The organism is Pseudomonas sp. LBUM1671 (genome assembly GCF_059695685.1).
Map to the genome: position 1 here is coordinate 2,115,790 of NZ_CP166782.1, position 55,978 is coordinate 2,171,767.

Sequence of the window (55,978 nt, forward strand, 5' to 3'; positions counted from 1 at the left end):
GTTCGTACACCGTGTCGACGTAGCGATAGCCGCTGGCTTCAAGTCGGGTGCGCATCTGCTCGACGTCGAGCTTCTGGCCAACGTCCAGCACCAGGCTGCTGCCGAGCAGGAACTTGGTCGGCGCCAGGCGGTGCAGCGCGGTGGTGATCGGCACGACCAATACGCCATGACTCAGCTCCGGCAACCTGTACAAGGCTGCGATGCGCTGGGAAATGATGTCCTGGTGTGGCGAAAACAGATCGTAGGGCAGGGTCTCCCAGTCCGGGAAATGCAATACGGGCAAATCCGGGGCGAAGAAACTCAGCTCCTGTTCCAGCCGTTCGGCACTTTGGCTGTCGGCGGTCAGCAGCAGGGTAAAGCGCTTGGCAGCGCTGGCAGCCTCGGCAATGGCCAGGCTCAGGGCGGCACCGGGCAGGTTGCCCCAGTGCTGTTTACCTGCCGCGGCAGGGAGAAGCGGTAGACGCAGAACGGGCACGGAAGGTTGAGCTCCAAGCGTTGCGACAAAGTCGGTAATTGTAGCGGCCCCGGGTGCCGCCTGTCAGTTGCAGATGTGTCTATTACGCCGGTTTGGCGAAATGTAGTGGTAAAGACAAAATCCGCCGGTTTTTTGCTGAAAATTGATGATTATGTAGTGGCAAAACGACCGAGTGTTACGGAGGGTTACGGATAAGACAGCGGTGTCTCCAAAAAATTGACTGCGCTGAAAGCCACGGTTTTACTGGGCTTTAGCGGTGCGTAATTTTTTTGAACAGGAATTTGTTACGGATCGCGCGACAGGCGCGCATTGCTACGAGAGGCACTCGGCGGCATAATGTAGCCCCTTTTTTCTGCCCCTACATGTGGAAGGTTCCCGTGACTCAGAAGCCCGACCAGTGTCTTGGTGAATGGATCGACCGTGAAGCACTCGCAGAAGCGATGATTCCGCTTATCGGTCAGCTCTACCGCAATAACAATGTGGTGAGCTCGATCTATGGCCGCAGCCTGATCAATCGTTCAGTCATTGCGATTCTCAAAGCTCACCGCTTTGCTCGTCATCGTCAGTCCGATGACAGCGAATTGTCCGTCCACGAAACATTCCCGCTGCTCAAGGCGATGAGCGAGCTCAAGCTCGGCGCCGCTTCGGTTGACTTGGGCAAGCTTGCCGTCAAGTTCAAGGCCGAAGGCAATGGCCGCACTGCCGAGCAGTTCGTTCGCGAAGAACTGGCTGACGTCGTTGGTCAGCAAAACGTTGCCGCTCGTAAAGGCACCGACGTTGTCCTGTACGGCTTCGGTCGTATCGGTCGTCTGCTGGCGCGCATCCTGATCGAGAAAACCGGTGGTGGCGACGGCCTGCGTCTGCGCGCCATCGTTGTCCGCAAGGGCGCCGAGAACGATCTGGTCAAGCGTGCAAGCCTGCTGCGTCGTGACTCGGTTCATGGTCCGTTCGATGGCACCATCACCATTGATGAAGTCAACAACACCATCACCGCCAACGGCAACCTGATCCAGGTTATCTACGCGAAAAACCCGACTGAAGTGGATTACACCCAGTACGGCATCAAAGACGCGCTGCTGGTGGACAACACCGGTGTATGGCGTGACGCCGATGGCCTGGGCCAGCACCTGACTTGCCCGGGTATCGATCGCGTTGTTCTGACCGCGCCGGGTAAAGGCAAGCTGAAGAACATCGTTCACGGCATCAACCACGGTGAAATCACCGCTGATGACAAGATCGTGTCGGCCGCTTCCTGCACCACCAACGCCATCGTGCCGGTACTGAAGGCTGTCAACGACAAGTTCGGCATCATCAATGGCCACGTCGAAACCGTTCACTCGTACACCAACGACCAGAACCTGATCGACAACTTCCACAAAGGCGATCGCCGTGGCCGTAGTGCCGCGCTGAACATGGTGATCACCGAGACCGGTGCTGCCACCGCTGCTGCCAAGGCTCTGCCTGAACTGGCCGGCAAGCTGACCGGTAACGCGATCCGCGTTCCGACGCCAAACGTGTCGATGGCCATTCTCAACCTGAACCTTGAGAAAGCCGCTACCCGTGAAGAGATGAACGATTACCTGCGCTACATGGCGTTGCACTCCGATCTGCATAAGCAAATCGACTACGTCAACTCGCAGGAAGTGGTTTCCACCGACTTCGTTGGCTCGCGCCACGCAGGCGTTGTGGACGCTGAAGCGACCATCACCCAAGACAACCGCGTTGTTCTGTACGTTTGGTACGACAACGAATTCGGTTACAGCTGCCAGGTGGTTCGTGTGATGGAAGACATGGCCGGTGTAAACCCGCCAGCATTCCCGCGCTAAGCCTTAGCTGCACATGAAAACGCCCCGACTTTGGTCGGGGCGTTTTTGTTTGTGTGTCTGTCAGGTCTTTGTTGCCAGCACCCGCCTCATCGCTAGCAGGCTAGCTCCCACAGGGGACTTGTGAACGCTACACATCCAGTGTGGGAGCTAGCCTGCTAGCGATGGCGATCTATCAAGCGCCGCCAGCCACAGAAGCCTGCGCAGTCCGCAGTTCATGCCGATTGCCTTTGAACAACACCAGCGTCGCGATCAACCCCAACACCGCCGCGCCACTGAGCCAGATCCCCGGTGCCGCTTTGTTGTCCAGCACATGGATCAGGTACGTGCACGCCGCCGGTGTAAACCCGCCGAACGTTGCAGTCGCCAGGCTGTAGGCCAACGAGAAACCAGTCGTACGAACTTCCACCGGCATGATCTCGGTCAGCGCCACGACCATGGCGCCGTTGTACGAGCCGTACAGGAACGACAGCCACAACTCGACAATCAGCAAATGGCTGAAGCTCGGGTTTGCCACCAGCCACGACAGGGCAGGGTAGGCCGTGAGGATCGCCAGAATGGTCGCCGTCAGCAGTAGGGGTTTACGCCCGATTTTGTCGGACACAGCACCCATCACCGGCAACCAGAAGAAGTTCGACAGGCCGATGCACACTGTCACCAACAACGCATCCAGATCGGACAGGTGCAGTTCGGCTTTGCCAAAGGTCGGGGTGTAGGCAGTGATCAAGTAGAACGACACGGTGGTCATCACCACCAGCGCCATGCCGGCGATGACGATGCCGAAGTTCTGACTGATCGAGCGGACCACGTCGCGCAGGGTAGGCCGGTGTTTGCGCGCCTGGAACTCCGGGGTTTCTTCCAGCGAACGACGAATCACGAAAATCACCGGCACGATCATGCAGCCGATCAGGAATGGCACGCGCCAGCCCCAGTCACCCATCTCTTCCGGGCTGAGCCAATGGTTCAAACCGACGCCGAGCAGACCGGCGAACACCACTGCGGCTTGCTGGCTGGCGGACTGCCAACTGACAAAGAAGCCCTTGCGGCCCGGGGTGGAAATCTCCGCCAGGTACACCGAGACACCGCCCAGTTCCACGCCGGCCGAGAAGCCTTGCAGCAGTCGGCCGAACAACACGAGCAACGGCGCGGCGACGCCGAGGGTGGCGTAACCCGGCACGCAGGCAATCAGCACCGTACCGGCCGCCATCATCGCCAGGGTGATGATCAAGCCTTTGCGGCGGCCATGACGGTCGATGTAGGCGCCGAGGAAAATCGCACCCAGTGGGCGCATCAGGAAGCCGGCACCAAAAGTGGCCAGCGACAACATCAGGGAGGCGAACGCGCTGTCGGCAGGGAAGAAGGTTTTGGCAATGGCCGTGGCGTAAAAGCCGTAGACCATAAAGTCGAACATTTCGAGAAAGTTACCGCTGACAACGCGAAAAATCGCTTTGCCTTTGCTCGTATTGGAAGACATTTTCAGGTACTCACGCTGGTAAATCTTGCTTGAAACGCTGGGCCTGAGGGAGCGAGCAGGTTCGCTCCCTCAGATTTTGCGTCTTACTGACGGGCACTGGCAGACCTCGCTCCCATGCGCTCTGAGGCCCATAATGGCGGGCGCGGTTTTGAGGGGAGATGAAGATTTGTTAACTGGACGGTGGGGTGGACTTGTGGTGCTGGCCGGCGTTTTGTCCGGTTGTGGCAACGGCGACAGCCTGGAACGCTTCGACGGCCCGACCATGGGCAGTCGTTATTCCATTCAATACGCAAGACATTCCTCCACGCCCGGGCCGAAAGCGGTGCAGGCCGAAGTAGAAAAAATCCTCGCCGACGTCGATCAGCAAATGTCGACTTATCGCAGCGACTCCGACATCGAGCGCTTCAACGACTTGCCTGCCAATCGCTGTCAGAAAATGCCAGCCTCAATCCTCAAACTGGTACGCGTCGGCGAGCAACTCTCAGAACAAAGCGAAGGCTCCTACGACCTGACGGTGGAACCGTTGCTCAACCTTTGGGGTTTCGGCCCGCAGGCCCGCGAGGAAAAAGTCCCCGCAGCTCAAGCGCTCGCCGAAGTAAGGCAGCGGGTCGGCTACCAGCACCTGCGCATCGACCGCGATCAGCTGTGCAAGGATGCCGCCGTCGAAGTCGACTTCAACAGCATCGCCGCCGGTTACGCCGTCGACACCATTGCCGAAAAACTCGAAGCGATGGGAATCCACAACTACCTCGCCGAAGTCACCGGGGAGCTGAAGGCTGCGGGCAAAAAGCTCGATGGCTCAGCCTGGAAGATCGCGCTGGAAGAACCCCGCGACGACCAGCAAGTGGCCGAACGCATCATCGCCATCGACGGCTACGGTCTGTCCACCTCCGGCGACTACCGCAATTATTTTCAGCAGGACGGCAAGCGCTATTCCCACACCTTCGATGCCCGCACTGGTGCGCCGGTCTCGCACACCCTGGCATCAGTCACGGTGATTAATCCTTCCGCGTTAATGGCCGATGGCTTATCGACGCTGTTGCTGATTCTCGGCCCGGAGCGCGGTTGGGACTACGCAGAAAAACACGATATCGGCGCATTTTTTGTGATTCGTGCCGATACAGGTTTCGTCACACGAACCAATCAGGCTTTTGAGCGCCTCAGTGGTGGTAAAACCAAATGATTGCGGCGATCAGCGCATTGAAGACTGGCGTTGTAGTGCAGGCAAAACTAGCCTACGACGCGACCAAGGGTTAATGTGCCCGGCGTTGACGCTTCTATAGACTGTGTCCGGGTTCTGCATTGGCCCCAAATTGTTCCTTCACGCCACAGATCGGCGTGATTTAGCCGCAGGTGCCGAGGGCGCCGCGGCCTGTTCTGAGGAGTACGCATGGCTGTCTACAACTACGACGTGGTGGTACTGGGTTCCGGCCCGGCGGGAGAAGGCGCGGCAATGAACGCCGCCAAAGCAGGGCGCAAGGTGGCGATGGTCGATAGCCGTCGCCAGGTCGGCGGCAACTGCACCCACCTGGGTACCATCCCGTCCAAGGCACTGCGTCACTCGGTCCGGCAGATCATGCAGTTCAATACCAACCCGATGTTCCGGGCGATTGGTGAGCCGCGCTGGTTCTCGTTCCCGGACGTGCTGAAAAGCGCAGAAAAAGTCATTTCCAAACAAGTCGCCTCGCGCACTGGCTACTACGCCCGTAACCGCGTCGACGTGTTCTTCGGCACCGGCAGCTTCGCCGACGAGCAAACCATCGAAGTGGTCTGCGCCAACGGCGTGGTCGAAAAACTGGTGGCCAAGCACATCATCATCGCCACCGGTTCGCGTCCTTATCGCCCGGCGGACATCGATTTCCATCACCCGCGTATCTACGATAGCGACACCATCCTCAGCCTCGGCCACACCCCGCGCAAACTCATTGTTTACGGCGCTGGTGTGATCGGTTGCGAGTACGCGTCGATCTTCAGTGGCCTGGGTGTACTGGTCGAACTGGTGGACAACCGTGGTCAGTTGCTGAGTTTCCTGGACTCGGAAATTTCCCAGGCCCTGAGCTATCACTTCAGCAACAACAACATCACGGTTCGCCACAACGAAGACTACGACCGCGTCGAAGGCGTGGACAACGGCGTGATCCTGCACCTCAAGTCCGGCAAGAAGATCAAGGCCGACGCCTTGCTCTGGTGTAACGGCCGTACCGGCAACACCGATCAGCTGGGCCTGGAAAACATCGGCGTGAAGGTCAACAGCCGTGGCCAGATCGAAGTCGACGAAGCCTACCGCACCTGCGTACCGAACATTTACGGCGCCGGTGACGTGATCGGCTGGCCGAGCCTGGCCAGTGCCGCGCACGACCAGGGTCGTTCGGCCGCTGGCAGCATCGTCGATAACAATAGCTGGCGCTTCGTGAATGACGTGCCGACCGGCATCTACACCATTCCGGAGATCAGCTCGATCGGCAAGAACGAGCAGGAGCTGACCCAGGCCAAGGTGCCGTACGAAGTGGGCAAGGCGTTCTTCAAGAGTATGGCGCGTGCACAGATTGCCGGCGAGCCTCAGGGCATGCTGAAAATCCTGTTCCACCGCGAGACCCTGGAAGTGCTGGGCGTTCACTGCTTCGGTTATCAGGCGTCAGAGATCGTGCACATCGGCCAGGCGATCATGAGCCAGCCGGGCGAATTGAACACCTTGAAGTACTTCGTCAACACGACGTTCAACTACCCGACCATGGCCGAAGCCTATCGGGTAGCGGCGTACGATGGCCTCAACCGGCTTTTTTGAGCGGCTCCGGCCGGTGGCCTGAGCCGGCCGGGGAGACCGATTTCAGCAACTCTCGAGGGTGGCGCTGGCCAAACCGGGAAAGTCTGTAATCAGGCTGTCAACGCCGAAGTCGGCGAGTCTGCGCATCAGCGCGGGCTCGTTGACTGTCCACACCGACACATGCAACCCCTGACGCTGCGCCTTCTGCAGGCGTTCCGGCGTACACAGGGTCCAGTTCAGCGCCAGAATCTCACAGCCATAACTTTGCGCGACCTTCAACGGGTCCAGCCACGCATACTCGGCCACCAATCCACGGGACACGTCCGGCACCAGGTCGAGCGCGGCTTTCAGTACTTCACGTGAGCTCGACGTGATCGTGACCTTGTCGAGCAGGCCGAAACGCTGGGCCATTTCGCGAATCGCCAGCACGGTCGTCGCGGCGCGGGTGCGTGAAGCGCTTTTGACTTCCAGCTGCCAGTGCTCGAAATCGCATTTCTCGAACAGTTCTTCCAGCGTTGGGATCGGGCAGGGCTTGATCCAGCCCGGACCGCCCTTGCGTGCGTCGTAGGTCACCAGTTCTGCCGCCGTGTGCTCGACGACCTTGCCGCGTCGGTCGGTAGTGCGTTTGAGCGTCGGGTCGTGGATGACCATCAACTCGTTGTCCATGGACAGGTGCAGGTCCAGTTCGCAGCGGCGCACGCCGTGCTTGAGGCATTGCTGAAAACTGGTCAGCGTGTTTTCCGGTGCTTCGCCCTTGGCGCCGCGATGGCCGTAGATGAGAGTCACGGTTCTTCCTTAAATTAAATGCCTGATTCGTTTTCGCGGGCCAGACGTCGTTCCTGGGCCTGCTTCTGCAAAATGTAGCGGGCGAGCAATTGGCGCTGCGCGTCGGTCGGGTATTCGAACTCGGTGCCGACGTCGTAGGCACCCGCCTTGCGATCGCAATGCGTGACCTTGGCCCGCAGCAACAGGCCGAGGGCTTGCGGCATCAGTACCAGCTTGACCGACAGGTGCGCGCCCACGGCGATGGGTGTCGGGTATTGAAAGTCGATGCCGCCTTCGGAAATGATCACCGGCTGCGGCTCGCCGATCTGCCCGAGCACGGTGATGGCGATCACCTGGCTCAGCAGATCGATGCGTTTGTTCTGGGATTTCAGGAACGCTGCGAGGTTGCGGTCGCGCTCACTGATCTGGCGCAGCAGGTGCTGCGACTCGAATTCGCTCAGGTGCAGTTCGCTGAGCAAGTTGAACAGAGGGGAAGCATCCTGCAACACTTCCTGGCCTGCAGCTTCGGGAGCGGACAGGGGCCGAATTTCCAGTGCGATCGTGTCCTCGATACGGTAGTATTCGCGGCGATCTTCTTCATCTAATGTCGACATGGCGAACCCATGGTAGCGGCGGTGGTCTGAGTGTAAAGCTGGTTATCGACCCCCGCCACAAGGACGTTCCTTTTCCCTCCGAACAAGCCCCGACATGTTCAGACCTCTCTTCGTATTTATTGGCACGCGTTATACCCGTGCAAAGCGTCGCAATCATTTTGTGTCGTTCATTTCCCTGACCTCAATGATCGGACTCGCCCTCGGCGTGGTCGTGATGATCGTCGTGCTGTCGGTCATGAACGGCTTCGATCATGAGATGCGCACCCGCGTGCTGGGCATGGTGCCCCACGCGACCATCGAGTCCGGTGAACCGATCAGCGACTGGCAAAGCCTGGCCGCCAAGGTCAAGCAGAACCCGCAGGTGACGGCCGTGGCGCCGTTCACCCAGATGCAGGGCTTGCTAACCAACAACGGCAAGGTCTCCAAAGTCCTGCTCAATGCCATCGACCCTGCGCTGGAACGCCAGGTCTCGATCATTGATAACTTCATGCAGCAGGGCAAACTCGACGACCTCACGCCAGGCAGCTTCGGCATCGTCATCGGCGACAAGGCTGCCGCGAAGCTCGGCGCGGCCATCGGCGACAAGCTGACGTTCGTGGCGCCGGAAGTCACCGTCACCCCGGCCGGGATGTTCCCGCGCATGAAACGCTTTACTGTGGTCGGCATCTTTCATGTCGGCGCCGGTGAGATCGACGGCTATCTGGGCGTGACGAACCTGCAGGATCTGGCAAAGTTGCATCGCTGGATACCGGATCAGGTCCAGGGCATCCGCCTGAAGTTCGACGACCTGTTCCAGGCCCCGCGCACGGCGTGGAACATCGCCCAGCAACTTGGCGAAGACCATTTCTATGCCCGGGACTGGACACGCACCCATGGCAATCTGTATCAGGCGATCCGCATGGAAAAAGCCATGATCGGCCTGCTGTTGCTGCTGATCGTCGCCGTCGCCGCGTTCAACATCATTTCTACACTGGTGATGGTGGTGAACGACAAGAAGGGCGACATCGCGATTCTGCGCACCCTGGGCTCCACGCCGGGGCAGATCATGGCGATCTTCATGGTCCAGGGCACGGTCATTGGCGTGATCGGTACGCTGATCGGCGCCGTGGTCGGGATTTTCGCCGCGCTGAACGTCAGCGCCGCTATCTCAGCCCTCGAAGGGTTGATCGGCCATAAGTTCCTCAACGCCGACGTCTACTTCATCGATTACCTGCCGTCGCAAGTGCAGAGCCAGGACGTATTGATGGTCTGCGCCGCCGCGTTGGTCCTGAGTTTCCTCGCCACCCTGTATCCAGCCTGGCGTGCCGCGCGCACCCAGCCTGCGGAGGCGCTACGTTATGAGTGAGTTGGGTATGAGTGATAAAGCAATCTTGAGCTGCCGCGACCTGGGCAAATCCTACGAGGAAGGCCCGGAGTCGGTAGAAGTGCTGGCCGGCCTGCAACTGGAGTTGCATCCGGGTGAGCGCGTGGCAATTGTCGGCACCTCGGGTTCGGGCAAAAGTACTTTGCTCAACCTGTTGGGCGGTCTCGACACGCCGACCAAGGGCAGCGTCTGGCTCGACGGCGAAGAGTTGTCGGCCCTGAGCGAGAAGAATCGCGGCCTGCTGCGCAACCGGTCGCTGGGTTTCGTTTACCAGTTCCACCATTTGCTGCCTGAGTTCACCGCGCTGGAAAACGTCTGCATGCCGCTGCTGATCGGCAAGACCGCGATCCCGGAAGCGCGTCAGCGTGCGACCGCGTTGCTGGAGCGGGTAGGGCTGGGCCATCGCCTGGAGCACAAACCGGCCGAACTGTCCGGCGGCGAACGTCAGCGTGTGGCCATCGCCCGCGCGCTGGTGAACAAGCCAGGCCTGGTGATGCTCGACGAGCCGACCGGCAACCTCGACTCCCACACCGCCCAGGGCATTCAGGATTTGATGCTGGAACTCAGCACCTCGATGCGCACGGCGTTCCTGGTGGTGACTCACGACATGAACCTGGCCCGCCAGATGGATCGCGTCCTGCATTTGCAGGAAGGTTGCCTGACGCCCATCTGATTGACCGAAACCCGACGTGTGAAGAACGCGTCGGGTCTTTTATTTTTATACGGTGCCCCAGCGAATGTTCAGACCGTTATCGATCTTTATCGGCACGCGCTATACCCGCGCCAAGCGTCGCAATCGCTTTGTTTCCTTCATCTCGATGACCTCGATGATCGGCCTCGCCCTCGGTGTGCTGGCGATGATCGTGGTGCTGTCGGTGATGAACGGCTTCCAACGCGAGATGAGCTCGCGCATCCTCGGCATGGTGCCGCACGCGACCATCGTTGGCGTGAAGCCGATCGACGATTGGCAGCCCGTGGCCGCCGCCGCGATGAAAAATCCGGAAGTCACCGCTGCTGTGCCGTTCACCGAGATGGAAGGCATGCTCTCCTATAAAGGCACGATGCAGCCGATCCAGGTCAGCGGTGTTGATCCGGCGCTGGAAGGCAAGGTCTCTATTGTCGCCAAGCACATTGTTCAGGGCCGTCTCGATGCCTTGAAACCGGGCGAGTTTGGCGTGGTGATCGGCGAAATCACTGCGCGACGTTTCCGCTTGAACGTCGGCGACAAGATCACTCTGATCGTGCCGGAAATCAGCAGCGCACCGGGGGGCATCACCCCGCGCATGCAGCGGCTGAATGTGGTCGGCGTGTTCAAGGTCGGCGCCGAGCTGGATGGCTCGATGGCGCTGATCCACGTCGCCGATGCCGCGCAGATGCAGCACTGGGAACCGAATCAGGTGCAGAGCGTGCGTTTGGCGGTGAAGGATTTGTACGCGGCGCCGAAGGTCTCCAGTGATGTTGCCAGCGGGCTGGGCACTGCTTACAGGGCTGACGACTGGACCCACACCCAGGGCAGCCTGTTCAGTGCGATGAAGATGGAAAAAACCATGATTGGTCTGCTGTTGCTGATGATCGTCGCGGTGGCGGCGTTCAACATCATCGCAACGCTGATCATGGTGGTGAACGACAAGGGCGCGGACATCGCGATCCTGCGCACCATCGGCGCGACACCGCGGCAGATCATGGCGATCTTCATGGTGCAGGGCACGGTGATCGGGGTTGTCGGCACCTTGATCGGTGGGGTGCTCGGCGTGATTGCGGCGTTGAACGTCAGTGAGTTGGTGGGCTGGATGGAGCGGGTCAGTGGCCAGCACATCTTCAGTTCCGACGTGTATTTCGTCAGCAACCTGCCTTCGGAACTGCAGGGTGGGGATGTGCTGTTGATCTGCTCGGCGGGGTTCGTCTTGAGCTTCCTGGCGACGGTATACCCGGCTTGGCGTGCGGCGAAGATCGAGCCGGCTCACGCGTTGCGTTATTCGTAAGCCGTTACACCGTCATCGCGGGCAAGCCTCGCTCCTACAGGTTTTTGGGCCGTTCACAATATTGTGATTCAACTCGGTCACTGTGGGAGCGAGCCTGCTCGCGATGGGGCCAGAACTGCTGGCCTCAATCCCCCTTCGGCAACTCAATCACAAACCGCGTCCACCCATTCTCCGATTCACATCGAATCTGTCCACCATGGGCACGAATGATCGACTGCGTAATCGCCAAACCCAACCCCGCATGTTCACTGCTGCCTTCCTGGCGCGCCGGATCACCCCGATAAAACCGGTCAAACAATCGCGGCAGCAACGCCGCATCAATGCCTTCGCCACTGTTCTCAACCGTTAAGCTCAAGCCGTTGACCTGATCGACAATCCGCACCCGAACCTCGCCATCAGCGGGCGTAAACCGCATCGCGTTATCCAGAAGATTCGACAGCGCACGCCGCAACATGCTGCGGTCGCCCGCCATCCGCGCGCAGCCGTCACGGCTCATTGTCACCCGGGCGTCTTCCGCCAACGGCGCAAAGAACTCCAATAACACATCCGCTTCTTCTGCCAGTTCCAGGGATTCGTGCTTGGGCGTCAGCAAACCATGGTCAGCCTTGGCCAGGTACAGCATGTCGTTGACCAGTTGCGCCATCCATTGCAGTTCTTCGAGGTTGCTGTGCAGCGCTTCGCGATAATCCTCTATCGGCCGAGGGCGGGTGAGGGTGACCTGGGTGTGGGTCAGCAGGTTCGACAGTGGCGTGCGCAGTTCATGGGCGATGTCAGCGGAAAACGCCGAAAGACGTTGAAACGAGTCGTCGAGGCGTCCGAGCATGGCGTTGAAGCTGTGGGCCAATTCCGTGAGCTCCGACGGCATATTCGCTTCGGGCAGCCGGGCATTGAGCGATTGTGCCGATACGCCGCTGGCAATCGCACTCATACGCCGCAACGGGCGCAAGCCACTGCGCGCCGCCCACGCACCGAGCAGCGCGGTGGCCAGCGCTGACAAACCGACAGTCAGCCAGATCAGGTGCTGCATGCGTTGAAGAAAGTGCTGGTGATGGGTGATGTCCAGCAGCAAGGTCAGTTGTGGTGAATCGGGGCGGTCGACAAATAACGGCGCATTCAGCACGCGATAATCGGTGCCGTCATCGTTCAGCGTGGATAAACCCGGTTTTTGCGGGGTTTTTTGCGGTAGCCGCGCCGAGCTGTCATACCAGCGCTGGCCATCGCTGCCGGTGATTCGCAGCGACAGATCCGCCTGCTGGCTCAGCTCGTCAGCCAGTTTGACTTCGCTTTCACTCGACTGAATGTCGTGCAGCGCCCGACGCAAACCAATCAACTTGCCCTCCAGCAACTGCTGGTCGAGCTCAATGAAGTGCGCCTCACTGGCGCGACTGAACAATACTCCGGCAAACAATGAAACCACGGCGGTACAGGCCGCAAACAGCAGCGCCAGACGGCTGCTCAGCGAAAGTCGACGCATCAGGCAGGGCGCTCTTCAAGGACATAACCCATGCCGCGCACGGTATGAATCAGCTTGTTGGGGAACTCATCGTCGACCTTCAGGCGCAAACGGCGGATCGCGACCTCGATGACATTGGTGTCGCTGTCGAAATTCATGTCCCAGACCTGGGAGGCGATCAGCGATTTGGGCAACACTTCGCCCTGGCGCCGCAGGAGCATTTCCAGCAGCGCGAATTCCTTGGCTGTCAGGTCGATGCGCTGACCGCCTCGCTCTACCCGGCGGCGGATCAAATCCATGCGCAAGTCGGCCAGTTGCAGGCTGGTTTCCTGCGGCGAAGCACTGCCACGTCGCAACAAGCTGCGGACCCGCGCCAGCAATTCGGAGAAGGCGAACGGCTTGACCAGATAATCGTCGGCGCCGAGTTCGAGGCCGTGGACTCTGTCCTCCACCGCATCTCGCGCCGTCAGAAAAAGTACCGGCGTATCGAGACCGGAGCCGCGTACCGCTTGCAGAATTTGCCAGCCATCGCGGCCCGGTAGCATCACATCAAGGATCAACAGCGCGTAATCGCCACTCAACGCCAGTTGTTGCCCGGTATTGCCGTCGGCCGCCAGCTCGGTGGTGAAACCGGCCTCGGTCAGGCCCTGGCGCAGGTAGTGGCCGGTTTTCGGTTGGTCTTCGACGATCAGCAGTTTCATGGGCGACTCGAGGCAAATGGAACGAACGCTTTATACCGTGGGCAACGGTGGTACAGGCCAACCTGACACAGTTGTAATCTGGCTGTCAGGTTGCGGGCAGTGGCGACAGTTTAGAGTTTTCCACAGGCTGAACCTTATCTTGTTGGAGTACGACTATGTTTTTGCGCAAACCTTGGGTGCTGGCCGCGTGCTTGTTGGCACTGAGCGCGCCGGTGTGGGCATCACCGGCGCCTACCTACGATTTCGGTCAACCGGCCCCGGCGGCCAAGGCGACCCGCAGTGTCGAGGTGATGATGGGCGACATGTCGTTCACCGCCAAGGCGATTGATATCAAGGCCGGTGAGACGGTTCGTTTTGTGTTGGTGAATAAAGGCCAGTTGCTGCATGAATTCAACCTCGGCGACGCAGCGATGCATGCCCGGCATCAGCAGGAAATGTTGAAGATGCAGCAGAGCGGCATGCTCACGCCTACAGGCATGAAGGAAATGGACCACGGTTCGATGGCGGGCATGGATCACGGAATGATGAAGCATGATGACCCGAACAGCGTCTTCGTCGAACCGGGTAAAACCGCCGAGCTGACCTGGACCTTCACCAAGGCCACGAACCTGGAATTTGCCTGCAATATTCCCGGCCACTATCAGGCAGGCATGGTCGGCAAACTGACTGTCAGTCAGTAAGCACTCAAAGGCGGGCGCAAAGGCTGGTAGAATCCGCTGATTCTTCAGTCAGGTTTCCGCCATGCATCCCGCAGCCGAACACTCGCCGCTGGGCAAATCCAGCGAATACATCGCCACCTATACGCCGTCCCTGCTGTTCCCGATCCCGCGCACTGCGAAATGGGCCGAGTTGGGCCTGACGGCGCAGACCCTGCCCTACAAAGGTGTGGACTTCTGGAACTGCTTCGAGCTGTCGTGGCTGTTGCCGTCCGGCAAACCGGTGGTGGCGATTGGCGAATTCAGCATCCCGGCGGATTCGCCGAACATCATCGAGTCGAAGTCGTTCAAGCTGTACCTGAACTCGTTGAACCAGACGCCTTTTGCCGACACCGCGACCCTTGAAGCGACGCTGGTGGAAGACCTGTCGGCCGCTGCCGGCAAGCCGGTTGGTGTGCGAATTCGTAGCCTCAAGGATGTTGAAGCCGAAGGCGTTGTGGCGTTGCCGGGCGTGTGCATCGATGACCTGGAAATCAGCGTCAGCAACTACGAGCATCCGCGTCCGGAGCTGCTGCGTTGCGACGATTCGCGCATTGTCGAAGAGAGCGTGCACAGCCATTTGCTCAAATCCAACTGCCCGGTCACCAGCCAGCCGGACTGGGGCAGCGTAGCGGTGGAATACCGTGGCGCGGCGCTGGATCACGCGAGTCTGCTGGAGTACATCGTGAGCTTCCGTCAGCACTCGGACTTCCATGAACAGTGCGTGGAGCGGATTTTTCTCGACTTGCAGCGGTTGCTGAAACCGGAAAAGTTGACGGTCTATGCGCGGTATGTGCGGCGTGGTGGGCTGGACATCAACCCGTATCGCAGCACTGAAGACGTGCAATTGCCGAACCATCGGTTGGTCCGCCAATAAAGCCCGCTCCCACAAGGGAAAGCATTTCCTAGAAATGAAAAAGCCCCGCTAGCGATAGCGGGGCTTTTTTGCATCTGGAGGGTTCAGATCCCCATGTTGGCCAAGGCTTGCACGATGTTGCGCAAGGTGCCAGCAAGGGTAGGGTGTTCAATTTCGAAGCGCTCGACGGCCAGGTTCACATTGTCGGCGAGGCTGGAGTCCTGGGTTTTGGTTTCGATCTCGAGCTCCAATTCGATCTGTTGCATCAGCGCGTGCAGGTCTTCGCGCTCGGCTTCCGTCAGGGGCGGATTCTGTTCCAATTGCTCGCGCAGAGTATTGAGCTGTTCTTGCAGTTCGCGGGCAGGCATGGCGTTCTTCCTTTTATCGATAGGCACTGGCATAGACCGCAGCAGCGCGCCAAAGGTCTATGGCTTGCCTTTAGATTAATCCACTCCTGTGCAACGTGCATGATCTCGATCAGGGCTTTTCGCCCTTGAGCCGACGCAGGCTGATGTCGGCCAGGCAGGTATCGAGTTCGCCCAAGTGATCGATCACCGAATGTACGCCCAGACTGAACAGCTGCACGGTCGCTTTACCGCGCCGATGCTCGCGTTCCTTTTGGCTCAAGGCCTGCCATGCGCTGGGTGCCAACCCGCAAAGCGAGCCGCAGGACGCCAGGCCGATCGTCCACAGCCCGGCGTTCAGTCCCGATTGCAGCAATCGCGGTTCGCCGCTGACCAGCACGCAACCGTCCAGTCGTTGGACATTCAAGGCCATCAAGGCTTGCCAACAGGCGTTCGGGGCCGGCCAAGGATTGATTGTTGCGTGGTGTTGCGAGGGTTTGATCCATGCAGGCAGGGCGCCGGCCAGCGAATGGCTGAGGGCGGGGGACAACTCGTCCAGCCAGGCACAAGGAATCTGCTGACGCTGCAAGCTGTTCAGGCTGTCCAGCGCGCCAGGTGTGAGCTCGGCATGTTCGAGCGTGTGAGCATCGTTCTGGCGTATCCGGGCGCCGAAGTCCACCAGGCAACCGCTGAGCCCGAACAATACGGCGGTCAGGCTGGGTGCAGCGAGGGGCAAGGCTTCGGCGTGCGGCATATCAACGTCCCTGAAATAGCGACAAGCCTATGCGTTGCCGGTGACAGTTGAGTGACACTGATATGAAGCGCTCTCAATCAGGGTGAATCATCCACAGGCCAATGCGCGCGAGGCTGCCCTAAATCGGCTTTTCCGTCTTATACTAGCCAGCTTATCGCCTGGGCCAAGTGCCCATGTCAGTACAATCCAAGGAGTTTTCTATGCGCTGGAGCAATCGTCTAGCTCAGCTTAGTGTGTGTGCCAGCGTGTTGCTGGTTCCGTTTGCAGCCCAGGCCGCCACGGAAGAAGACCCTTGGGAAAGCGTCAATCGTCCTATCTTCCAGTTTAATGATTTCGTCGACACCTATGCACTGAAGCCAATCGCTCAGGGCTATCAGTTCGTGACGCCGCAGTTTCTGGAAGACGGGATTCACAACATGTTTCGCAACGTCGGTGATGTCACCAACCTTGCCAACAACGTCCTGCAGGTCAAACCGGCAGCCGCGGGCGTAGACACGGCGCGACTGATCTTCAACACCACCTTCGGCTTGCTGGGCTTCTTCGATGTCGGCACGAAGATGGGCCTGAATCGTAGCGATGAAGACTTCGGTCAGACGCTCGGCTACTGGGGTGTGGGCAGCGGCCCGTACGTCATGCTGCCACTGTTGGGTCCAAGCACGTTGCGTGACGCACCCTCCAAGTACGTCGACGGCTACACCGGCCCGTACCGCTATATCAACGACGTGCCCGTGCGTAACTCGATCTTCGGCCTGAACATCGTCGATACCCGCGCCAGCTTGCTGTCGAGCGAGAAGTTGATCACGGGCGACAAGTACACCTTCATCCGCAATGCGTACTTGCAGAACCGCGAGTTCAAAGTCAAAGACGGCCAGGTCGAAGACGATTTTTGATCTCGACCGGTAAATGAAGAAGGCGGCCAATCGGCCGCCTTCTTTCGTTTGGGTCAGGGCTTATTTCATCTTCAAGATTGTAAGCCCGAGTTTCTGACTGCCACCGTCCTGTTCCTTTACCCAGACCACTTCGGTGTCGGCTTCAAGGCCTTTGAGCGCGGCGTGGTCGGAATCGATGCGCACGTTGATCCGGTCACCGACCTTGAACAGGCGGGGTGCCTCGACCTGCATGCCGCTGCTGGAAAGGTCGATGCAGACGGCTGGCACCTCATCACCTTCGTGAATCAGCGACACATCGGCATCGACCCGCATGCGGATGAAATCGCGCTTTTCGCTGTAGTCCCGATCGGTTTGGCTCATGAGCTTCATCCTTCCATTGGGTTACGGATTTGCCTGTTCTTATAACTCCCGGTGATTTGACAAGTAAAGACGTCAAGCGACCATCGGCGTGAGCTTGAAACGCCCCGCGGATGGGAGTACCGTCTGCGCCTTAGAAGGGCACCTCTGGTGTACCTGTGTGTAGGGCAAATGCCCGATAACGGTGCGACAGAGAGGCTAGAAAGCGAATCCAGTAGTGTGAGCCGGGTTAAACCCCGTGCCTGCTACGCCAACCTAATTCTGGCGCCGTTTGCCCACATGCCAAAAACCAGTGCCACGCTGCTGATAATCGATGATGACGAAGTAGTGCGCGCGAGCCTCGCGGCCTACTTGGAAGACAGTGGTTTCAGTGTCCTGCAGGCCAGCAATGGTCAGCAGGGTCTTCAGGTATTCGAGCAAGACAAGCCCGACTTGGTCATCTGCGATCTGCGCATGCCGCAGATGGGCGGACTCGAACTCATTCGCCAGGTCACGGAGCTGTCGCCGCAAACCCCGGTGATTGTGGTTTCGGGTGCCGGCGTGATGAACGACGCGGTCGAGGCTTTGCGCCTGGGCGCGGCGGACTACCTGATCAAGCCTCTCGAGGATCTGGCTGTGCTCGAGCATTCTGTGCGCCGGGCCCTGGATCGCGCGCGTCTGCTGCTGGAAAACCAGCGCTACCGCGAGAAGCTGGAAAAGGCCAACCGCGAGCTCGCCGCCAGCCTGAACCTGCTCCAGGAAGACCAGAACGCCGGTCGCCAGGTGCAGATGAACATGCTGCCGGTCAGCCCCTGGACCATCGACGAGTTTCAGTTTGCCCACCAGATCATCCCGTCGCTGTACCTGTCGGGTGATTTCGTTGACTACTTTCGGGTCGACGAGCGTCGGGTAGCCTTCTACCTGGCGGACGTTTCCGGTCATGGCGCCTCTTCAGCCTTCGTCACCGTGCTGCTGAAATTCATGACCACGCGCCTGCTGTTCGAATCCAAGCGCAGCGGCACATTGCCGGAATTCAAGCCTTCAGAGGTCCTTGGTCATATCAACCGGGGCCTGATCAGTTGTAAGCTGGGTAAACACGTCACAATGGTCGGTGGAGTCATCGACGAGGAGACAGGTTTGTTGACCTATAGCATCGGTGGTCATTTGCCGTTGCCTGTGTTGTACACGCCAGACAGTGTTCGTTATCTGGAAGGACGTGGTCTGCCGGTGGGCCTCTTTAATGAAGCCACCTATGAAGACCACGTGCTGGAACTGCCGCCGACGTTCAGCCTGACGCTGATGTCCGATGGCATTCTGGACCTTTTGCCAGAACCTACACTCAAAGAAAAAGAAGCGGCTTTGCCCCAGCGGGTCAAGGCAGCGGGCGGCAGCCTGGATGGTCTGCGGCAGGTTTTTGGATTGGCCACGCTAGGGGAGATGCCGGATGATATCGCCCTGTTGGTGTTGAGCAGGAATCTTTGATGAGTACCGGTAGAATCCAGTTCGCCGAGCAGGATGGCACCTTCGTCCTGAAGTTCGTCGGTGAAGTTCGCCTGACCCTGTGTTCGGCGTTGGATGCGACTATTGAGCGGATCTTCACCGCGTTGAACTTCAACGCGATCGTGATCGACCTGACCGAAACCCGCAGCATCGACAGCACCACCCTTGGCCTGCTGGCCAAACTGTCGATCCTGTCGCGGCAAAAGGTCGGCTTGCTGCCGACCGTCGTCACCACCCACGAAGACATCACCCGTCTGCTGCAGTCCATGGGCTTCGAGCAAGTGTTCAACATCGTTGACCGCCCGATCCCGTGCCCTGAGTGCCTGACCGACTTGCCAGACCAGGATCAGTCCGAAGAAGTGGTGCGGATCAAAGTGCTTGAGGCACACAAAATACTCATGGGGCTGAATGACTCCAATCGTGAAGCGTTCCATGACCTGGTGAATGCCCTAGAGCGCCACTAATCTCTATGTGGCGAGGGAGCTTGCTCCCGCTGGGCTGCGAAGCGGCCCCAAAATCTACGCATAAAAAAGGGCGAACCCGTTAAGGTTCGCCCTTTTTGCGTTTGCTCTTGCTGAATCAGAGCTTGGCTTGCAGCAACGCTTCGAGTTTTTCCTGGTCGCGAGCGAACTGACGAATCCCCTCAGCCAGTTTCTCGGTCGCCATCGCATCTTCGTTGGACAACCAACGGAACTGCGCTTCATTCAGGCTCAAGCGCGCTTCACCCGCATGGCCCGGGGCCAATTTGCGTTCCAGCTTGCCAGTGTCCGCTGCCAGCTTCTCTAGAAGGTCCGGACTGATGGTCAGGCGATCACACCCGGCCAACTGCTCGATCTGATTCAGGTTGCGGAAGCTTGCACCCATGACCACGGTCTTGTAGTCATTGGCCTTGTAGTAGTTGTAGATGCGCGTGACGGACTGCACGCCTGGATCATCCGCGCCGGTGTAGTCGTTGCCGTTGGCTTTCTTGTACCAGTCGTAGATGCGGCCTACGAATGGCGAAATCAGGAACACGCCAGCGTCAGCACACGCTGCAGCCTGAGCAAACGAGAACAGCAGCGTCAGGTTGGTTTGAATGCCTTCTTTTTCCAGCTTCTCGGCGGCGCGAATGCCTTCCCAAGTGGAGGCGATCTTGATCAGCACGCGGTCGCGACCGATGCCGGCCTTGTCGTACAGCTCGATCAAACGGTGCGCACGCTTCAATACGGCGTCTGTGTCGAACGAAAGGCGTGCATCCACTTCGGTGGAAATACGGCCTGGTACAACTTTCAGAATTTCTTGCCCTACCGCCACGCCAAATCGGTCGCTGGCCAGGCCCACATCGCCCTTGCAGTCGTGAACGCAGGCGTTGAGCAGTTCGGCATAACCGGGAATGGCGGCCGCTTTCAGCAGCAGGGAAGGGTTGGTGGTAGCGTCGACGGGTTTTACGCGAGCGATAGCTTCGAAGTCGCCGGTGTCGGCAACGACGGTGGTCATTTGTTTGAGTTGTTCCAGCTTGGAAGTCATGGGCGTGCTCTGTCCTATGGGTCTAATGACATTACCCGAGCGCTGACAGCCACTCAAGGGCGCATGTACGTATCGGTGGCCCCGTGGGCAACAACCGGGAAACGGATGTTTGAAAGGCGGGGCGCGGGTATCGGTTAATACGATGCCAAAACGCGGCGCAGGTTCAAAGCAACTGACCGTTGACGGCTCTCGGGCAACGCCAGCGCCTGAGTTGCCATGCCTGCATTCGGGTGCAATGAGCGTTAAAAATGGTCAAGTTCAGACGTTATAAGAAGTCAAAAAGAGCAGTTCGGATGGCGTGTAATGTGGCGCGCATAGATGCAGGTGTTGGATGAGAAGATGATTTCACAGGAGGAACGGGTGTCCGCCATGGTGGAGGCCTTCGATGATCTTATTCTCGGTTATGCCTTGAAAAAGTTGACCAACGTATTTGAAGAGTTGTTAGCCGCTTCAAAGAAAAATCACCCGGACAATTTGAATGGTCTGGTGGAGATGGGCAGGGTGAAAGCGGCAAAGAAAATCCCCGGCTGGCTGAAACGAGTGAAACACAGCCCGCCCAGGCAAGTCACTGGCGTGTTGATGAAGCAAATGAGCGAATCCAGGAAGTTCAAACATGACCTGCGCCTTGAAGCGCAAGCCGTATTGTTCGAAGTGTTGGTGGAAGCGTCGCTGGCAATGGAGGCTGCGAGTTATGCCAAGTTGATGAAGAAGCCAGATTTAACGTAGAGCGGATTCATTCACTGGGCGATTTCAATAACATTTTGACGGCTGTTTCCGCAGGTTTTGATTGTCCATCAGACGACTTCAATCCGAAACTTCTCTCGCGATCATTACTGCCAGAGTCGCTGTTTTTCCACTCGTAAAGGGAGGTCAGCGGGATATTCAGTTTTTTGACATCCGAGATGAATCTTGTGATGCGTGATGCTTGCCCGGCGGTGCCTCCGATGGAACTGAGCGATGGCACCCCCCATTCGGTAATGACCCCTGGCACATGAAAGTTCTCAAGAATAAACGCTTGAGTAGTGCTGATCTGCGTGCCCGACATGCCATAGGGGTGGTAAGAAACAGCACTGAGGCATTGCGGATAATCCTTCAGGATTTTAGTCAGTGCGACGGTCGCCTTGGAGTCTTTGGTGGGTGCCTTTGCGAACCCGAACCCGATCAGTGGTGTTGAGTGATCGCGCTTTTGCAGTGTGCTGCACACTGAGCTCATGAAAGGCACAAACGTGACTTCAAAATCCTGGGTAGGCCAGTATTTTGGCAAGTCTGGTTCATTCCAGATTTCAATGGCCACAAGCTGCGTGCTGAAGGCGTTTTCAAGGCCGATGACCGAGTTCGCGAAGGCGTCTCCCGCTGCGGCGAGATCACTGCCACTGCTTTGCGTCTTGTGGGTTAACGCTTTGGTTGAGCGAACAGTCATCAATACCGGTAGATCGGCGGATTTGGCGGAAGCGAAGGCTTCATCAATCTGGTGTTGGTACGCCGGGTTGCCCAGGCTGTTCGTCCATACGCCAAAGCGTACGAATCCGAACCCGGAGGCTTTGATCTGGTGGGCGTCGGCGGCTGAGAAATTCTGAATCTTGACCTGGACGCCTATTGTCTTGTTGTCTTGCGCTAGTGTTGAAAAAGCCTCGCTGGCATCAGCGTGGCTGCATGCGCCAAGTAAAAATAGTGTTGAAGTGGCAATCAGTCGCAAACGCGGGGAGGGCATAGCTGGATTTCCTGATGATTCAATGTGAGCCGGGTGAAAATAGCATTAGTCAGTTAATACAGCGATATCATCATTCCTCTATTCCAGGCGCTTCATTGTTAATTTTTGTCGGATAAACAACTTCCAGATCTCAATTGTTATTTATGGTCCGCCTTTCCGGTTGGGCGTTTTTTAGGTGTCGTGGTATTTAATACGAAAGTATTTTCATGTTGGATCCCTCTCTGAATGCGGGACAATCTTTTCGGTTCAATAAGCTCCTCGCTATACGTGGGCCGATTCGACACTACACGGGAAGAGTAGCCTTGTTCAGAAAGATTCTTGTGGTGTGCGTCGGCAATATTTGCCGAAGTCCGACCGCTGAACTGTTGCTTCGTCATGCGCTGCAACCTTCAGGTATTTCAGTGACCTCCGCGGGATTGAACGCGCGGGTGGGTGAGTCTATGGAGCCCGACGCACTTCGGGTTTTGGAAGAGCAAGGGCATGCAGCCCAAGGGTTTAAAGCGCGGCAGATCACGCCAGCCATTGTTAATGAATCAGACCTGATTCTGGTCATGGAAAAAGAGCATGTGCAGGGCGTACTAAAGATTGCATCACACGCCAGGGGCAAAGTGTTTCTTCTGGGGAAGTGGCAAAGCGAGCGCGAAATAAAGGACCCGTATCGTCAAGGAACAGCTGCTTTTGTCCATGCCCACGCATTGATTGAAGATGCCGTTTGCTCATGGGCGCAGCGCCTCGGACGTTGATGGACGAATTTTCAGATTAGTAATAATGGTAAAAGAATAGACCTTATGCAGTTACCGTCAGTAATCAACACCCGGGATCAAGATAAAGACGAAATTGATCTGCTCGGTTTATTAGGCACATTGATTGACCATAAATGGTTGATCGGGGCCATCACCGGGGCGTTCATGGTGACCGGTGCCGCGTATTCGGTTTTATCGCCACCCGTGTATCTGGCGAACGCGCTGGTTCAGGTCGAGCCGAAAAAGAACGACATGCTGGGGTTCTCGGATATCAGCAGCATGCTCGGTGGGCAATCACCGGCGGCAACTGAGATCGGCATCATCAAGTCCCGCGCGGTCATCGGTAAAACGGTCGATGATCTGCGTCTTGATATTGTGATCACCCCCAACACCTTTCCCGTTATCGGCGGCTTTCTCGCACGGCGATATAAAAGTACGCCAACGGAAACGGTTTCGCCGCCGCGCTTTGGCATGAGCAGTTATGCATGGGGCGGCGAGCGCCTTGATATCGAACAGCTGCATCTGCCGAATGAGCTGCTGGGCAAGAAACTGACGCTGGTTGCCGAAGAGCGCAATCGGTTCAAGCTATACGACGACAATGGCGGTTTGTTGGCCGACGGAGTTACAGGCGAGTCCGTCGCGCAGGAGGGTGTCGAGGTGCTCATCGCGAGCATGATCGCGAATCCAGGCACTAAATTTGAAGTGGTGCGCAATCCACGTATCGTCACCATTCAGAATTACCAGGACGCCCTCGAAGTCTCCGAGCAAGGTAAAGAGTCGGGCATTATAAGCCTGGCCCTGGCCAGCACCGATTACGCCATGGCGGTGAAGATTCTCAACAAGATCTCAAGGCTTTACGTGCAGCAGAATGTGCAACGCACTTCTGCCGAGGCGGCCCAGAGTCTGGAGTTTCTGCAGGCGCAACTTCCGCAAGTCAAAGACGATCTGGTGAAAGCCAGCAACGCGCTGAACAGCTATCAAACCCGCGGCAATACGGTAAACATCTCGCTCGAAACCAAGTCTGTCCTGGAACAGATTGTGGTGCTGGATACGCGCATTTCGGACCTGAAACTCCAGCAAGCGGACATGGATCGAAAGTTCACCCGAGAGCACCCGGCCTACCGTGCCTTGATGGCTCAGATGGGCGATTTGAACAAGCAGCGACAAGGGTTGGAAAAGAAGGTCCAAGGGCTGCCAGCGACACAGCAGGAACTGTTAAACCTGACCCGTGACGTGGAAGTAGCAACACAGATCTATACCCAACTTCTGAATAAATCCCAAGAGCTGGACATCGTCAGGGCCGGGGCGGTCGGCAATGCGCGGCTGATTGATACGGCGGACGTCGACATCACCACCCCGGTCAAACCCCGCAAAGCCCTGATCGTCCTGATTGCAACTTTCCTGGGGGGCTTTGTCGGTGTTGCCCTGGTGTTAGTGCGTAAATCGCTGAGCAGAGGACTCGAAGGGCCGGAAGCCATCGAGCAACTTGGGCTGCCCGTTTATGCCTCCATTCCTTACAGCACCCTGCAACAGGAAGAGGACACTAAAAAAGTCCGGCTCGACGACGGCGACAACAGCCAGTCGTTTCTATTGGCCCTGCGTAACCCCACCGACCTGTCGATCGAATCGATACGCAGCCTGCGAACTTGCCTGCACTTTGCCGGGCTGGATGCGACCAACAACCGGATCATGATTTCCGGTCCGAGCCCTCAGGTTGGCAAGACGTTTGTCTCTTCTAACCTGGCCGCGGTCATTGCGCAAAGCGGGCAGAGGGTCGTCCTGATCGATGCTGATATGCGCAAAGGTCATCTGCACAAAACGTTAGCGACTCCAATCAGCAATGGCTTGTCCGATCTGTTGACCAAGCGCTGCAGCATTGAGCAAGCGATCAATAAGCTAGAAATCGAAAACCTGCATTTCATCAGCCGTGGACAGGTGCCGCCCAACCCGTCAGAGCTGTTGATGCATGCCAACTTCAGAGCGCTACTCGCAGAACTAAGCGAACTCTACGACGTGGTGATCATCGACACGCCACCTCTTCTGGCCGTGACCGATGCGGCAATCGTTGGTCGAGAAGCCGCCATTAATCTGATCGTGACGCGCTTCGGTGTAAATCCAGCCAAAGAGATCGAATTGACGATTCGTCGATTTGCTCAAAACGGTATCGAATTGAAAGGTGCGATTTTTAACGGTGTCGAGAAGCGGGCGTCCAGTTATTACGGTAATGGCAGCTACGGCTATTACAACTATGAATACGCCTCTGACAAGTCGTGATGCGAGTGCTATCTGCCAGGTAATCAGGTTGAGAGTGGATTAACGATCGTTAACCACTTTCCGGGTTTCTTTGCCCTGCGAATACGTTCATGGAATTGGGTGGATTGTGAAAAAAATATTACACGTAGCAGAAACGATCAAAGGTGGCGTTGCGACGGTCATTCGGACGATATCGACCCCCCCTGAGGACGACGTCCAGCAGTATGAACTGGTCTATTTGATCCCGTTCGACCAGAAGAAAGAACTGCATGGCATTGATGAAAAAGACATCAGGACGTTCTCTCGGAACAAGAGAGATGTTGTCTCCCTGCTGCGGTTTGCCTGGCAACTCATCCGAGTGATCTTCAAGGAAAAACCTGATGTCGTGCACTTGCACAGCACGTTTTCCGGCGTCATAGGTCGATGCGTCTGCCTGGTCATGCGCCCTTGGCGGTCACCGAAAATCATCTATTGCCCGCACGCGTTTTCGTTCTTGATGGAAAGCTCTCCGGCCAAACAGAAAGTGTATTCGCTGATTGAGCGGCTTTTGCAGAAAGTGACGGATGTCATTATCTGTGTCAGCCAATATGAACTGGATAAAGCGGCCTCGTTTGGTATCGACCGTCACCGCATGAAACTGATCTACAACGGCATTCATTATAAAAACGATGAGAGCCTGTCCGATCAGCGTACGGATATTCAGCTCTTGTTTGTGGGGCGACTGGACTACCAGAAGGGCTTTGATGTTTTGCTCAAGGCGTTCACGGACGTCGAGCGCACCGACTTGAAACTGACGGTTGTTGGCAGTGCCGTGAATGAGGAGTCGGTGGAGTGCCCCGTCATTGACGCCGTGGAATACCTGCCTTGGGTGACCCCGGCCGAAGTAAATGCCCTCTATAAAACGGCCGATGCCCTGATTGTCCCCAGTCGCTGGGAAGGTTTTGCCATGGTCCCTCTCGAAGGAATGGCCATGGGCGTACCCGTTATTGCCAGTGACTGTACATCCCTGCCTGAACTGGTGACGCACAACGTCACGGGCTACATATTTTCAACGGGCGATCACCAGGCGCTGACCAACATTTTAGTGAATATCAAGAAACAGAAGTTGCTGGAACTCGGCACCGAAAGCCGCAAGCGGGTGCGCGAACGGTTCAGCGCATCGCTGATGATCCAGCAAACCTACGACGTGTATTCCGCTCAAACTTATTAAGTAGATATCAAGCTATGAACGTAACTATTTTGCATGGCTACAGTGCATCCAATTCAGGTGACGGCCTTCTCGTGGATTTGGCTATCGCCCTGGTGCTGCGAAACTTTGGTGCTGACACGTTAATCAACGTCGTTGCGTCCGACCCCAAATCATTCAGTTATCTTCCGTATAAGCGGTATGACGCGCCGGTCATGGCGGCTAAAGGGCTGGGGCGCGTAAAGGAAGCGGTGTTCCTTAAACAGTCTTACGCGCCGCTCGCTGACCTCTTGAGCACTACCGATCTGATTGTCGGGGTGGGCGGCGGGTACATGCGGTCAAAAAGCGCCTTTGAACACATCAAGCTGAAACTGGGTCATGCCAAACAACTTGAAACGGCGATCTTGAGCAAGGTGCCGTCGGTTTACCTGCCGCAAAGTATTGGTCCGTTCCACGGTGAGAGCAGTGCCATCGTAAAACACTACGCCAGCGCCGATGCGGTGTTTGTCCGTGACAACAGGTCGTCGGCCATTTTCGAAGCCAATGAAAATGTCTATCGAGCGCCAGACCTGGCGGTCCAGGCGTTGGCGAAAAAGATGTTGATGCAACCCAAGTTCACTCGATGTGCGTCATCGCCTGCCGTGGTTTGCGTGGTTTTACGCAAACCGCCGGAATGGAGCAAAGAGAAGAAAGTTGCCTATGTTGCCAACCTGAAGCTTCTGTTGAAGCGACTAAGGGCGAAGAGCAAAGTGGTCTGCGCTGTCCAGAGCGCCGTCCGTGGCAACGATGACGGGGCGTTCTACCGGGAACTCGGTATTACCGAGGACCTCCTGCCCCTGAAGGCGACACTGGCCAAGTATCAGCCTGATCTGGTCATTTCCGTGAGGCTGCACGGAGCCATTGAATCGCTCCTCGCCGGCGTGCCTGCGTTCCATATCAGCTATGAACGAAAAGGCTTTGGCGCCTATCAGGATATGGGCGTGGAAGACTGGGTGATCAACGGTGGAGATATCAATGTCGACACCATTATCGACACTGTTTACGCGCCAAACGCCTTGTCCCGATTCGGTAAGAAGCTGACGGATACCTGCAAAGAAATCGAAGCCAAAACGGAGCTGATGGACACTATCATCAAAGGGATTGTTCGATGATATTTCGGTTGTTGCTACGGGGAGGGGCATTAGGCGCGAAGTTTTTGCTGGTGTTGGCCATCACTCATTACCTGGGTTATGACGCATTGGGTTTCTACGGTGTGGTGGTCGCTGCCTCTTTGATCGCCTCCAAGTTTTACAGCGTCGGCTTCAGCTCTGAAATCAATCGGCTGATCAGCGTGGGAGGCAGTACAAGGCTCGTCGTTGATAAGGTGCTGATTCTGTACCTGGCCGTTGGTTTGTTGTTATCGGTGGTCACGGTCGCACTCTATTCACTGTTCAGCGATGTTGAGGCGAGTGCCGCGTTGATCGCGTGCGTCACGCTGTTGCTGCTCACCGAGCATCTTTCCTTCGAAATAAACTCGTTTGTCTTTTCCGCACAAAAAGCCAACTGGGGTGCGTTGTTGTTTTTCATCAAGACCGGCCTCTGGGCGCTCGTTGCCGTGGGCGGACTCATGGCGGGCGTAGTGTCTACCATCGCCAGTGTGCTTTGGTTATGGGTGGCGACCAACCTTATGGTGATCGTGGCCGGTTACTTGATTGTGGTTAACGTTCACAAGGGGCGGGACATCAGTGCCGTCACCACGGTTTCGGTCTGGCGGGCAGGGCTGCCCTTTTATCTGGGCGGTGGGCTGATCGCATTAAGTCAGTACGCTGAGCGTTTTCTGATTCTGGACTTGGAACCGTATGCCAGCCTCGGCAAGTACGTGTATTCCTGGTCCGCCGCCAATACGTTGCAAGCGCTGTCCTACGCCGTTGTCGCAGTCGTGGGCATTCCCGTGCTCGCCAAGCGTTATAAAGACAACCAGCAGGCGCTGACGGTCCGGCAGTTATTCGTCAATCAATGGGTGCTGCGTTCACTCATTGTTTCCTGCGCGGTGGCTGTGCTGATTTATGCCTTCTTTAACATCTTGCTCGATTACGTGGCCGCGGCAGTTCCGCGTCCGGATAACCGGATTTTAGCGATTCTGATTTTCTCGTTTGCCCTGCGCGCCGTCGGCGACATCGTATGGGGCGGTCTTATTGCCTCCAGGAACAGTCGGGTTTCATTAGCGAGTGCGGCGATCTGCCTGGTGATTTCGTTGCCTGTCAGTTATGTGCTCATCAAGCACTATTCAATTTATGGCGCGGCGTGGGGCAATGTCTTTTCAATTACGGTGCAACTGGCCGTTATTGCGTTGCTGACCAGGTTTGCCCGGGCGAAGGGGAGCTTGTAATGGCTATCTCTCTACCGTCCATAGAGTTTCGCGGAAGAAAACTCGATTCGCCCATTTCATTCCTGATTCTGCTCTGTGGTCTTTTTCTGTCTATTGCGATGCCGCTATTGATGCACCGCGATCCGGGTCCTGATGCAATGACCTTGTGGACGTCATACGTACGTTCAGACAACTGCAATTTCTGGAATCCGTTTTCACCAGACCGATCCTCTTACGAATGTTCCGCCTACCTGTTGCGTCCCACCGGTATCAACCTGACCAATGCGTGGGCATACGGGATGCTGTGCAATCTGTTTCTGACCTCTATCCCGATCTTCATCTTCAAACGAATACCGATAACGATCTTCCTGACCTTGTGCCTGTGGGGCGTTGTCAGGTCATTTTTCCTGGACAACCTGACCAAGGAAATCATTGTCTCGGTGGCGGTGATCGCCATTTTGTTTTTTTCCTTTTCGAAACGATACCGAGCGGGCTTTTTCCTTTCTGCGCTGTTTTACGGCGTGTTGATTCGCCCTTACTGGATATTGTTTTCACTGGTCTGGGTCGGTGTGTGCTTCATGAAAAAGCATGTATCGCGTTTCAGCTTTTTCGTGATGTTGTTCATGTTCTATCTGGTGATCGCGACGGCGATTCAATTGCTGGTCGGCTATTCCGTCTCGTCCATTCGCGCCAGTAACAATGAACAGCGGACCCTCGGTGAAGAGGGGTCAAAGTCGTTGATCGTGTCGTGGCTCAGTGGCGGTGATTTCGTGTCGCAGGCCGTGGACTCGATGAGCATCTTTTTCAGGCTGTCGTTCCCGGTAGAGTTGATTCTGCTCTCCGGCCTGGGGCAGATCATATTCGTCGTCCTGATGATGATGACCTCGTTGCTGATGTTCAAAATGATGACGTCGAGTCATTACAAGGGCGCAACCATCGCGCCGAAAGTCAAAGAGCTGATTGCGATCCCACTGTCCTTTCTATTGGTGCAGGGTTTGTTCGAGCCTGACTTCGGCTCGTTCGCCCGACATTTCTCCATGGTGGTGCCGGTGCTGTTTCTGGGGCTGGGGTTGCAGTTGCGCTCAAGAACACCTGAGTCGGTTGAATCAAGCGTGTTGCGCTGAGGTTTGCGGTCTATGCAAAGCAAGAAAAAATCGTTGGAAATCGAAACGCTCAGGGGCCTGGCGTGCCTGTTGCTGGTGCTCTATCACGTGATAGGTCCGCTGGGTGGCGGACTGAAAATAGACCTGGGCTCGCCATTTCGGATTCTCGCGGATTCGATGGTGTACGTCAGGATGCCGCTGTTCACCTTTATCTCGGGCTATATCTATTCGATTTACAAAATCCGGGGCAATGACTTCTCCGCTTACTGCGTTGGCAAGGTGAGACGGTTGATCGTGCCTTTGTTTTTTGTCGGTATCCCTTTCTCGGTGCTGCAGGTGGTCGGGCCAGGTGTGAACAAGGACCTCTGTTTAACAGAAGCCTTGTTGTCGTTCTACGTGCCGGTTAACCATTTCTGGTTTTTGCAGGCGGTTTTTATCATCTTTATGTTTGTCGGGTTTCTGCAGTGGCGCGGTCTGTTGCAGACGGCGACGCGGCTGTACCTGCTGTTCTTGTTCTCGGCGGTGGTGTTCTTGCTGCCGTTGTTTCCGGTCGATGCGTTTGGCATCAATGGCGCTGTCTATTTGCTGCCGTTCTTCGTGACGGGGATGATTTGCCACGAAAAGGTCAGCGTTTTAAAGCAGTCACTCAAAGTGATCGGGCCGGTCGTGTTCGTCTTGATATCGGTTGCGCTGCTTTATATCGCCGCGGTGGATCGCGAACTCATTGTCGATCGCCGAAGTCTTGTCGGTTTGCTCGTTGGCTGTACGTCCTGTGTCGCGCTACTGTCGAGTGACATGCGTTCCAAAGCACTGATCTGGCTCGGCGGATATTCTTACGCCATCTTCCTCTTTCACGTGCTGTTTGCCGCCAGCTCACGGTTCGCCTTGGGGCGTTTGGGCGTTATGGACGAAAGCGTTCTGGTCGTCGGCGGTGTGTTGTGCGGGTTGTTGGGGCCGGTGGTGCTGTCGACTATTTTCAGCCGTTTTGCCATGACTTCAGTTCTGTTTTTGGGCGAACGTTCAAGCAGCAAAAAGATTCCAGTGTCAGGGCTCAAGGTGTCTCAATCCTGAGCGCCGATTCTGCCGACCTGCTGATAGATAGATAGATAGATAGATAGATAGATGGATGAGCCAATGGACTATGTCGAAGATGTACGACCCGTTTCGGCTCCGGTGATCGAAGTGAGCCGTCCACGCGAACGGCTTGCCGCAATGGCCAAGGGTAAAGCGGGGGAGGTACTGGCCATCTCGGTGATCGGCGACAGCTACAGCGCCGGGCAGGACTTTTACTTGAATGGCCTCACTCAGCACCTGGCGAAAGATTTCGGTTTCGCCGGGCCTGGTTATGTCGGGTTCAATCACGGCGCCGCACTCGGTGGCTCGAATTTCAAATACACCCGCAGCAGCAAGAAGCACTTCGGTGGGGATTGGGACGTTTCCAGTCTTGGCCAGGCAAGTCCGGACAGCCGCACCGTTTCCGGGCAACCGGGTGCTTATCTAGAAGTGGATTCCAACGAAACGGCGGTCATCAATACCTCCATCGCCCAAGCCAAATTGCTGTATCTGGGCGATGGCAAAACCAGTGAGATGCGCTACCGGTGGTCACCTTCGGACGACTGGCATCCTTTGACGATGACGGGGTCAGGGGTTCAGGAAGTGCAACTAAGCGTTCCCGCCAAGGCTGAATGGGCGCTAAGGCTCGAAGTGGTGAAAGGTGCGCCGACGTTGTTTGGTCTGTGGCTGGCTAATAATCGTGGCGGCGTCAGGGTCTCCAAACTCGCCGCTTCCGGTGCCGCCTCAGGTGACTTTTATAAAAGCGATCGCCAATGGCAGACCCAATGGAAGGCCGTCGTTTCGAAGATACCGGCGGACGTTTACCTGATCATGTTAGGCGGTAATGACCAGGGATTTGGCGTAAAGCCCAAGGACTACCTGGAGAACATGAAAGGGTTGGTACGGATGATTCGTGAAGTTCATCCGGCGGCGAGCATCAACGTGATCCTGCGTCAGGACACGACACGCTCCAGTGCCTATCCGATGACGGAGTACGCCCAGGTGCTTGAACCCTGGGCGCGTTCGCAAAACATCGCGTATTCGAGTTTGCAGTGCACGTTCGGTCCCGACTTTAAACGCTATGCCAATGACGGGCCGACCCCCATGATTGGCCCGGACAAAATACACCCGATCCCGGGGGCGGGCGGCCGGCTTATCTCCGATTACGTGTATCGCTTGATTGTCGGTGGAGTCAGTGAGTGCGATTCTGCGTTGAAGTAATCACTCACCGTTCAAAGTGTTCCAGATGGCTCAGCAGCTCTGCGGTCTTCACTGGCATCAAGTCAGGATCACGTCGGGTTTCAACATTGATAACGATTGCCGGGTCGCTGTAACGGACGCGAACCCGGAATCGCCAATCGTTGAGAATCACTTTGAGTCCGTCGCGATCATCCATATCCAGAGCCTGGTGCGCGTACAGACTTTTCAGGTGGTCCAAGAGCGCAAAGGGATTGCTGACCGGGCGATGGATATCGCCCGAAGAGGGGAACACCCCGATGCGCTCAACCAGTAAGGGTGTACCAAACCAGGCAGCCGAGGTGGAAGATAACGACGGGTTTTTTGACAGCCAGGCCATCACCCCGAAATTGCTCGCTTTGTGTTCGATGTCTGCCGAGCGTTTTGCAGTGGTCATAGTGGCCTGCCTGGGTGAATGGGTCGGGTTAAAGACCGTTGAGATACAGCTGCTCGTAGCAAAAGTTGGTGGCGTCGATATAGCCTTCTGCACCACCGCAATCAAAGCGCATTCCTTCGAACTTGTAGGCCAGTACGCAGCCATTTTGCGCCTGCTTCATCAGCGCGTCGGTGATCTGGATTTCACCGCCCTTGCCTGGTTGGGTGTCGGCGATCAGATCAAAAATATCCGGGGTCAGAATGTAACGGCCAATGATTGCCAGGTTGGACGGTGCGTCTTCGGGCGCCGGCTTCTCGACCATGCTGTTGACCCGGTAGATGCCTTCGGAAATCAGCTCGCCGGCGATCACGCCGTATTTGTGCGTCTGATCCCGTGGGACTTCTTGAATGGCCACGATCGAGCAGCGGAATTTTTTGTAGAGCTTGATCATCTGCGCCAGTACGCCGTCACCTTGCAGGTTGAGGCACAAGTCATCCGCCAGCACCACGGCAAAAGGTTCGTCGCCGATCAAGGGGCGACCGCTGAGAATCGCATGCCCCAGGCCCTTCATTTCGACCTGGCGGGTGTAGGCGAACGTGCAGGTTTCAATCAGCTCCCGCGTGCCGGCCAGAAACTTTTCCTTCTCGGTGCCGCGAATCTGGTGTTCCAGTTCATAGCTGATATCGAAATGGTCTTCCAGCGCACGTTTGCCCCGGCCGGTCACAATCGCCATGTGTTGCAGACCGGCGTCCCGTGCTTCTTCAACGGCGTACTGGATTAAAGGCTTGTTGACGATCGGCAGCATTTCCTTCGGCATTGCTTTAGTAGCAGGCAAGAAACGCGTGCCATAACCGGCGGCGGGGAACAAGCATTTACGAATCATAGATATATCCTGGAAAGTCATTGTCCACAGCCATGCAGAGAGCAGTGTCGGGAATGGCCGTGAGTTTTGATGTATTGCTGAAGTTGTACTTTAATACCTGAATGGGGGTTTATTGGCAATTATTAGCGGGTGCAGAGCAGGGTAAATGTTATTAGTTGTCGGGCTTGAGGTTGTTTAGTTAGTTTTAGTCGGTGTCTATCAATAGTGTCGGTTGTTTTGAAGTGCTAATAAGTGTTCAGCGTCACTTCGTTACGTGCGCATCAAACATTGCATGTAATCGAGCACTTCAATACCCCACTATGGACCGCTCTATGAAGATTCTGGTAACGGGTGGAACCGGTTATATCGGTTCTCACACCACACTTGCGCTGCTTGAGGCGGGCTTCGACGTGGTTGTGCTGGACAACCTTTGCAACAGCTCTGACGCGTCGCTGCACGCCATTGAAGCCATCTGCGGCAAAACCCCGTTGATGATTCGCGGGGATGTGTGCGACCGGGCATTGCTGGACCGGATTTTTCAGGAGCACTGCATCGATGCTGTCCTGCATTTTGCCGGGCTCAAAGCCGTAGGCGAGAGCGTGCGCAAGCCGCTTGAGTATTACGAAGCCAACGTCTGCGGCAGCATTACGCTGTGCCAGGCGATGTCCGCGGCCGGTGTATTCCGCTTGGTGTTCAGTTCATCGGCGACGGTGTACGGCGCGCCGGAGCAGATGCCAATTCGCGAAGATTTTCCTACAGGCACGCCGACCAATCCTTACGGGCAATCCAAGCTGTTCATCGAAAACGTACTGCAGGATCTGTGTGCGGCAGAGCCGCGCTGGAGCATTGCGCTGCTGCGCTATTTCAACCCGATCGGCGCACACGCCAGCGGCCATATGGGCGAAGACCCCAACGGGATTCCCAATAATCTGGTGCCTTACATCAGCCAGGTTGCCGTCGGCAGCCTGCAGGAACTGTCGATATTCGGTGACGATTACCCCACCGTCGATGGCACCGGCGTGCGCGACTACATCCACGTGGTGGATCTGGCGGACGGGCACCTCAAGGCATTGCAGTCGATCTCGTCGCGCACCGGCATCAATATCTGGAACCTGGGCACGGGCGACGGTTACAGCGTTCTCGAGGTCCTGCGGGCATTCGAACAGGCTTCCGGGCGGCCAGTGCCTTATCGCGTGATGCCGCGACGTTCCGGGGACGTTGCCACGTGCTGGGCCGACCCCTCCAAAGCGGCAAAGGAGCTTGGCTGGAAGGCCACGCGGAGTTTGCAGGAGATGATGGCGGACACCTGGCGTTGGCAATCGAACCATCCCAGGGGCTACATCGACTAATGCTTGAGGGGCCCTTCAACCCATGGTTTTTCTGCTGAACTGTTATATCAGGGCGCGATGTTAATTATGGTCGGGAAAATTGACTGGAAACACATCCGGCAAGTCCGTAGATATAAAGAACACGCAGGAAGGAGTTTGATATGAAAAAGATGATAGTCATTGCCGTGCTGTCCCTGATGAGCAGTGGGGCCTTCGCGGTCGAAGCACCCCTCACACTGGATACAAAAGTGCTGGGTGATGTAACGGCGGCACAAGCTGCACTGGCCAGCACTGCGCTGGTTTCAGGTGCCGTGGCGGCCTCCAGCAGTGGTGGAAGTTCCAATGGCGGAACCACCGGAAGTACCGGGACAACTGGCACTACCGGGACCACCGGCACAAACTGAAAAAATACCGCAGGTGTCACACAAGATTGCCCGGCTAACACTGGGCGATCTTGTTTTGGGTTTGCCCTTGAATAGCGTAGTGCCATTATGATTCGTAGTGTTCCTTTTTTAATGCTGGCAAGTATTGCTTTGCAAGGTTGTATGTTTTCGCCGGGGCAACATATGAGCACCAGCGATATCACTCGCGAAGGCGCCAGTGAAAACAGTCGGGTCGAGCTTATTCCGATTACCCCCAAGCTCATCGCCATGGACAGGGCCACTCAGACACATGAGTCATTGCCTCCGGAATTGCTGACCACGCCCGACGAATACCGCATTGGCAACAACGATGTCTTGTACATCACGGTATGGGATCACCCCGAGCTGACCGCACCTTCTGGCGCGCAACAGCAGATCGATGCGAACGGCCGTCTTGTGCGTTCCGATGGCACGCTTTATTACCCCTACATCAAAGAAGTCCAGGCAGCCGGAAAGACCATCCAGCAACTGCGATCCGACATCGCCGAGAAGTTATCGACCTTCATCTCGGACCCACAAGTGGACGTCGCCGTATTGCGCTTTGCCAGTCAGAAAGTGGTGGTGTCGGGCGCCGTATTGAGAGCTGGCCCGCAAGCGATTTCCACCAACCCGCTCAATGTGGTCGAAGCCTTGGGTTCGGCCGGTGTCGATCCGCTGAATGCGGATTTGTCCGGGTTGCTGTTGACGCGAAATGGACGGAGCTATCCGCTGAATCTCGATGGGCTCAATCAGCAGAATGCCGAGTTGCAAAACGTTTACCTCAGAGGCGGCGATCAGTTGTACTTGCCGTACAACGACAGCAAAAAGATTTACGTGATGGGCGAGGTCAATCAGCCGCGTGCGTTGACGTTCAAGACCCGCACCATGAATCTTTCTGACGTCATTGGCTCGGTAGGCGGATTGAACCAGACCACCTCCAACGGCAACGCCGTGTACGTCATTCGTGGGGTGGAAAACCTCGATGTCGAACCCGCCAAGATCTATCAGCTGCAAGCCGAGTCGCCGTCCGCCATGGCGCTCGCCACTCACTTCGATGTTCGTCCCCAGGACATTGTTTACGTAGGCCCTGCCAACGTCACCCGCTGGAACCGCTTCATCAGTCAATTGGTGCCATCGGCCTCGATTCTCGGCATGGGCGCGGCGGCACAAAACAATTTAAGTGAAGCCAACAGCAGATAAGGTCTGGTCCCACTGTGAGAACGTTGAAAGTTAGCGTCTGCTTGATGGCGGCCTTGCTGTTGTGTGGATGTAATCCGCTGATGAAGGCCACGTTGGCCAACTTCAAAGCCGTGGCCGCCGGGCCCGACGACCTGGAGTTGACCCCGGCGCAAGTGGCCGAAGTTCAGTATCCGCAACTCAAATTGTCCACCCCTTCTGGTGAAGGGGTGTTGGCGATGGTGCGTGAGCGAGGCGACTTGCAGTACTGGGTCGCGTCCGGCAAGCAGGTGCTGTTGCTGCGCGACGGCCTGGCGGTTCGTACTGTCGGACTGGGCTTCGAAGGTGACCTGGACGGGACCCGTATCGAAGCGGATTCGCCGTTCAAGCAAGGCCTTCACCGATTGCCCGATGGCTACACCAGCCAGCGCTGGATCGATCTTTATCGCGGTTACGAAGTGGGTGTGGTCGTGCGCAGTCGCTTCAACCGAAAACCCATGGAGACCATCAGGATCCTGGACAAGGAATACGCCGTGCTGCGTGTCGATGAGCAGATAGAGGCTCCGGCCATTGGCCTGCGCGCGACCAATCATTATTGGGTCGACCCGGCTAACGGTTTCATCCTCCAGAGTGAGCAGCAACTGACGGGGCAACTCAGGGTGAAGATCGTGCAGTTGACCTCTGAACGCAGGGCTGTCCGTTGAAGTTTCCCAAGGTGTTATGGACGTGCCTGTTGTTGATCGCCGGCGGCGCGAATGCGGCCGTCACCGTCAGCGGCGATGTGCGCAATCCGGGGCCGGTCGAACTGCAACCCGGGGGCCGCGTGCTGGACGTGATGCGTGTCGCGCAACCCAATCCTGAAAGCTACTGGCTGGCGGCCGCCTGGCTGCGACACTCATTGATCGAGGAGCAGACTCGGCTCAAAGCTGGGGTCCTGTTCGATTTGAAGGTGCTGCAACGCACCGCGTTGCTGTTCGATCGCCCGAGCCGGGCGGCATTGGCGTTGCGGTTGTACGAGCACGTCAGCCGATTGCCGGTCACCGGGCGTCAGGTGGCGGTGCTGGATCCGGTCGCGGTCGAGGTCGGGTTCGCGCGAAACTTCCGTCTCGATGATGGCGACAGCCTGATCTACCCGATGCGCTCCGATGTGGTTGAAGTGCTGGGCGCTGTCGCCGAACCGTGCCGGCTCGCTTATCGCCCGCTGCAGGATGCCCGCGATTACTTGCAAGGGTGTTCGCGATTGGCCGACGCCGATGCTGATTACCTCTGGATCGTTCAGCCCGATGGTGTCATCCGCCGGATCGGGATCGCGCCGTGGAATCGCGAAAGCGGGCAGGTGCCTGCGGTCGGCAGCAAAATCCTGGTCCCTGTCAAAACCGATGATCTTAATCCGCCTATACCTGAACTGAATCAGCAGTTGGCCGAATTTCTTGCCACGCAACTGGCTGAGGTGGTTCCTTGAATTTACGTTTTGCTGCAGTGCTGTTGTTGCCATGTGGTTTGGCTCACGCAGAGCCGCGATTGACTCAAAATGATTTCGGCGGCGTGGGCTTGATGCAGACGCCGACGGCCCGAATGGCCCCGGCCGGTGAACTGAGCGTGAATGCCAGTCGAACCGATCCCTATACCCGTTACAGCGTTTCATTGCAGCCGTTCGAATGGCTGGAAGGTTCGTTTCGCTACACCGCGATCACCAACCGCCGGTATGGCCCCGAGTCGTTGAGTGGCGACCAGAGTTATAAAGACAAAGCCGTGGACCTCAAGGTGCGCCTGTGGCAAGAAAGCCACTGGGCGCCTGAGTTGGCCCTGGGCTTTCGCGACATCGGCGGTACCGGCCTGTTCTCCAGCGAATTCCTGGTCGCCAACAAACGCTATGACGACTTTGATTTCAGCGCCGGTATCGCCTGGGGATACATCGGCAATCGAGGCGATTTCGACAACCCGCTGGGTTGGGCGGCGGATCGCTTCAACACCCGGCCAGACGGCGAGGGCACCGGTGACGTCAACACCAATGCCTATTTCCGTGGGCGACCTTCATTGTTTGGCGGCGTCACCTACCAGACACCGTGGGACCCGCTCAGCCTGAAGCTCGAGTACGAAGGCAACGACTACAAAAACGAGCCGAAAGACAATGCCATCAAGCAAGATTCGCCCATCAATATCGGCGCAGTGTTCAAGCTGACCGATTCGGTGGATCTCAGTGCGGGTTGGGAGCGCGGCAATACCGCGATGTTCGGCATCACACTGCATACCAACTTCGTCAGCCGCAAGACGCCGGCCAAGACTTACGATCCGCCGGCGGAGCGTTTGCCGACACAGGCACCCGCCACCCCTCCGGATCAGGTCAATTGGGCCAACGTGTCCCAACGCTTGCAGAAAAATGCCGGCTACAAAGTCGAGCGCATCACCCAGCGCGGCCCCGAGTTGTTTGTGTACGGCGAGCAGACGAATTATTTCCATTCAGCCAAAGCTGTCGGCCGCGCCAGCCGGATCCTGGACAACAGCGTCAATGACGATATCGACTGGTTCACCTTGGTGAACAAGCGCTACGACATGCCGCTGGAAGAAACCAGCGTGCCTCGCCAGACCTTTCGCGAAGTGGTCAATAACGAGGAGCCGCTGCAAACGTTGCACCGCACGACCGAGGTCAATGGGGCGATGCCGCACAACGAGACCACGCTCTTTACTGCGGCGCGCGATCCGTTCAACTACGGCATCGGGCTGGGCTACAAACAGAACGTCGGTGGCCCTGACGGTTTGCTCTATCAGTTGAGTGCCGATGCGGACGCCGAGTATCGCTTCACGCGCAATACCTGGTGGAGCGGCCTGCTCAGTGCCAACCTGGTGAACAACTACGACAACTTTACCTACGACGCACCGAGTGGCTTGCCTCGAGTACGGACGGACCTGCGCAAGTACCTCACGACCTCTGACGTCACCATGCCCACGTTTCAACTCACCCATGCCGAGCAGTTGGATAAAGACCTGTACGGCATGGTCTACGGCGGCTATCTGGAGTCGATGTTTGCCGGGGTTGGCGGTGAGGTACTGTTTCGTCCGGCAGGCCAGCGCTGGTCGGTGGGTGCAGACCTGAACTACGTGCGTCAGCGCGAGTTCAACCAGGGCTTTGGCCTGCGTGATTACTCAACCGTGACCGGCCACATCACCGGCTATACCGATTTGCCTTTCGATACCCAGGCGGCCGTCAGTGTCGGCCGTTACCTGGCGCGGGATTGGGGCGCCACCGTCGACCTGTCGCGGGAGTTCCGTAATGGTGTGCGATTCGGTGCCTGGGCCACGCTCACCACCGCGACAAAAGAGGAATACGGCGAAGGCAGCTTCGACAAGGGCATCTACATCTCCATTCCTTTCGACGAACTGATGAGCATGTCGACCATGCGTCGCGCCAATATCGTCTGGTCTCCGCTGACCCGGGACGGCGGTGCGCGGCTCAATCGCAGCTACTGGCTGCATTCCATGACCGATAGCCGTGACAGCGATTTGTTCTACCGCAACTTCGACAAAATCACTGAGTGAAGGCGGGCGAACTACAGGGCGACAGGCGTTGTAGTTCGCGACGCGGTCAACCGGAAGGGTGATGCCCGGAAGGTTTTACAGTGAGGACACTTCTGCGCAGGATTCCCTGCGTTATCCCACCTATTCACAACGGTAAGCAGGGGGCTGGCATAGATCCCCTGTTAATGGTCTTGAGTCCGTATCCAAGCCTGATAGACGCCCACGAAAAAGGGGACTTTCGTCCCCTTGTCGTTTTGCGGTTTCTGATTTCTAAGCCATCAATAAATGTCTTTTGACAGCAAGGTGAAAGGTGTCTTTACCAAGATCTTCAGGTCCAGCCACAACGACCAGTTATTGATGTACTTGAGATCGATCTCCACACGCTTCTGCATTTTGTCGATGGTGTCGGTCTCGCCGCGGCAGCCGTTGATTTGAGCCAGTCCGGTAATCCCCGGTTTGATTCGGTGACGCGCCATGTAGGCGAGAATTTTCCCGGAGTAGTAATCATTGTGCGCAACGGCGTGCGGACGTGGCCCGACCAAAGCCATATGGCCTTGCAGCACATTGATCAGTTGCGGCAGTTCATCGAGCGAAGTGCGACGGATAAAGCGTCCAACCGGAGTGATCCGCGAATCGTTACGGCTGGCTTGCTTGACCTCTAGATCATCGTGCACGCGCATCGAGCGAAACTTCCAGACCTGGATCACCTTGCCATTCCAGCCGTGACGGTCTTGCTTGAAAAACACCGGACCCGGGGAGTTGAGTTTAACGGCCAGGGCAATCAGCAACAGCAGCGGGCTCAGAAGCACAATGGCCAACAGCGCCACGCTCTTTTCCAGCAGGCTCTTACTCAGTGCCGCGGTCGGCTGGCTGGTCAACGGGCTTTCATTCAAGTAGATCGCCGGCAGGCCGTCCACGACTCTTACCGAGTGGTTGAGCAGCGTCAGGCTGTTCAAGTCCGGTACCCAGACCACGTCTACGTTGGCACCCAGCAAATCGATATACATCGCTTCGATTTTTGCCGCTTCACTCAGGGGCAGCGTGATGTACAAACGTCGGATGTCATGGGCCTTGATCAACTCCAGCAGCTGCTCCTGCGGGCCTACGATCGGCGGTGAGCCCATCGCCAGCGGGAGCGTGGTGTCGGTGCTGACCAACCCCACCAGTGGGAAGTGTTCAAGGCTACGCAGCTTCCTGGCGAGTCCCAATGCCAACTCACCGGTACCGACGATCAGGGTTTTATGCTCGCTTTGAAGTGAGCGTTGATAGTATTGCGAGAAGCCGTGCAGCGGAACGTAAAACAGTGTCTGCCCGATGTAACCGCAGGCGGCCCATACCAGAATCAGTTGACGGGAAAACAGTTCATCAGCCTTGCAGATGAACGCCACACAGGCCAATGCCGCCAGGGTCATTGTCCAGCCCATCAACAAACGTCCCAATCCCTCCAGGTAGTTATCTTTCTTCGCATAGACACCACACCAGGTATAGGCGGGAACCGAAGCAAGTACCGTCAGAATTGCGCACACTCGATAATAGAACTCTACCGTTCCGGTCTGGTAATAAACCAATAGAAACAACAGGGCTACAACAAAGCCCTGACCCAGTGCCCATTGTCCCCAGAAGGTCAATCCTTTGAGGTGGGTATTTCGATTGATACGAAGATTGTTAACCATGCGATATCCCCAAAATACGTCCATTCGCGCGTCGACAGACAACAGCCAAGTTGATGTAACAAACATTATTATTTTTATAAGAGGGCAAAACATTGACGGTCGAAACGCCACTGTGCGGCGCGCTCGTCAGTGAATAGATTAATTTATTGGGCTGAAAGCTGTCTGACGACTTTTAACGGGTGAGTTATTCGTTTGACGGTTATGTTGGGGGGGGCGAGGTGTTAGAAATAGTCGAGAATTTAAGTTGTTTGAGGGGAGGTTCAAGCGGGATTTATTTGAGAGGAGAGAGGTGCTGAAAAGATGAAGTGGTGGGGTGCTTTTGTTGTTTTTGTATGCACTACCATGGTGGTCATTTCATTGGCTCAGGTGAGGCTTTTCCCCCGAATGATTTTTTGAATCAGGCAATAGCCGCGATTTCTAACCGCTCGGAAAAGACGTTCACCATTACTGGCATTTTTAAACTTTTCCTGTAGCCGGCTCAGGCACATTTCCAAGCCTCGATAGTGTTCGGGTTCTCTGCCAATGCTCCGAATAAGGTCATCTTTACTGACTACCCGGTCATCATGGTGCAGCATCTTTTTGACCAGTGTGGCCTCCAGGCCAGTCAAGACAATTTCGACGTCGTCTTTAATCAAAGCGCCATTGACATTGCTGAGTCGCCAGGCTTCGGTATAAGGGTAGTGGGGGCTGGTCGACACATTGGACGGGGAGTCCCGGGTGTCATCTCGGTCTTCATCTGCCAGTGAAGATCTGTTATTAAACCGTGTTTCTGACTGCGCCGCTCGCCACTCGGATTCGAAGGTCGAGAGTATGCGCTGTGTATCATGTTTGATAACAGGAGGGACAAACCTGTCAAGGTGAGGGGAAATAAACTCCATTAGCTTAGGGGCGGAAGAAGGTAGGGCAACACCTTCGACAAACATCTTTGCCTGCGACGTACCGAATGAATTATATCGCTCGCTCGATAGTAATGCCTCAAGCTCAAGTTGTAATGCCGGGCTATGAGTAACGACGACAAAATATTTTCTGGGGAGGGGTGTACTGCTTTCCATGTCTCTCTCCTGAAGGGGTGCACTCGGATTTTAGTTTAATAGGATGTCGGCAGGGGAGTAATGGCTCCCTTGAAAGTAATCAAAAGGTAATGCGCGTGCCAGTATATGGCTAGCCGCATGCTCGACTCTGTCAGCTATAAACGCGACTTTGGTGGTGTGAGTCAGCATGGTCATGCGTTCGTGCAGACGATTGAATAAATCGGGGTTGCCCGTCAGTTTAAGGCTCAAGTCTAGGGCTGAAAGAGGAATCTTTATATAGTCGAAAAGATTCAGGGTTGTAAATATTTCGATACTTTCGTTTTCGATGTTATAGCCATCGAACGCGATTTCTACACCGTGATCTTTCAACAGATATACGTTGTTGAGGATTTTCTTTTTATCAATAAAGCTGACCGCCGAAAGGGGTAACTCATTGAACGCGATAACCAGTGTCTGGCCAAAGTTGCGAAGGGCGTCGCTGGACTGTATCAACTCTTCCGTGAGTGCGGAATCGGCCAGATCTGACTGCCCAGCGCAAACGAATCTACGGCTTAAGTATTTGTTTTTGCTAGAAATATTATGGTCCTTTAGCGAAAAGGCAATCAGCCGAGTCTGCATGAGAACTTCACTGTAAATGCCGTTTATCTCTTGCGGTACAGCATAGGATGCATGAGTCTGACTGGCGTCAAACTGAATTCTGATCTCACTGCCAAATGGGCAGTCGTCGCGAGTGAGGATCAATTGTCGAGACAGATAATGACTCGCACGATAGATGTGTGACGCGCTCATCGTAGCGTTCATATTGCAATAACTCCCTGCATATTAATCATCAGGCGGTCGAGATCAGACCCCTGACAAGACGATATCCATGCCCACGAATACTTTGAATGGCGTTGGTGCCATACATACCTTTTATCTTTCCGCGAAGGCGGCTGATAGATTTTTCCAAGGCTCTTGGGTCATAAAACGTTATATTCAGACCCATGATTCTGGCGATTTCATCATGGCTCAATATTTGATTTTTCGTTTCGGAAAAAGCTTCAAGGATTTTCATTTCCGGAAACGATACATCCAGCTTCTTGTAGTCTCCAATCAAGCACATGCGCGTCGGATCCAAGAGCAAATTGTGCTGCTTGTGCCATTCTGCGCTATTAAAGAACTCGGAAAGTGCGTCCGTGTTTTCTTCAGGAGTCATGCTGAATTTAATACAATGGTCGGCCCCTGCAAGATAGTATTTCATCTTGTTATAAGTGCCTTTGCCGGTGATGGCCACAAAGATAATAAGGGCCTGGTTGTCGGCACGCATATTTTCCACGAGGGCGAGGCTTTCATCGAATGCCTGAGGGCTATCAATGACTATGAATGCTGCACGGTATGAATAGAGTTCCTTGTTTTTTTTAAACGAGTTGTTGTAGCACATCGTATCAACGGGTATATCATGCGCTACGTAACTTGCAACTGATGTCTTGAAACCCTCAGCTAAACTATGGGTCCGCCCAATGGTGAGAATACCCGTCACCTCCTTTGCGTGGCTGTGGCTGGTATTCGTTAATTTCCCTGTAAGCATCATGCTTTGACTCGGCTGGGTGCTGACATTTGGATGTTAAAGCACCAATTCTCATTTGTGACTGACAATTGGTAACATTTCACGGATTTTTCAAGCAGGCGTCACAAATTTTTTAACATTGCTGTCAATCTGACGAGATCCTTTGTGCTGCGTGCGCTTGGTCCGCGCAGTGGCAAAGGAGTATCATTGTGCCATCTTTTCGCTCAATGTCCCGCTTTTCCAGTTCAATAAGCATGGCGCCGGTGGCTAGAGCATCCGTAGTTGAATTGGTTAAATGGGTATTATGATTTGACGTAACTAGTCTGATTTATGTGTCGTTTTGGGCCTGTCGTTAGTTTTGAACTAGGTGATATGGGTTGTTATATAACACCCCGGTTGATGTTGTGGTCATGGACGATTGTTAACGTTGAGTTTTAATAGAAGGCTAAATGCGCTTTACTGACGCGTTGGCGCTAAATTTGAAGTTCGTCAGCGGATTTGCTTTTGTCGATGAGGGGGATTAATGGATTTTTGGACTACCGTAACGGTATTGATTTTAGGCGTGGTGGAAGGGCTGACGGAGTTTTTGCCTATATCCAGTACTGGCCACCAGATCATTGTGGCGGACCTGCTCGACTTCGGCGGTGAGCGAGCGATGGCCTTCAACATCATCATTCAACTGGGCGCCATCCTTGCTGTGGTATGGGAGTTTCGCCGCAAGATCCTCGAGATCTTCACAGGCCTGCCAATCCAACGCAATGCACAACGTTTTACCTTGAACTTATTGATCGGTTTTATGCCGGCCGTCGTCTTGGGCGTATTGTTCGCCGATAAGATTCATGAGTATCTGTTCAACCCAATCACCGTGGCGACTGCATTGGTTGTGGGCGGCATCATCATGTTGTGGGCTGAGCAGCGGGAACATGTGGTGTATGTCGACCATGTCGACGACATGCGCTGGTCTGACGCGTTAAAGGTTGGTTTCGCTCAATGCCTGGCGATGATACCGGGCACCTCACGCTCTGGGTCGACCATTATCGGTGGGTTGCTGTTTGGACTGTCGCGCAAGGCGGCCACCGAGTTCTCGTTCTTCCTGGCCATGCCGACCATGGTCGGTGCGGCGGTCTACTCAGGCTACAAGTATCGCGATCTGTTCCAGGCCGGCGACCTGCCAGTCTTCGCCTTGGGCTTCGTCACCGCGTTCTTTTTCGCTATGATCGCCGTGCGCGGCTTGCTCAAGTTTATCGCCAGCCATAGCTACGCCGCATTCGCCTGGTACCGGATCGCATTCGGTTTGCTGATCCTGGCGACTTGGGTATTCGGTTGGGTTAACTGGACTGAAGCAGCAGCGCTCTGACACTTGAACCAGGCTGCGGACCCGCCAGCCTGGTATTTATAAAGATAAAACGGATTAACGCCCTTCTAGCAACTCCGCCGCCTGATCCAGCAACGCCAAAGGCTCTTTAGCCTTGTGAATATCCACCGACAACAACTGCCGAAACTTGCGCGCCCCCGGAAACCCGGTGCCGAGTCCCAGCACATGCCGGGTGATATGGTGCATTGAACCACCCGCATCAATATGCGCCGCTATATAAGGCCGCAACTGCGCCAGCGCCTCTGCTCGAGTGATCACCGGCGCCGTGCTGCCAAACAACTGCTGATCCACCTCAGCCATCACATAAGGATTGTGATACGCCTCACGGCCCAACATCACACCGTCAAACGTCAGCAAATGCGCATGACACGCCTCCAGCGTCTTGATCCCGCCGTTGAGAATAATCTCCAATTCCGGAAAATCCGCCTTCAACCGTGCCGCCACGTCATAACGCAGAGGCGGAATGTCACGGTTCTCCTTCGGCGACAACCCCTCCAGAATCGCAATCCGCGCATGCACCGTAAAACTCGTGCACCCGGCATCCCGGACCGTGCCGACGAAATCACACAACTCCTCGTAACTGTCCCGCCCGTTAATCCCGATCCGATGCTTCACCGTCACCGGAATCGACACCGCATCGCGCATCGCCTTCACACAATCCGCCACCAACTGGGGGTGCCCCATCAGGCACGCGCCAATCATATTGTTCTGTACCCGATCACTCGGGCAGCCGACATTCAGATTCACCTCGTCGTAACCGTGGTCCTGGGCCATGCGGGCGCAGGCGGCCAGGTCCAATGGAACACTGCCACCGAGTTGCAGGGCGAGCGGGTGTTCGGCTTCGTTGTGACGCAGGAAGCGGTCGTGATCGCCGTTGAGGAGCGCGCCGGTGGTGACCATTTCGGTGTAGAGGAGGGCGTGCTTGGAGAGTAGCCGTAGGAAAAAGCGGCAGTGGCGGTCAGTCCAATCCATCATCGGGGCGACGGAGAAGCGGCGGGAGAGCGGGGCGGGTGTGGCGGTGATTGAGGGCATGGGGGATCTGGAATCGGTGGGGCTGGGTGGTGGGGGAGTTTATCAGGAATGGGCTTTTGAGGTTGAGGCGAGTCTGACGTGGGGGCGTTGCAGTAGAAGAGAGCGCCCTTTTTTACATCCCAAAACCGCCGTAGCTGAACCAATGCTGTCGCACGGTCGGGTTTCATAATGTCTGACGAATTGGCGTCTTAGGATGAGGACTAAGGCATGATGCAACGGCGGAAGATGTTTCCGCCGGGGCGCGTTGTTATCTGATGCACCATGGGGGGCTGACTTTGCGACTGCTTCGCAGCCGAACGCAGGCTTCGCCAGCTGTTACAGGGGGCGTGGTGTGGCGGCTATTTGGAGGCGGGCGTTGCGATCCATTGGCTCAGGACTTTCTGATAGGTGCCGGTCACTTTGGCCAAGTGCAGCCATTGATCGACATATAACTTCCAGGTCATGTCATCGCGGGGCAACAAGTAGGCCTTTTCACCGTACTGCATAAACTGGCTCGGATTCACTGCACACAACCCGGGTTTAAGTTTCTGCTGATACAGCGCTTCCGACGCATCGGTAATCATCACATCGGCCTTCTTATCCAACAGTTCCTGAAAGATGGTCACGTTGTCGTGAAGTCTCAGTTGCGCCTTGGGCAGAAACGCGTGAACAAACGCTTCGTTGGTGCCGCCGGCCGGTTCAACCAAACGAACAGAAGGCTGGTTGATTTGTTCGACGGTCTGGTACTGCGCCTGATCTTCGCAGCGCACTAATGGGATTTTGCCGTCGACATCCAGTGTTGTGCTGAAGAAGGCTTTTTTCTGGCGGTCCAGGGTGACCGAGATGCCGCCGACGCCGATGTCGCATTTGCCGGCCAGCATGTCGGGCATCAGCGTTTTCCACGTGGTCTGCACCCACTCAACCTTGACGCCCAGGCTGTCGGCCAGTGAGCGGGCCATGGCGATGTCGATCCCCGAGTATTCGCCGTTTTCGGCTTTGGAGGTATAGGGTTTATAGTCGCCCGTCGTACACACGCGCAGTTGGCCTTGCTGGATGATGCTGTCCAGATGCGAAGGGCCGTCCTGTGCCTGAGCGCCGAAGGAGAGCGCGAGCAGGCCACCGAGCATCATTGTGCATTTTATGGTTTTCATTTTTGGCGGGCTTTTATAAGGGTGGGTTGGGGAAAATGGAGTGTAGTGAAACAGTTTCTCGGCGGCTATCCACGACGAAAAAGGGCGCTCATTGTGGGAGCGCCCTTTTTTGTGTTTGCAAAATGCGGTCTGGCCTCGATGTCATCCTGACCGTTCGGACTCAGTGACAGCAGCAACTTGAACCGCCGCACCCTGACTTTTTCTTGATGTTTTCCGGGCTTTCCCCCGTCAACACGCTTGCCGGATACCCAGCCTCATTCAGTGCCGATAACAGGGCATTGCTGTCGGTGTCCCCGGTCACTTTGACCCGGCCGGACGTCAGATCGACAGTCACTTCACCAACCCCGGCAAGCGGCAGCAACGCAGCGTTGACGTGTTTGACGCAGCTGCCGCAGCTCATGCCTTCAACTTGCAGTTCAGTACTGTTCATTACGTAAACCTCTTTACGGTGAGTGGCAGGTGGTGTGATGACGTGAATCGATGGTTGACCTTGCCACGATGGCAAGGTCAAGCGCTTCTTTCAGGCGATTACTGCGCCATCGGCATCTTCATCATGTTCGACTGCTGATCCATCATTTTCATCATCATGCCCATCATCTGTTCTGAATGGTCCTTACCGCCGGACATGCCTTTGCCCATGCCCATACCTTGGCAATGGTTGTGCATCATGCCCATGCTGGCCTTCATCGTGGCCATGCCTTCTTGCATGGCGGCCTGGCGCTCGGCCGGGGTTTTGGCGGCGATCATTTTTTCGTGGGCCGCCTGCATTTTTTCCATCTGTTCGCTCATGGCCTTGTCTTGCGTGGCGGCGGCCGGTGTGGCTGGCACTGTGTCGGGGTGATGTTCCTCGACGGCCATAGCAACCAATGGGCTGCTGATGAGCAGTGCGGCGACGAGTGCTTTGAAGTGCGTATGCATGGCAATCTCCAGTGAGTCAGGGACGTACAGGAACTATTGAGCCGCGCTAAAGAGGCGAAGCCAAAGGGGGGCGGCCGGAACTCCGGACGCTCGAAGAGTGGTTTTAATCGTTGAAGCGAACGAATCGCAGACGCGCTGGCGGCCGGGGTGGCGCCGGACGGTGTAGAGTGAGAAACGCGAACCGAGTCTGGGAGCGGGCACTCAGAATCAGTGCAGGCAGCAGAAACAGGACGGCCCAAAGGGTGTGTTCGAGGGTGGGCAGGGTCAGAGTGGGGCTCAGCGCTGTGGAGCTGTGTTCGCAGTACTGCAGGCAGCCGCTGGCATGCAGCTCATGACTGTCGACAGGGTCGGCGCTGTGGGTAATTTCATGGGTGGCGGTCAGGTCATGAGGCGGCAGACTCAGGCATCCCTGGCTCGCCGCTACTGCAAAGGCCAGCAGCCACAGTGCGAGCACTTGGCGGATCAGCAGCGGTAGGTGAGTGCGGAGCCAGAGCATTGTGTGTACCTGATCTGAAGGCTTTTCTTGAGCTTAGCCCCGAGCAAGAGGCCATCATTGATCCATATCAACTGGTGCCCCTTTACGTGACTCCGCGCTGACTTCCATCTCTGGACTCAACGTCCCCAACCAGGCAACCAAACCCACAATCAACACCGCCGCCATCAACTCCACTACCACACTGCGCTGCAATGCATTCGCCGCCACCCGAAATTGCCCCTTGCGCAACGCCAGTTGCAGAGCCGGTCCAAGGTGAAACCGGTTCAACGCGGCGAGCACCAGCATCCCCGTAAACAAGGCGACTTTGATAAACAGCAAAATCCCGTAAGTGCTTAGAAATACTTCATCAAGCTTAAGCCCAACGATGAAGAGATAGTTCACAACACCTGTGACGGTGATGACGACCACAATCAACGCGCCCACCGATTCAAACCGTTTCACTGCGCGGGCCAGCAGCCGGATGCGCTCTTCGGTCTGCAGAACATTTTTCGCCATCAACGCTAGCGCCACCAGCGCTCCCAGCCACACGCCAGCAGCCAGCAAGTGCAGGATGTCGGTAGTGAAATGCCAGACACGGCGGATGCCTTCATCCATCGCCCCATGTCCGTTCCAGGCGAGAGAGGCGAGAGCGATACCGCCAGCAATCGCCGCAACCAGCAAGCTAAAGCCGGGGGCACGATGGTTTAGCGTCACCGCCAATCCTCCAACAACCAGTGCGACAAGACGCACGACCCAGGCCAGGCCCATGTCCGTTTCCAACACCATCATCTCGATGTGTGGACGCAACTCGGCAAAGTCCGTTTCACCGCTCATGCCGCTCGCCATCACCACCATGCTCGCGATAGACAACAGCAACCCAAGCGCCGCCGTCCCCGCCAGCATCAACCGAAATGGCAACACAGCGCCCGACACGCGTTCCCGCCCTCTAAGGCTGTAAAACCCAAACAGCGGCAATCCCACCAGCAGCATCAAATCCACATACAAGCCAAACCGCAGCGCAATGCCGATCGAGTCGCTCATTAATCACTTCACTTTGAACGTAACGTTGCCGGTGATCGGGTGTGTGTCCGAAGAGACCGCGCGCCATTCGACTTTGTAGGTGCCGATGGGCAGTGGCGAAAGCGGGGTGATGACCATGGTTTTCGGGTCGCTGCCGCCGGAGACTTTGGCCTTCATCGGCATGGGGGCGTGGGCCATGCCGGGCATTTCGGTCATAACCAGTTTCGCGCCAGAAAACTGGGTCATGAGATTTTCGGAAAAGTGCAGTTCGATTTTGGCGGGTGCTGCGCCGTCTGCACCTTCAGCGGGGGAGGAGGACAGTAGTTTCGGATGGGCTTGAGCGAGTGCGCTCATCAGCAGCCCCAGGGCAACAAGGGTGGTTTTGATCATGCGCATGCGAGGCCTCTTACCGTTTTAAACGGTTGGTTTTTGGTTTTTGTTGAAGCGTTCAGAACCACAGCCGAACGCCGAGGACCAGGCGCGCTTCGCTGCGATCCTCGCCTTCATCGTTGGCGTAGTCGGCGGTTTTGCCGTAAGTGCGGTTCCAGGTTACGCCGATGTAGGGCGCGAATTCCCGGCGGATTTCGTAGCGCAGCCGCAGGCCAGCCTCGGTGTTGGATAACCCGGAACCGATACCCCGTTGCGGGTCGTTTTTGCCGTAGAAGTTGAGTTCGGCTGTCGGCTGCAAAATCAGCCGATTGGTCAGCAGGATGTCGTAGTCGCCTTCCAGTCGTGCGGTGGTTTGGCCACCTTCGCCGATGAAGGCTGTGGCTTCGGTCTCAAGGTTGTACAGCGCCATGCCTTGCACACCGAAGGCGGCCCAGGTTTGTGGTGCGCCGGGTTTGAAATCCTGGCGCACGCCGCTCACCACGTCCCACCACGGGGAGATCGCGTGGCCCCACAGGGCCTGGATTTCGGCGTCTTCGGTTTTGCCGTTGATGCGTTCGCCTTCGGAGCGCAGCCACAGACGGTCGATGTCGCCGCCGACCCAGCCTGATAAATCCCAGGCCAGGGCGCTGCCGTTGTCCGCGTCCTGCCATTCGAGTTTGTCGGCGAGGAAGTAATAGTTGAGTGCGGTGTCATGCACGCCGTGCCCGGTCGGGCTGGCGTACACGGCGGCGCGGTCGGCGTCGGTCAGCGTCGGGATCGGCGTGCGGCTTTCGGTCGGCGCGGCGGGCTGCATCTGGCCGTCATCCATGCTTTGCATTTGGCTGTGGTCCATGCCAGTCATCTGGCTATGGTCCATGCCCTGCATGTCGTCGGTGGCGGCCATTGCCGAAGAAAGTGTCAGGCCCGCGGTCACGAGTGCTAAAGAGAGGGGAGTCAATCTGGTCATGGGATGCGCCTCATTCTTCCACGCGAACTTCACGGAACATGCCCATTTCCATGTGGTACAGGAGATGGCAGTGATAGGCCCAGCGGCCCAGCGCATCGGCGGTGACCCGATAGCTGCGCCGGGAGCCGGGCGGCATGTCGATGGTGTGTTTGCGCACCATGAACTCGCCGTTCTCGTCTTCGAGGTCACTCCACATGCCGTGCAGGTGAATGGGGTGGGTCATCATCGTGTCGTTGACCAACACCACGCGGACCCGCTCGCCGTACTTGAGGCGCAGCGGCTCGGCGTCGGAGAATTTCACACCGTTGAACGACCAGGCGAATTTCTCCATGTGGCCGGTGAGGTGCAGCTCAATGGTGCGGCCGGGTTCGCGGCCGTCCGGGTCTTCGAAGGTGCTGCGCAGGTCGGAGTAGGTCAGGACTCGGCGCCCGTTGTTACGCAGGCCCAGTCCGGGATCGTCGAGCTTGGGCGAGGTGGTCATGGCTTGCATGTCCACCAACGGGTTGTCTTTTTCGGTGTCCGGATGAGATTGCATGCCGGCCATGTTGCTGTGATCCATGCCCGCCATATCGCCCATGCTGCCGTGATCCATCCCGCCCATGCCCATGTCATCCATGGTCACCAACGGACGAGGGTCCAGCGCGGGGATCGGCGCCGACAAACCAGGCTTCGTTGCCAGCGTGCCCCGTGCAAACCCCGTGCGATCCATCGATTGCGCGAACAGGGTGTAAGCCGCTTCGGTCGGCTCGACAATCACGTCAAACGTCTCTGCAACCGCGATGCGAAACTCGTCGACGCTCACCGGTTTGATGTGCAGGCCGTCGGCTGCGACCACCGTCATTTTCAGCCCGGGAATGCGCACGTCGAAGTAGCTCATGGCGGAGCCATTGATAAACCGCAGCCGCAACTTCTCGCCGGGGCGGAATACACCGGTCCAGTTCATGTCGGGTGCCTGGCCGTTCATCAAGTAGGTGTAAGTGGCGCCGCTGACGTCGGCGATGTCCGTGGGGTTCATCTTCATCTCGGCCCACATCGTTCGGTCCGCGACCGTGGCCCCCCAACCTTTTTCGCTGACGTCGTGGATGAAATCACCCACGGTGCGCTTGTTGTAGTTGTAGTAATCCGCCTGCTTTTTCAGCGTCTTCATCAGGCCGACGGCGTCTTCGTCGGTCCAGTCGGTCAACATCACCACGTAATCGCGGTCGTACTGGAACGGCTCTGGCTCCTTGGCATCGATGACCAACGGGCCGTAAACGCCGGACTGTTCCTGAAAGCCCGAATGGCTGTGATACCAGTAAGTGCCGTTCTGACGGACTGTGAATTGGTAGACGTACAGGCCGCCCGGTTCGATGCCGTGAAAACTCAGGCCTGGTACGCCGTCCATGTTGGCCGGCAGCAAGATGCCGTGCCAGTGAATGGACGTGTCGACCTTTAGCTTGTTCCGCACCCGCAACGTCACAGTGTCGCCTTCGCGCCAGCGCAGCAGCGGGCCGGGAATGCCGCCGTTGATGACCATGGCGCTGCGCGGGGTGCCGGTGATGTTGACTGGGGTTTCGCCAATCGACAGATCGAAGTCGGTGCCCGTCAACACCTGGGGTTCGCCAGGGCTGGTAATTGCCCAGACCGGCGTGCGCCATAAGCCGAGAACGCCAAGCAGCCCGCCCGCAGCGAGCCCTTTCACGAAGGTGCGTCTTGTAGTGTTGGAATGCATGCCGTTGTGTTCCCCGTCCGTCAGCCTGGAGCTAGCTTGACGTCGAGGCTAACGAGCGGCACCTTTCAGAAGGCTGAGGCCAGGATTACAATTTTGACAGTTTCGCCGGTGTAGGCGCGTTGAAGCAGGAGGGAGGCGCCACTGAACGGGCGCCTTTTCTTAAAGGTGTTTTTTGGGCCCGGATGTATCAGCCACGGTGCCGCTGCCACAATTGATATACGAGGATGAATTCAGCCAACGCTGATCCGGATAGTAAGAAAACAACAGCTGCCCACCCTTCATCGAATCAATCAGGCGGCGAGCAACCGCCGGTCTGACCGCCGGGCAACCGAGGCTCCTGCCAATCCGTCCATTTGCACGGGCCAGGACCGGACTCACATAAGGCGCGCCATGAATCACGATGGCGCGGTCAAACGCGTTGTCATTGAAACCCGGCTCCAGGCCTTCCATGCGCAGCGAGTAGCCATTCTGCCCGACATAACTTGACTGCGTACGGTACAAGCCGAGACTGGTAGCGAAGCTTTCGTTTTGATTGGAAAAGTTGACTGCCATGTTCTCGCCGCTGTTTCGTCCATGGGCGACCAGTTCATGAAACAGCAACTTGCGCTTCTTTAAATCGAACACCCAGAGCCGCTGTTCGGTCGAAGGCAGGGAATAGTCGATGACCGCAAGCCTTTGGGCAGGCGCTTTGCCTTGAGCGATGCTGCATTGAGAGGCGCGAACGGCGAGGTTGATGACGTTGGCGTTAGCTTTCGGCGCCGCTTTGATGAGGGCGGCCGCGAGAGAATCGGCGTAGGCTGACGGTACGGACATTGCAGTCAGTAGCAGGGCCGAAAGTAGATAGCCAATACGTAGTGGCGCCATATAGATGTCTCATCATGTTAAGTTCGAGTCTAGCAGTGCGTTGGCAGCCAGGCGTTGAATGCGGGAGATTAAGGATTATTCATGGTGCTTTTAACAAGGTTATTCGTCATAAGCCGCGTATTTTTTATGGGCTTTCTGATCAGCGGCACGGCGCTCGCGGAAACTTCGTCGATTGAGCCTGTAAATGCGCCTAGCTCCATGATCGAGGCTGCAGCGGACGATAACGTCGGTCAAGCGATCCAGGCCTCGCTTGAGCCGTTGAAAACCGCATTTCCGCCGTTGCTCACCGCACCACGCAATCGGCGGGTAGACGTGAGCCATCTGGTCATGGATTTTTATACCCATCGTGCCTATCGCGCGGCGTGGACGAATGACAGCGATGTCGCGCAATTGATCGCCAGCCTGAACGCGACCGAGGCTGACGGCTTGACCCCGGCGGACTTTCATATCGATGAATTGATCCGGTCCCAGACCACGATGCAGACCACGCCGGTAACGCCCGAGCAGCGGGCGGCTTTCGATTTGGCGACAACTCATACTTTCATCACCGCGCTGCTGCAGTTGCGTCGCGGCAAGGTCGACCCTTCGCGGCTCGATATTCACTGGAATTTTGATTCGAATGGCGTCGATCCACGTGACGACGTCAATGCTTTCTTTGCCGCGCTCGACAGTCACGACGTGGCCAAGGCGTTTGCCCAGGCACCGCCGCAAGAGGCGGTGTACGTCGGTTTGCGTCAGGCCCTGGCGCAATTGCGCGGTATCCGCGATCGGGGCGGCTGGCCGAAAGTGGTGGTCGACCATTCGCTCAAACCGGGCATGGACGAACCCGCTGTCGCGCATTTGCGCGCGAGGCTGGTCGCGGCCGGTTTCCTCGATCCGCGACTGATCCACGGCACCCAGTACGACGGTGTCGTCACCGCAGCGGTGAAAAAGTATCAAAACGAGCAATACCTGGGCGCGGACGGCATGGCAGGGGCGACAACACTGGCGGCGCTGAACGTGCCCGTTGAGGCGCGCATCGACCAGGTCCGGGTGAACATGGAGCGGGCGCGCTGGCTGCTCTACAAACTCCAGGGCACGTTCGTCATCGTCGATATCGCCGGCTACAAGGTGGCGATGTACCGCGATGGCCTGCCGATCTGGCGATCCCGGGTGCAGGTCGGTAAAGCGGCGCGCAATACCCCAATCTTCCAGGCGCAGATTACCTACATCACGTTTAACCCGACCTGGACCGTACCGCCAACGATCCTCAAGGAAGATATGCTGCCGAAGGTTCAGAGCAATCCCGGCTACCTCGCGGCCAACCGGATTCGAGTGCTGGATCGGGAAGGCAATGTGCTCGATCCGTCGACCGTCGACTGGACTAATCCTCGCGGCCTCACGTTACGTCAGGACGCTGGGCCCGACAGCTCGCTCGGCCAAGTGGTCATCCGGTTTCCCAACGACTATGCGATCTACCTCCACGACACGCCGCATCGCGAGTTGTTTGCCAAAACCGTCCGCGCGACCAGCTCGGGCTGCATTCGGGTAGAGAATCCGCTGCAATTGGTGGAGCTGTTGTTCAACGACCCGGTCCGATGGAACAGCGAAGGCATTCAAAAGCAGTTGGCCAGCGGCAAGACCGAAAACATTCGGCTGCCGGTGAAAGTGCCCGTGTTGCTGGCGTACTGGACCGTGGATTTGGGCAGCGACGGGCGAGTGGCGTTCAAGCCTGATGTGTATGGCTACGATGCGCCGGTGTTGCGGGCGTTGAATCGGCCTTCGCCTGCGCCTGTGATGGAGTTGCACACGGCGGTGGGGTCGGTGGTAGCGGCAGGGCCGGCGCGGCAGTAGGGGCGTGGGCTTGTTTTAATAAGTCCGTCCCCTTTCCGTTGTATTAGGACTTCTACATGCCCGGAATTTAATAATTAGAGTTCCAGTCCCTCTTGTACAACTGAAAGCAGATTGTGCTCAGTCAGCGCAACCGCATCCAGTTGCTGTCCGGCCTGCTCTATCGCCTGCAGCCACCAATGCGTCTCGCCATGCTCGTCCACCGTGCGCAGCAGCGCGAGTTCTTTGCCTTTCGAGTGGATCTCGACACGCCCCGCGCCATCTTCGGTAAAGCGCGCAACAGGGTCGAAGGTGATGCCGTGCTCATTGCCTTCGATCAGCAATTGGTCAATTGCATAATCGAAAGTCGCACCCTCTGAATCGCACTCGAAGACATGCGTGGGATTGCGCCGAAGGACCAGGCCGACCTCGGTCACTGGCAGCAGCCACGCCTCGATCTGCTCATACAGCT

The 55,978-nt window shown here is 56.6% G+C and carries 56 protein-coding genes (2 of these 56 running past the window's edge); 28 read left to right on the plus strand and 28 right to left on the minus strand.

What is annotated here, in order from left to right; all coding sequences use genetic code 11:
• Nucleotides 1–475: the 5' portion of a transcription-repair coupling factor gene (gene mfd / locus ACA060_RS09625; protein WP_497316842.1), read on the minus strand. 2,975 nt of this gene lie to the left of the window's left edge; the window shows 475 of its 3,450 coding nt (coding positions 1–475); it begins with the start codon at nt 473–475; its stop codon lies off the left edge, out of view.
• A gap of 362 nt (nt 476–837) precedes the next feature.
• Here mfd and ACA060_RS09630 point away from each other — a divergent pair, with 362 nt between their 5' ends.
• A complete protein-coding gene (locus tag ACA060_RS09630; RefSeq protein ID WP_497316844.1) occupies nt 838–2,301 on the plus strand; it encodes a glyceraldehyde-3-phosphate dehydrogenase in 1,464 nt (487 codons plus the stop codon).
• A 172-nt stretch (nt 2,302–2,473) separates the two neighbouring features.
• On the opposite strand, the gene ACA060_RS09635 is transcribed toward ACA060_RS09630, so the two are convergent.
• A complete protein-coding gene (locus ACA060_RS09635; protein ID WP_497316845.1) occupies nt 2,474–3,772 on the minus strand; it encodes an MFS transporter in 1,299 nt (432 codons plus the stop codon).
• A gap of 133 nt (nt 3,773–3,905) precedes the next feature.
• Between ACA060_RS09635 and ACA060_RS09640 the strand changes: the two genes are divergently transcribed.
• A complete protein-coding gene (locus tag ACA060_RS09640) occupies nt 3,906–4,955 on the plus strand; it encodes an FAD:protein FMN transferase (RefSeq protein ID WP_497316846.1) in 1,050 nt (349 codons plus the stop codon).
• 207 nt (nt 4,956–5,162) lie between these two features.
• Nucleotides 5,163–6,557 (plus strand): Si-specific NAD(P)(+) transhydrogenase, encoded by a 1,395-nt coding sequence (gene sthA, locus ACA060_RS09645; protein ID WP_007907752.1) that lies wholly within the window; start codon nt 5,163–5,165, stop codon nt 6,555–6,557.
• A 42-nt stretch (nt 6,558–6,599) separates the two neighbouring features.
• On the opposite strand, the gene ACA060_RS09650 is transcribed toward sthA, so the two are convergent.
• Entirely contained in the window at nt 6,600–7,322 is a 723-nt protein-coding gene (locus ACA060_RS09650) for a glycerophosphodiester phosphodiesterase (RefSeq protein ID WP_497316847.1), read from the minus strand.
• A 14-nt stretch (nt 7,323–7,336) separates the two neighbouring features.
• Nucleotides 7,337–7,915 (minus strand): PilZ domain-containing protein, encoded by a 579-nt coding sequence (locus ACA060_RS09655; RefSeq protein ID WP_109629003.1) that lies wholly within the window; start codon nt 7,913–7,915, stop codon nt 7,337–7,339.
• 94 nt (nt 7,916–8,009) lie between these two features.
• Between ACA060_RS09655 and ACA060_RS09660 the strand changes: the two genes are divergently transcribed.
• The 3 genes from ACA060_RS09660 (at nt 8,010) to ACA060_RS09670 (ending at nt 11,260) form a co-directional block, all read left to right on the plus strand.
• The gene (locus ACA060_RS09660) at nt 8,010–9,260 is read left to right on the plus strand and encodes a lipoprotein-releasing ABC transporter permease subunit (RefSeq protein ID WP_497316849.1); all 1,251 of its coding nucleotides are present in this window, start codon (nt 8,010–8,012) and stop codon (nt 9,258–9,260) included.
• A gap of 7 nt (nt 9,261–9,267) precedes the next feature.
• The gene (lolD, locus tag ACA060_RS09665; RefSeq protein ID WP_178082290.1) at nt 9,268–9,951 is read left to right on the plus strand and encodes a lipoprotein-releasing ABC transporter ATP-binding protein LolD; all 684 of its coding nucleotides are present in this window, start codon (nt 9,268–9,270) and stop codon (nt 9,949–9,951) included.
• A gap of 64 nt (nt 9,952–10,015) precedes the next feature.
• On the plus strand, nt 10,016–11,260 hold the full coding sequence (locus ACA060_RS09670) for a lipoprotein-releasing ABC transporter permease subunit (protein WP_497316851.1): 1,245 nt from the start codon (nt 10,016–10,018) through the stop codon (nt 11,258–11,260).
• Nucleotides 11,261–11,384: 124 nt separating this feature from the next.
• On the opposite strand, the gene ACA060_RS09675 is transcribed toward ACA060_RS09670, so the two are convergent.
• Nucleotides 11,385–12,734, minus strand: a complete 1,350-nt coding sequence (locus ACA060_RS09675) for a heavy metal sensor histidine kinase (protein WP_497316853.1) — start codon at nt 12,732–12,734, stop codon at nt 11,385–11,387.
• Nucleotides 12,734–13,414, minus strand: coding sequence for a heavy metal response regulator transcription factor (locus tag ACA060_RS09680; RefSeq protein ID WP_497316855.1), 681 nt, complete (start codon nt 13,412–13,414; stop codon nt 12,734–12,736). The genes ACA060_RS09675 and ACA060_RS09680 overlap by 1 nt, the downstream gene beginning before the upstream one ends.
• Nucleotides 13,415–13,569: 155 nt before the next feature.
• Here ACA060_RS09680 and copI point away from each other — a divergent pair, with 155 nt between their 5' ends.
• Nucleotides 13,570–14,094: a copper-resistant cuproprotein CopI gene (gene copI, locus ACA060_RS09685; RefSeq protein ID WP_497316857.1), complete on the plus strand. Its 525-nt coding sequence runs from the start codon at nt 13,570–13,572 to the stop codon at nt 14,092–14,094.
• Between the two features lie 61 nt (nt 14,095–14,155).
• A complete protein-coding gene (queF, locus tag ACA060_RS09690; protein WP_497316859.1) occupies nt 14,156–14,986 on the plus strand; it encodes an NADPH-dependent 7-cyano-7-deazaguanine reductase QueF in 831 nt (276 codons plus the stop codon).
• An 83-nt stretch (nt 14,987–15,069) separates the two neighbouring features.
• On the opposite strand, the gene ACA060_RS09695 is transcribed toward queF, so the two are convergent.
• Both ACA060_RS09695 and pcrP read right to left on the minus strand, forming a co-directional pair.
• Complete coding sequence (locus ACA060_RS09695) at nt 15,070–15,333, minus strand: DUF4404 family protein (RefSeq protein ID WP_109629019.1); 264 nt, start codon at nt 15,331–15,333, stop codon at nt 15,070–15,072.
• 109 nt (nt 15,334–15,442) lie between these two features.
• On the minus strand, nt 15,443–16,063 hold the full coding sequence (gene pcrP / locus ACA060_RS09700) for an HAD superfamily inactivated hydrolase PcrP (RefSeq protein WP_497316861.1): 621 nt from the start codon (nt 16,061–16,063) through the stop codon (nt 15,443–15,445).
• Nucleotides 16,064–16,263: 200 nt separating this feature from the next.
• On the opposite strand from pcrP, the gene ACA060_RS09705 reads away from it, so the two are divergent.
• Complete coding sequence (locus ACA060_RS09705) at nt 16,264–16,953, plus strand: MlaA family lipoprotein (protein ID WP_109629023.1); 690 nt, start codon at nt 16,264–16,266, stop codon at nt 16,951–16,953.
• A gap of 60 nt (nt 16,954–17,013) precedes the next feature.
• On the opposite strand, the gene ACA060_RS09710 is transcribed toward ACA060_RS09705, so the two are convergent.
• On the minus strand, nt 17,014–17,313 hold the full coding sequence (locus tag ACA060_RS09710; protein ID WP_109629025.1) for a PilZ domain-containing protein: 300 nt from the start codon (nt 17,311–17,313) through the stop codon (nt 17,014–17,016).
• A 276-nt stretch (nt 17,314–17,589) separates the two neighbouring features.
• On the opposite strand from ACA060_RS09710, the gene rssB reads away from it, so the two are divergent.
• Entirely contained in the window at nt 17,590–18,771 is a 1,182-nt protein-coding gene (rssB, locus tag ACA060_RS09715) for a two-component system response regulator RssB (protein ID WP_010456296.1), read from the plus strand.
• Entirely contained in the window at nt 18,771–19,253 is a 483-nt protein-coding gene (rssC, locus tag ACA060_RS09720; RefSeq protein ID WP_007935262.1) for an anti-sigma factor antagonist RssC, read from the plus strand. Before rssB ends, rssC begins: the two co-directional genes overlap by 1 nt.
• A gap of 115 nt (nt 19,254–19,368) precedes the next feature.
• Here the strand turns inward: rssC and tal are convergent, their stop codons facing one another.
• Nucleotides 19,369–20,295, minus strand: a complete 927-nt coding sequence (gene tal, locus ACA060_RS09725; protein ID WP_109629027.1) for a transaldolase — start codon at nt 20,293–20,295, stop codon at nt 19,369–19,371.
• Between the two features lie 318 nt (nt 20,296–20,613).
• Between tal and ACA060_RS09730 the strand changes: the two genes are divergently transcribed.
• A complete protein-coding gene (locus tag ACA060_RS09730) occupies nt 20,614–21,021 on the plus strand; it encodes a hypothetical protein (protein ID WP_497316864.1) in 408 nt (135 codons plus the stop codon).
• Nucleotides 21,022–21,028: 7 nt separating this feature from the next.
• Here the strand turns inward: ACA060_RS09730 and ACA060_RS09735 are convergent, their stop codons facing one another.
• Nucleotides 21,029–22,006 (minus strand): glycosyl hydrolase family 5, encoded by a 978-nt coding sequence (locus ACA060_RS09735; RefSeq protein WP_497316866.1) that lies wholly within the window; start codon nt 22,004–22,006, stop codon nt 21,029–21,031.
• Nucleotides 22,007–22,308: 302 nt separating this feature from the next.
• Between ACA060_RS09735 and ACA060_RS09740 the strand changes: the two genes are divergently transcribed.
• The 8 genes from ACA060_RS09740 (at nt 22,309) to ACA060_RS09775 (ending at nt 31,912) form a co-directional block, all read left to right on the plus strand.
• Complete coding sequence (locus tag ACA060_RS09740; protein WP_109629030.1) at nt 22,309–22,749, plus strand: low molecular weight protein-tyrosine-phosphatase; 441 nt, start codon at nt 22,309–22,311, stop codon at nt 22,747–22,749.
• 45 nt (nt 22,750–22,794) lie between these two features.
• Nucleotides 22,795–25,023 carry a polysaccharide biosynthesis tyrosine autokinase gene (locus tag ACA060_RS09745; protein WP_497316868.1) on the plus strand — a complete coding sequence of 743 codons (2,229 nt, stop codon included), beginning with the start codon at nt 22,795–22,797 and terminating at the stop codon, nt 25,021–25,023.
• 106 nt (nt 25,024–25,129) lie between these two features.
• Complete coding sequence (locus ACA060_RS09750) at nt 25,130–26,212, plus strand: glycosyltransferase (RefSeq protein WP_109629034.1); 1,083 nt, start codon at nt 25,130–25,132, stop codon at nt 26,210–26,212.
• A gap of 14 nt (nt 26,213–26,226) precedes the next feature.
• The gene (locus tag ACA060_RS09755) at nt 26,227–27,339 is read left to right on the plus strand and encodes a polysaccharide pyruvyl transferase family protein (protein ID WP_109629036.1); all 1,113 of its coding nucleotides are present in this window, start codon (nt 26,227–26,229) and stop codon (nt 27,337–27,339) included.
• The gene (locus ACA060_RS09760; protein ID WP_497316870.1) at nt 27,336–28,556 is read left to right on the plus strand and encodes an MATE family efflux transporter; all 1,221 of its coding nucleotides are present in this window, start codon (nt 27,336–27,338) and stop codon (nt 28,554–28,556) included. Before ACA060_RS09755 ends, ACA060_RS09760 begins: the two co-directional genes overlap by 4 nt.
• Nucleotides 28,556–29,659, plus strand: coding sequence for a hypothetical protein (locus ACA060_RS09765; protein ID WP_109629039.1), 1,104 nt, complete (start codon nt 28,556–28,558; stop codon nt 29,657–29,659). Before ACA060_RS09760 ends, ACA060_RS09765 begins: the two co-directional genes overlap by 1 nt.
• Before the next feature lie 12 nt (nt 29,660–29,671).
• On the plus strand, nt 29,672–30,709 hold the full coding sequence (locus ACA060_RS09770) for an acyltransferase family protein (protein WP_497316872.1): 1,038 nt from the start codon (nt 29,672–29,674) through the stop codon (nt 30,707–30,709).
• 51 nt (nt 30,710–30,760) lie between these two features.
• On the plus strand, nt 30,761–31,912 hold the full coding sequence (locus tag ACA060_RS09775) for an SGNH/GDSL hydrolase family protein (protein ID WP_497316874.1): 1,152 nt from the start codon (nt 30,761–30,763) through the stop codon (nt 31,910–31,912).
• A 4-nt stretch (nt 31,913–31,916) separates the two neighbouring features.
• Here ACA060_RS09775 and ACA060_RS09780 read toward each other — a convergent pair whose 3' ends face one another.
• Nucleotides 31,917–32,324 carry a mannose-1-phosphate guanylyltransferase gene (locus tag ACA060_RS09780; protein WP_109629045.1) on the minus strand — a complete coding sequence of 136 codons (408 nt, stop codon included), beginning with the start codon at nt 32,322–32,324 and terminating at the stop codon, nt 31,917–31,919.
• A gap of 28 nt (nt 32,325–32,352) precedes the next feature.
• Nucleotides 32,353–33,186, minus strand: a complete 834-nt coding sequence (gene galU / locus ACA060_RS09785) for a UTP--glucose-1-phosphate uridylyltransferase GalU (RefSeq protein ID WP_109629047.1) — start codon at nt 33,184–33,186, stop codon at nt 32,353–32,355.
• 311 nt (nt 33,187–33,497) lie between these two features.
• Here galU and galE point away from each other — a divergent pair, with 311 nt between their 5' ends.
• The 6 genes from galE to ACA060_RS09815 all read left to right on the plus strand — a co-directional run bounded on the left by galE (nt 33,498) and on the right by ACA060_RS09815 (nt 39,607).
• Nucleotides 33,498–34,514, plus strand: coding sequence for a UDP-glucose 4-epimerase GalE (galE, locus tag ACA060_RS09790; RefSeq protein WP_497316876.1), 1,017 nt, complete (start codon nt 33,498–33,500; stop codon nt 34,512–34,514).
• 140 nt (nt 34,515–34,654) lie between these two features.
• A complete protein-coding gene (locus ACA060_RS09795; RefSeq protein ID WP_497316878.1) occupies nt 34,655–34,897 on the plus strand; it encodes a hypothetical protein in 243 nt (80 codons plus the stop codon).
• An 87-nt stretch (nt 34,898–34,984) separates the two neighbouring features.
• Complete coding sequence (locus ACA060_RS09800; RefSeq protein ID WP_497316880.1) at nt 34,985–36,094, plus strand: polysaccharide biosynthesis/export family protein; 1,110 nt, start codon at nt 34,985–34,987, stop codon at nt 36,092–36,094.
• 14 nt (nt 36,095–36,108) lie between these two features.
• Complete coding sequence (locus ACA060_RS09805; protein ID WP_497316882.1) at nt 36,109–36,774, plus strand: YjbF family lipoprotein; 666 nt, start codon at nt 36,109–36,111, stop codon at nt 36,772–36,774.
• The gene (locus tag ACA060_RS09810) at nt 36,771–37,532 is read left to right on the plus strand and encodes a capsule biosynthesis GfcC family protein (protein ID WP_497316884.1); all 762 of its coding nucleotides are present in this window, start codon (nt 36,771–36,773) and stop codon (nt 37,530–37,532) included. The genes ACA060_RS09805 and ACA060_RS09810 overlap by 4 nt, the downstream gene beginning before the upstream one ends.
• Complete coding sequence (locus ACA060_RS09815) at nt 37,529–39,607, plus strand: YjbH domain-containing protein (protein WP_109629058.1); 2,079 nt, start codon at nt 37,529–37,531, stop codon at nt 39,605–39,607. The genes ACA060_RS09810 and ACA060_RS09815 overlap by 4 nt, the downstream gene beginning before the upstream one ends.
• A 257-nt stretch (nt 39,608–39,864) precedes the next feature.
• On the opposite strand, the gene ACA060_RS09820 is transcribed toward ACA060_RS09815, so the two are convergent.
• From ACA060_RS09820 to ACA060_RS09835, 4 genes are all read right to left on the minus strand, one after another.
• On the minus strand, nt 39,865–41,259 hold the full coding sequence (locus tag ACA060_RS09820) for an undecaprenyl-phosphate glucose phosphotransferase (protein ID WP_497316886.1): 1,395 nt from the start codon (nt 41,257–41,259) through the stop codon (nt 39,865–39,867).
• A 362-nt stretch (nt 41,260–41,621) separates the two neighbouring features.
• A complete protein-coding gene (locus ACA060_RS09825; RefSeq protein ID WP_109629062.1) occupies nt 41,622–42,311 on the minus strand; it encodes a helix-turn-helix domain-containing protein in 690 nt (229 codons plus the stop codon).
• Between the two features lie 30 nt (nt 42,312–42,341).
• On the minus strand, nt 42,342–43,091 hold the full coding sequence (locus ACA060_RS09830; RefSeq protein ID WP_109629064.1) for an EAL domain-containing protein: 750 nt from the start codon (nt 43,089–43,091) through the stop codon (nt 42,342–42,344).
• 28 nt (nt 43,092–43,119) lie between these two features.
• Nucleotides 43,120–43,860 carry a winged helix-turn-helix domain-containing protein gene (locus ACA060_RS09835; RefSeq protein WP_497316888.1) on the minus strand — a complete coding sequence of 247 codons (741 nt, stop codon included), beginning with the start codon at nt 43,858–43,860 and terminating at the stop codon, nt 43,120–43,122.
• A 499-nt stretch (nt 43,861–44,359) separates the two neighbouring features.
• Between ACA060_RS09835 and ACA060_RS09840 the strand changes: the two genes are divergently transcribed.
• Entirely contained in the window at nt 44,360–45,193 is an 834-nt protein-coding gene (locus ACA060_RS09840) for an undecaprenyl-diphosphate phosphatase (protein ID WP_109629068.1), read from the plus strand.
• Between the two features lie 54 nt (nt 45,194–45,247).
• On the opposite strand, the gene dusA is transcribed toward ACA060_RS09840, so the two are convergent.
• The 10 genes from dusA to ACA060_RS09890 all read right to left on the minus strand — a co-directional run bounded on the left by dusA (nt 45,248) and on the right by ACA060_RS09890 (nt 53,697).
• Entirely contained in the window at nt 45,248–46,243 is a 996-nt protein-coding gene (gene dusA, locus ACA060_RS09845) for a tRNA dihydrouridine(20/20a) synthase DusA (RefSeq protein ID WP_497316890.1), read from the minus strand.
• 338 nt (nt 46,244–46,581) lie between these two features.
• A complete protein-coding gene (locus tag ACA060_RS09850; RefSeq protein WP_497316892.1) occupies nt 46,582–47,373 on the minus strand; it encodes a transporter substrate-binding domain-containing protein in 792 nt (263 codons plus the stop codon).
• 160 nt (nt 47,374–47,533) lie between these two features.
• Nucleotides 47,534–47,803, minus strand: coding sequence for a heavy-metal-associated domain-containing protein (locus tag ACA060_RS09855; protein ID WP_497316894.1), 270 nt, complete (start codon nt 47,801–47,803; stop codon nt 47,534–47,536).
• A gap of 98 nt (nt 47,804–47,901) precedes the next feature.
• On the minus strand, nt 47,902–48,291 hold the full coding sequence (locus tag ACA060_RS09860; protein ID WP_497316896.1) for a hypothetical protein: 390 nt from the start codon (nt 48,289–48,291) through the stop codon (nt 47,902–47,904).
• Nucleotides 48,292–48,394: 103 nt separating this feature from the next.
• Nucleotides 48,395–48,787 (minus strand): hypothetical protein, encoded by a 393-nt coding sequence (locus tag ACA060_RS09865; RefSeq protein ID WP_497316898.1) that lies wholly within the window; start codon nt 48,785–48,787, stop codon nt 48,395–48,397.
• Nucleotides 48,788–48,841: 54 nt separating this feature from the next.
• Nucleotides 48,842–49,807: a copper homeostasis membrane protein CopD gene (copD, locus tag ACA060_RS09870; protein WP_497316900.1), complete on the minus strand. Its 966-nt coding sequence runs from the start codon at nt 49,805–49,807 to the stop codon at nt 48,842–48,844.
• A gap of 3 nt (nt 49,808–49,810) precedes the next feature.
• Complete coding sequence (gene copC, locus ACA060_RS09875; protein ID WP_497316901.1) at nt 49,811–50,182, minus strand: copper homeostasis periplasmic binding protein CopC; 372 nt, start codon at nt 50,180–50,182, stop codon at nt 49,811–49,813.
• Nucleotides 50,183–50,234: 52 nt separating this feature from the next.
• The gene (locus tag ACA060_RS09880; RefSeq protein WP_497316903.1) at nt 50,235–51,122 is read right to left on the minus strand and encodes a copper resistance protein B; all 888 of its coding nucleotides are present in this window, start codon (nt 51,120–51,122) and stop codon (nt 50,235–50,237) included.
• A gap of 10 nt (nt 51,123–51,132) precedes the next feature.
• Nucleotides 51,133–52,833 (minus strand): copper resistance system multicopper oxidase, encoded by a 1,701-nt coding sequence (locus ACA060_RS09885; protein ID WP_497316905.1) that lies wholly within the window; start codon nt 52,831–52,833, stop codon nt 51,133–51,135.
• A gap of 159 nt (nt 52,834–52,992) precedes the next feature.
• The gene (locus tag ACA060_RS09890; RefSeq protein ID WP_497316907.1) at nt 52,993–53,697 is read right to left on the minus strand and encodes a murein L,D-transpeptidase catalytic domain family protein; all 705 of its coding nucleotides are present in this window, start codon (nt 53,695–53,697) and stop codon (nt 52,993–52,995) included.
• A gap of 81 nt (nt 53,698–53,778) precedes the next feature.
• On the opposite strand from ACA060_RS09890, the gene ACA060_RS09895 reads away from it, so the two are divergent.
• Nucleotides 53,779–55,530, plus strand: coding sequence for a L,D-transpeptidase family protein (locus tag ACA060_RS09895; RefSeq protein WP_497316909.1), 1,752 nt, complete (start codon nt 53,779–53,781; stop codon nt 55,528–55,530).
• Nucleotides 55,531–55,604: 74 nt separating this feature from the next.
• Here the strand turns inward: ACA060_RS09895 and ACA060_RS09900 are convergent, their stop codons facing one another.
• Nucleotides 55,605–55,978, minus strand: the 3' portion of a protein-coding gene (locus ACA060_RS09900) for a hypothetical protein (RefSeq protein ID WP_497316911.1). Its footprint extends 94 nt past the window's final position; only the last 374 of its 468 coding nucleotides appear in the window; the start codon falls outside the window, past its right edge — the gene reads right to left on this strand; the stop codon is at nt 55,605–55,607.

Bases quoted from the DNA above. Each gene is read 5' to 3' on its own strand.
- ACA060_RS09630 (WP_497316844.1), top strand. From the start codon at position 838: ATGTGGAAGGTTCCCGTGACTCAGAAGCCCGACCAGTGTCTTGGTGAA.
- ACA060_RS09635 (WP_497316845.1), bottom strand. From the start codon at position 3,772: ATGTCTTCCAATACGAGCAAAGGCAAAGCGATTTTTCGCGTTGTCAGC.
- ACA060_RS09640 (WP_497316846.1), top strand. From the start codon at position 3,906: ATGGCGGGCGCGGTTTTGAGGGGAGATGAAGATTTGTTAACTGGACGG.
- sthA (WP_007907752.1), top strand. From the start codon at position 5,163: ATGGCTGTCTACAACTACGACGTGGTGGTACTGGGTTCCGGCCCGGCG.
- ACA060_RS09655 (WP_109629003.1), bottom strand. From the start codon at position 7,915: ATGTCGACATTAGATGAAGAAGATCGCCGCGAATACTACCGTATCGAG.
- ACA060_RS09660 (WP_497316849.1), top strand. From the start codon at position 8,010: ATGTTCAGACCTCTCTTCGTATTTATTGGCACGCGTTATACCCGTGCA.
- lolD (WP_178082290.1), top strand. From the start codon at position 9,268: ATGAGTGATAAAGCAATCTTGAGCTGCCGCGACCTGGGCAAATCCTAC.
- ACA060_RS09670 (WP_497316851.1), top strand. From the start codon at position 10,016: ATGTTCAGACCGTTATCGATCTTTATCGGCACGCGCTATACCCGCGCC.
- ACA060_RS09675 (WP_497316853.1), bottom strand. From the start codon at position 12,734: ATGCGTCGACTTTCGCTGAGCAGCCGTCTGGCGCTGCTGTTTGCGGCC.
- ACA060_RS09680 (WP_497316855.1), bottom strand. From the start codon at position 13,414: ATGAAACTGCTGATCGTCGAAGACCAACCGAAAACCGGCCACTACCTG.
- copI (WP_497316857.1), top strand. From the start codon at position 13,570: ATGTTTTTGCGCAAACCTTGGGTGCTGGCCGCGTGCTTGTTGGCACTG.
- queF (WP_497316859.1), top strand. From the start codon at position 14,156: ATGCATCCCGCAGCCGAACACTCGCCGCTGGGCAAATCCAGCGAATAC.
- ACA060_RS09695 (WP_109629019.1), bottom strand. From the start codon at position 15,333: ATGCCTGCCCGCGAACTGCAAGAACAGCTCAATACTCTGCGCGAGCAA.
- pcrP (WP_497316861.1), bottom strand. From the start codon at position 16,063: ATGCCGCACGCCGAAGCCTTGCCCCTCGCTGCACCCAGCCTGACCGCC.
- ACA060_RS09705 (WP_109629023.1), top strand. From the start codon at position 16,264: ATGCGCTGGAGCAATCGTCTAGCTCAGCTTAGTGTGTGTGCCAGCGTG.
- ACA060_RS09710 (WP_109629025.1), bottom strand. From the start codon at position 17,313: ATGAGCCAAACCGATCGGGACTACAGCGAAAAGCGCGATTTCATCCGC.
- rssB (WP_010456296.1), top strand. From the start codon at position 17,590: ATGCCAAAAACCAGTGCCACGCTGCTGATAATCGATGATGACGAAGTA.
- rssC (WP_007935262.1), top strand. From the start codon at position 18,771: ATGAGTACCGGTAGAATCCAGTTCGCCGAGCAGGATGGCACCTTCGTC.
- tal (WP_109629027.1), bottom strand. From the start codon at position 20,295: ATGACTTCCAAGCTGGAACAACTCAAACAAATGACCACCGTCGTTGCC.
- ACA060_RS09730 (WP_497316864.1), top strand. From the start codon at position 20,614: ATGCAGGTGTTGGATGAGAAGATGATTTCACAGGAGGAACGGGTGTCC.
- ACA060_RS09735 (WP_497316866.1), bottom strand. From the start codon at position 22,006: ATGCCCTCCCCGCGTTTGCGACTGATTGCCACTTCAACACTATTTTTA.
- ACA060_RS09745 (WP_497316868.1), top strand. From the start codon at position 22,795: ATGCAGTTACCGTCAGTAATCAACACCCGGGATCAAGATAAAGACGAA.
- ACA060_RS09755 (WP_109629036.1), top strand. From the start codon at position 26,227: ATGAACGTAACTATTTTGCATGGCTACAGTGCATCCAATTCAGGTGAC.
- ACA060_RS09760 (WP_497316870.1), top strand. From the start codon at position 27,336: ATGATATTTCGGTTGTTGCTACGGGGAGGGGCATTAGGCGCGAAGTTT.
- ACA060_RS09765 (WP_109629039.1), top strand. From the start codon at position 28,556: ATGGCTATCTCTCTACCGTCCATAGAGTTTCGCGGAAGAAAACTCGAT.
- ACA060_RS09770 (WP_497316872.1), top strand. From the start codon at position 29,672: ATGCAAAGCAAGAAAAAATCGTTGGAAATCGAAACGCTCAGGGGCCTG.
- ACA060_RS09775 (WP_497316874.1), top strand. From the start codon at position 30,761: ATGGATGAGCCAATGGACTATGTCGAAGATGTACGACCCGTTTCGGCT.
- ACA060_RS09780 (WP_109629045.1), bottom strand. From the start codon at position 32,324: ATGACCACTGCAAAACGCTCGGCAGACATCGAACACAAAGCGAGCAAT.
- galU (WP_109629047.1), bottom strand. From the start codon at position 33,186: ATGATTCGTAAATGCTTGTTCCCCGCCGCCGGTTATGGCACGCGTTTC.
- galE (WP_497316876.1), top strand. From the start codon at position 33,498: ATGAAGATTCTGGTAACGGGTGGAACCGGTTATATCGGTTCTCACACC.
- ACA060_RS09795 (WP_497316878.1), top strand. From the start codon at position 34,655: ATGAAAAAGATGATAGTCATTGCCGTGCTGTCCCTGATGAGCAGTGGG.
- ACA060_RS09800 (WP_497316880.1), top strand. From the start codon at position 34,985: ATGATTCGTAGTGTTCCTTTTTTAATGCTGGCAAGTATTGCTTTGCAA.
- ACA060_RS09820 (WP_497316886.1), bottom strand. From the start codon at position 41,259: ATGGTTAACAATCTTCGTATCAATCGAAATACCCACCTCAAAGGATTG.
- ACA060_RS09825 (WP_109629062.1), bottom strand. From the start codon at position 42,311: ATGGAAAGCAGTACACCCCTCCCCAGAAAATATTTTGTCGTCGTTACT.
- ACA060_RS09830 (WP_109629064.1), bottom strand. From the start codon at position 43,091: ATGAACGCTACGATGAGCGCGTCACACATCTATCGTGCGAGTCATTAT.
- ACA060_RS09835 (WP_497316888.1), bottom strand. From the start codon at position 43,860: ATGATGCTTACAGGGAAATTAACGAATACCAGCCACAGCCACGCAAAG.
- ACA060_RS09840 (WP_109629068.1), top strand. From the start codon at position 44,360: ATGGATTTTTGGACTACCGTAACGGTATTGATTTTAGGCGTGGTGGAA.
- dusA (WP_497316890.1), bottom strand. From the start codon at position 46,243: ATGCCCTCAATCACCGCCACACCCGCCCCGCTCTCCCGCCGCTTCTCC.
- ACA060_RS09850 (WP_497316892.1), bottom strand. From the start codon at position 47,373: ATGAAAACCATAAAATGCACAATGATGCTCGGTGGCCTGCTCGCGCTC.
- ACA060_RS09855 (WP_497316894.1), bottom strand. From the start codon at position 47,803: ATGAACAGTACTGAACTGCAAGTTGAAGGCATGAGCTGCGGCAGCTGC.
- ACA060_RS09860 (WP_497316896.1), bottom strand. From the start codon at position 48,291: ATGCATACGCACTTCAAAGCACTCGTCGCCGCACTGCTCATCAGCAGC.
- ACA060_RS09865 (WP_497316898.1), bottom strand. From the start codon at position 48,787: ATGCTCTGGCTCCGCACTCACCTACCGCTGCTGATCCGCCAAGTGCTC.
- copD (WP_497316900.1), bottom strand. From the start codon at position 49,807: ATGAGCGACTCGATCGGCATTGCGCTGCGGTTTGGCTTGTATGTGGAT.
- copC (WP_497316901.1), bottom strand. From the start codon at position 50,182: ATGCGCATGATCAAAACCACCCTTGTTGCCCTGGGGCTGCTGATGAGC.
- ACA060_RS09880 (WP_497316903.1), bottom strand. From the start codon at position 51,122: ATGACCAGATTGACTCCCCTCTCTTTAGCACTCGTGACCGCGGGCCTG.
- ACA060_RS09885 (WP_497316905.1), bottom strand. From the start codon at position 52,833: ATGCATTCCAACACTACAAGACGCACCTTCGTGAAAGGGCTCGCTGCG.
- ACA060_RS09890 (WP_497316907.1), bottom strand. From the start codon at position 53,697: ATGGCGCCACTACGTATTGGCTATCTACTTTCGGCCCTGCTACTGACT.
- ACA060_RS09895 (WP_497316909.1), top strand. From the start codon at position 53,779: ATGGTGCTTTTAACAAGGTTATTCGTCATAAGCCGCGTATTTTTTATG.